The 57671-nt window shown below is 40.9% G+C and carries 50 protein-coding genes, 1 other RNA gene and 1 pseudogene (2 of these 52 cut by a window edge); 39 read left to right on the forward strand and 13 right to left on the reverse strand.

Annotated elements, in window-relative coordinates; translation table 11 throughout:
* A protein-coding gene (locus BLS59_RS01355) for a rhomboid family intramembrane serine protease (protein WP_091142996.1) crosses the window boundary here: on the reverse strand, positions 1 to 1371 show its 5' portion. Its footprint begins 108 nt before the window's first position; 1371 of the gene's 1479 nt are visible here — the first part of the coding sequence; it begins with the start codon at positions 1369 to 1371; its stop codon lies beyond the left edge, outside the window.
* Positions 1372 to 1456: 85 nt separating this feature from the next.
* Positions 1457 to 1903 carry an acyl-CoA thioesterase gene (locus tag BLS59_RS01360; protein ID WP_091142998.1) on the reverse strand — a complete coding sequence of 149 codons (447 nt, stop codon included), beginning with the start codon at positions 1901 to 1903 and terminating at the stop codon, positions 1457 to 1459.
* Between the two features lie 133 nt (positions 1904 to 2036).
* Here BLS59_RS01360 and BLS59_RS01365 point away from each other — a divergent pair, with 133 nt between their 5' ends.
* Positions 2037 to 2474, forward strand: a complete 438-nt coding sequence (locus BLS59_RS01365; RefSeq protein WP_091143001.1) for an Hsp20/alpha crystallin family protein — start codon at positions 2037 to 2039, stop codon at positions 2472 to 2474.
* Between the two features lie 100 nt (positions 2475 to 2574).
* Here the strand turns inward: BLS59_RS01365 and BLS59_RS01370 are convergent, their stop codons facing one another.
* Positions 2575 to 2988 carry an organic hydroperoxide resistance protein gene (locus BLS59_RS01370; RefSeq protein WP_091143005.1) on the reverse strand — a complete coding sequence of 138 codons (414 nt, stop codon included), beginning with the start codon at positions 2986 to 2988 and terminating at the stop codon, positions 2575 to 2577.
* Between the two features lie 147 nt (positions 2989 to 3135).
* Here BLS59_RS01370 and BLS59_RS01375 point away from each other — a divergent pair, with 147 nt between their 5' ends.
* From BLS59_RS01375 to BLS59_RS01385, 3 genes are all read left to right on the forward strand, one after another.
* The gene (locus BLS59_RS01375) at positions 3136 to 4389 is read left to right on the forward strand and encodes a putative DNA modification/repair radical SAM protein (protein ID WP_205411175.1); all 1254 of its coding nucleotides are present in this window, start codon (positions 3136 to 3138) and stop codon (positions 4387 to 4389) included.
* Positions 4390 to 4391: 2 nt separating this feature from the next.
* The gene (locus BLS59_RS01380; protein WP_091143013.1) at positions 4392 to 5150 is read left to right on the forward strand and encodes a TIGR03915 family putative DNA repair protein; all 759 of its coding nucleotides are present in this window, start codon (positions 4392 to 4394) and stop codon (positions 5148 to 5150) included.
* 653 nt (positions 5151 to 5803) lie between these two features.
* Entirely contained in the window at positions 5804 to 7147 is a 1344-nt protein-coding gene (locus tag BLS59_RS01385) for a PhoH family protein (protein WP_091143018.1), read from the forward strand.
* 107 nt (positions 7148 to 7254) lie between these two features.
* On the opposite strand, the gene BLS59_RS01390 is transcribed toward BLS59_RS01385, so the two are convergent.
* Positions 7255 to 8610 (reverse strand): GH1 family beta-glucosidase, encoded by a 1356-nt coding sequence (locus BLS59_RS01390; RefSeq protein WP_091143022.1) that lies wholly within the window; start codon positions 8608 to 8610, stop codon positions 7255 to 7257.
* A 302-nt stretch (positions 8611 to 8912) separates the two neighbouring features.
* Between BLS59_RS01390 and BLS59_RS01395 the strand changes: the two genes are divergently transcribed.
* The 13 genes and pseudogenes from BLS59_RS01395 (at position 8913) to BLS59_RS01450 (ending at position 19539) form a co-directional block, all read left to right on the forward strand.
* Entirely contained in the window at positions 8913 to 9359 is a 447-nt protein-coding gene (locus BLS59_RS01395) for a DinB family protein (RefSeq protein WP_205411159.1), read from the forward strand.
* Positions 9360 to 9412: 53 nt separating this feature from the next.
* The gene (locus BLS59_RS01400) at positions 9413 to 9832 is read left to right on the forward strand and encodes a hypothetical protein (RefSeq protein ID WP_091143031.1); all 420 of its coding nucleotides are present in this window, start codon (positions 9413 to 9415) and stop codon (positions 9830 to 9832) included.
* Complete coding sequence (locus tag BLS59_RS01405; RefSeq protein ID WP_091143033.1) at positions 9832 to 10479, forward strand: SCO family protein; 648 nt, start codon at positions 9832 to 9834, stop codon at positions 10477 to 10479. The genes BLS59_RS01400 and BLS59_RS01405 overlap by 1 nt, the downstream gene beginning before the upstream one ends.
* On the forward strand, positions 10476 to 10892 hold the full coding sequence (locus BLS59_RS01410) for a c-type cytochrome (protein ID WP_091143039.1): 417 nt from the start codon (positions 10476 to 10478) through the stop codon (positions 10890 to 10892). Before BLS59_RS01405 ends, BLS59_RS01410 begins: the two co-directional genes overlap by 4 nt.
* Before the next feature lie 150 nt (positions 10893 to 11042).
* Positions 11043 to 11431, forward strand: an RNA gene (rnpB, locus tag BLS59_RS01415) — RNase P RNA component class A.
* A gap of 193 nt (positions 11432 to 11624) precedes the next feature.
* A complete protein-coding gene (locus BLS59_RS01420; RefSeq protein ID WP_091143043.1) occupies positions 11625 to 13004 on the forward strand; it encodes a sigma-54-dependent transcriptional regulator in 1380 nt (459 codons plus the stop codon).
* A 96-nt stretch (positions 13005 to 13100) separates the two neighbouring features.
* Positions 13101 to 13562, forward strand: a complete 462-nt coding sequence (locus tag BLS59_RS01425; RefSeq protein ID WP_091143047.1) for a hypothetical protein — start codon at positions 13101 to 13103, stop codon at positions 13560 to 13562.
* 114 nt (positions 13563 to 13676) lie between these two features.
* Positions 13677 to 15329 carry a hypothetical protein gene (locus BLS59_RS01430; protein WP_143014032.1) on the forward strand — a complete coding sequence of 551 codons (1653 nt, stop codon included), beginning with the start codon at positions 13677 to 13679 and terminating at the stop codon, positions 15327 to 15329.
* Positions 15330 to 15409: 80 nt separating this feature from the next.
* Positions 15410 to 15511, forward strand: a pseudogene (locus tag BLS59_RS32650) (zinc-ribbon domain-containing protein); the annotation flags it as partial.
* A gap of 66 nt (positions 15512 to 15577) precedes the next feature.
* On the forward strand, positions 15578 to 15952 hold the full coding sequence (locus tag BLS59_RS01435; RefSeq protein WP_143014033.1) for a hypothetical protein: 375 nt from the start codon (positions 15578 to 15580) through the stop codon (positions 15950 to 15952).
* Positions 15945 to 16718 (forward strand): CPBP family intramembrane glutamic endopeptidase, encoded by a 774-nt coding sequence (locus tag BLS59_RS01440; RefSeq protein ID WP_162842540.1) that lies wholly within the window; start codon positions 15945 to 15947, stop codon positions 16716 to 16718. The genes BLS59_RS01435 and BLS59_RS01440 overlap by 8 nt, the downstream gene beginning before the upstream one ends.
* A gap of 76 nt (positions 16719 to 16794) precedes the next feature.
* Positions 16795 to 18582: a translation elongation factor 4 gene (gene lepA / locus BLS59_RS01445; protein ID WP_091143062.1), complete on the forward strand. Its 1788-nt coding sequence runs from the start codon at positions 16795 to 16797 to the stop codon at positions 18580 to 18582.
* A 75-nt stretch (positions 18583 to 18657) separates the two neighbouring features.
* On the forward strand, positions 18658 to 19539 hold the full coding sequence (locus BLS59_RS01450) for a bifunctional 5,10-methylenetetrahydrofolate dehydrogenase/5,10-methenyltetrahydrofolate cyclohydrolase (protein WP_091143064.1): 882 nt from the start codon (positions 18658 to 18660) through the stop codon (positions 19537 to 19539).
* Between the two features lie 47 nt (positions 19540 to 19586).
* On the opposite strand, the gene BLS59_RS01455 is transcribed toward BLS59_RS01450, so the two are convergent.
* Together BLS59_RS01455 and BLS59_RS01460 are read right to left on the reverse strand one after the other, a co-directional pair.
* On the reverse strand, positions 19587 to 19919 hold the full coding sequence (locus BLS59_RS01455) for a Rieske (2Fe-2S) protein (protein ID WP_091143066.1): 333 nt from the start codon (positions 19917 to 19919) through the stop codon (positions 19587 to 19589).
* A gap of 28 nt (positions 19920 to 19947) precedes the next feature.
* Positions 19948 to 20712: a hypothetical protein gene (locus BLS59_RS01460; RefSeq protein ID WP_091143068.1), complete on the reverse strand. Its 765-nt coding sequence runs from the start codon at positions 20710 to 20712 to the stop codon at positions 19948 to 19950.
* A 216-nt stretch (positions 20713 to 20928) separates the two neighbouring features.
* On the opposite strand from BLS59_RS01460, the gene BLS59_RS01465 reads away from it, so the two are divergent.
* Both BLS59_RS01465 and BLS59_RS01470 read left to right on the forward strand, forming a co-directional pair.
* Positions 20929 to 21552 (forward strand): 7-carboxy-7-deazaguanine synthase QueE, encoded by a 624-nt coding sequence (locus tag BLS59_RS01465; protein WP_091143071.1) that lies wholly within the window; start codon positions 20929 to 20931, stop codon positions 21550 to 21552.
* Positions 21553 to 21591: 39 nt separating this feature from the next.
* Positions 21592 to 23493, forward strand: coding sequence for an OmpA family protein (locus BLS59_RS01470; protein ID WP_091143074.1), 1902 nt, complete (start codon positions 21592 to 21594; stop codon positions 23491 to 23493).
* A gap of 141 nt (positions 23494 to 23634) precedes the next feature.
* Here the strand turns inward: BLS59_RS01470 and recQ are convergent, their stop codons facing one another.
* On the reverse strand, positions 23635 to 25827 hold the full coding sequence (gene recQ / locus BLS59_RS01475; protein ID WP_091144973.1) for a DNA helicase RecQ: 2193 nt from the start codon (positions 25825 to 25827) through the stop codon (positions 23635 to 23637).
* Between the two features lie 248 nt (positions 25828 to 26075).
* Between recQ and BLS59_RS01480 the strand changes: the two genes are divergently transcribed.
* Positions 26076 to 27161, forward strand: coding sequence for a mannose-1-phosphate guanylyltransferase (locus BLS59_RS01480; RefSeq protein ID WP_091143078.1), 1086 nt, complete (start codon positions 26076 to 26078; stop codon positions 27159 to 27161).
* 129 nt (positions 27162 to 27290) lie between these two features.
* Here the strand turns inward: BLS59_RS01480 and rlmB are convergent, their stop codons facing one another.
* The gene (gene rlmB / locus BLS59_RS01485) at positions 27291 to 28052 is read right to left on the reverse strand and encodes a 23S rRNA (guanosine(2251)-2'-O)-methyltransferase RlmB (protein ID WP_240315121.1); all 762 of its coding nucleotides are present in this window, start codon (positions 28050 to 28052) and stop codon (positions 27291 to 27293) included.
* A gap of 294 nt (positions 28053 to 28346) precedes the next feature.
* Here rlmB and dnaB point away from each other — a divergent pair, with 294 nt between their 5' ends.
* Positions 28347 to 29909: a replicative DNA helicase gene (gene dnaB / locus BLS59_RS01490; RefSeq protein WP_091143081.1), complete on the forward strand. Its 1563-nt coding sequence runs from the start codon at positions 28347 to 28349 to the stop codon at positions 29907 to 29909.
* A gap of 152 nt (positions 29910 to 30061) precedes the next feature.
* Here dnaB and chrA read toward each other — a convergent pair whose 3' ends face one another.
* Together chrA and BLS59_RS01500 are read right to left on the reverse strand one after the other, a co-directional pair.
* Complete coding sequence (chrA, locus tag BLS59_RS01495; RefSeq protein ID WP_091143084.1) at positions 30062 to 31270, reverse strand: chromate efflux transporter; 1209 nt, start codon at positions 31268 to 31270, stop codon at positions 30062 to 30064.
* A gap of 79 nt (positions 31271 to 31349) precedes the next feature.
* On the reverse strand, positions 31350 to 31673 hold the full coding sequence (locus tag BLS59_RS01500) for a tetratricopeptide repeat protein (RefSeq protein ID WP_317039724.1): 324 nt from the start codon (positions 31671 to 31673) through the stop codon (positions 31350 to 31352).
* Between the two features lie 140 nt (positions 31674 to 31813).
* Here BLS59_RS01500 and BLS59_RS01505 point away from each other — a divergent pair, with 140 nt between their 5' ends.
* The 5 genes from BLS59_RS01505 to BLS59_RS01525 all read left to right on the forward strand — a co-directional run bounded on the left by BLS59_RS01505 (position 31814) and on the right by BLS59_RS01525 (position 36623).
* Entirely contained in the window at positions 31814 to 32551 is a 738-nt protein-coding gene (locus BLS59_RS01505; protein WP_091143091.1) for an electron transfer flavoprotein subunit beta/FixA family protein, read from the forward strand.
* Between the two features lie 30 nt (positions 32552 to 32581).
* On the forward strand, positions 32582 to 33559 hold the full coding sequence (locus BLS59_RS01510; protein ID WP_091143094.1) for an electron transfer flavoprotein subunit alpha/FixB family protein: 978 nt from the start codon (positions 32582 to 32584) through the stop codon (positions 33557 to 33559).
* Positions 33560 to 33582: 23 nt separating this feature from the next.
* Positions 33583 to 34185 (forward strand): bifunctional nuclease family protein, encoded by a 603-nt coding sequence (locus tag BLS59_RS01515; RefSeq protein ID WP_091144979.1) that lies wholly within the window; start codon positions 33583 to 33585, stop codon positions 34183 to 34185.
* A 104-nt stretch (positions 34186 to 34289) separates the two neighbouring features.
* A complete protein-coding gene (locus BLS59_RS01520) occupies positions 34290 to 35549 on the forward strand; it encodes a nucleoside permease (protein WP_091143098.1) in 1260 nt (419 codons plus the stop codon).
* A gap of 39 nt (positions 35550 to 35588) precedes the next feature.
* Positions 35589 to 36623 (forward strand): DUF3667 domain-containing protein, encoded by a 1035-nt coding sequence (locus BLS59_RS01525; protein ID WP_091143102.1) that lies wholly within the window; start codon positions 35589 to 35591, stop codon positions 36621 to 36623.
* A 60-nt stretch (positions 36624 to 36683) separates the two neighbouring features.
* On the opposite strand, the gene BLS59_RS01530 is transcribed toward BLS59_RS01525, so the two are convergent.
* Both BLS59_RS01530 and BLS59_RS01535 read right to left on the reverse strand, forming a co-directional pair.
* Positions 36684 to 37400 carry a ThuA domain-containing protein gene (locus BLS59_RS01530; protein WP_091143106.1) on the reverse strand — a complete coding sequence of 239 codons (717 nt, stop codon included), beginning with the start codon at positions 37398 to 37400 and terminating at the stop codon, positions 36684 to 36686.
* A gap of 60 nt (positions 37401 to 37460) precedes the next feature.
* Entirely contained in the window at positions 37461 to 37670 is a 210-nt protein-coding gene (locus tag BLS59_RS01535) for a ThuA domain-containing protein (RefSeq protein ID WP_091143109.1), read from the reverse strand.
* Positions 37671 to 37861: 191 nt separating this feature from the next.
* On the opposite strand from BLS59_RS01535, the gene BLS59_RS01540 reads away from it, so the two are divergent.
* From BLS59_RS01540 to BLS59_RS01570, 7 genes are all read left to right on the forward strand, one after another.
* Positions 37862 to 38704, forward strand: a complete 843-nt coding sequence (locus tag BLS59_RS01540) for an MOSC domain-containing protein (protein ID WP_091143114.1) — start codon at positions 37862 to 37864, stop codon at positions 38702 to 38704.
* The gene (locus tag BLS59_RS01545; protein WP_091143117.1) at positions 38701 to 38976 is read left to right on the forward strand and encodes an Rdx family protein; all 276 of its coding nucleotides are present in this window, start codon (positions 38701 to 38703) and stop codon (positions 38974 to 38976) included. The genes BLS59_RS01540 and BLS59_RS01545 overlap by 4 nt, the downstream gene beginning before the upstream one ends.
* A 138-nt stretch (positions 38977 to 39114) precedes the next feature.
* Positions 39115 to 39549: an RrF2 family transcriptional regulator gene (locus BLS59_RS01550; protein ID WP_091143121.1), complete on the forward strand. Its 435-nt coding sequence runs from the start codon at positions 39115 to 39117 to the stop codon at positions 39547 to 39549.
* A gap of 230 nt (positions 39550 to 39779) precedes the next feature.
* Complete coding sequence (locus tag BLS59_RS01555; RefSeq protein ID WP_091143124.1) at positions 39780 to 41870, forward strand: HEPN domain-containing protein; 2091 nt, start codon at positions 39780 to 39782, stop codon at positions 41868 to 41870.
* The gene (gene cobA / locus BLS59_RS01560; protein WP_091143128.1) at positions 41870 to 42649 is read left to right on the forward strand and encodes a uroporphyrinogen-III C-methyltransferase; all 780 of its coding nucleotides are present in this window, start codon (positions 41870 to 41872) and stop codon (positions 42647 to 42649) included. The genes BLS59_RS01555 and cobA overlap by 1 nt, the downstream gene beginning before the upstream one ends.
* A complete protein-coding gene (locus BLS59_RS01565) occupies positions 42627 to 44135 on the forward strand; it encodes a TSUP family transporter (protein ID WP_091143129.1) in 1509 nt (502 codons plus the stop codon). Before cobA ends, BLS59_RS01565 begins: the two co-directional genes overlap by 23 nt.
* Before the next feature lie 2 nt (positions 44136 to 44137).
* The gene (locus tag BLS59_RS01570; protein ID WP_091143132.1) at positions 44138 to 44848 is read left to right on the forward strand and encodes a phosphoadenylyl-sulfate reductase; all 711 of its coding nucleotides are present in this window, start codon (positions 44138 to 44140) and stop codon (positions 44846 to 44848) included.
* 284 nt (positions 44849 to 45132) lie between these two features.
* On the opposite strand, the gene BLS59_RS01575 is transcribed toward BLS59_RS01570, so the two are convergent.
* Positions 45133 to 48069, reverse strand: a complete 2937-nt coding sequence (locus BLS59_RS01575; protein WP_091143135.1) for a TonB-dependent receptor — start codon at positions 48067 to 48069, stop codon at positions 45133 to 45135.
* Between the two features lie 340 nt (positions 48070 to 48409).
* Between BLS59_RS01575 and proB the strand changes: the two genes are divergently transcribed.
* The 6 genes from proB to BLS59_RS01605 all read left to right on the forward strand — a co-directional run.
* Complete coding sequence (gene proB, locus BLS59_RS01580; RefSeq protein WP_091143137.1) at positions 48410 to 49489, forward strand: glutamate 5-kinase; 1080 nt, start codon at positions 48410 to 48412, stop codon at positions 49487 to 49489.
* 6 nt (positions 49490 to 49495) lie between these two features.
* Positions 49496 to 50743: a glutamate-5-semialdehyde dehydrogenase gene (locus tag BLS59_RS01585; RefSeq protein ID WP_091143141.1), complete on the forward strand. Its 1248-nt coding sequence runs from the start codon at positions 49496 to 49498 to the stop codon at positions 50741 to 50743.
* An 839-nt stretch (positions 50744 to 51582) separates the two neighbouring features.
* Positions 51583 to 52671 carry a tRNA 2-thiouridine(34) synthase MnmA gene (mnmA, locus tag BLS59_RS01590; RefSeq protein ID WP_091143144.1) on the forward strand — a complete coding sequence of 363 codons (1089 nt, stop codon included), beginning with the start codon at positions 51583 to 51585 and terminating at the stop codon, positions 52669 to 52671.
* 166 nt (positions 52672 to 52837) lie between these two features.
* On the forward strand, positions 52838 to 55237 hold the full coding sequence (gene topA, locus BLS59_RS01595) for a type I DNA topoisomerase (RefSeq protein ID WP_091143148.1): 2400 nt from the start codon (positions 52838 to 52840) through the stop codon (positions 55235 to 55237).
* 121 nt (positions 55238 to 55358) lie between these two features.
* The gene (locus tag BLS59_RS01600; protein ID WP_091143151.1) at positions 55359 to 55763 is read left to right on the forward strand and encodes a hypothetical protein; all 405 of its coding nucleotides are present in this window, start codon (positions 55359 to 55361) and stop codon (positions 55761 to 55763) included.
* A 77-nt stretch (positions 55764 to 55840) separates the two neighbouring features.
* A protein-coding gene (locus tag BLS59_RS01605) for an alpha-2-macroglobulin family protein (protein ID WP_091143153.1) crosses the window boundary here: on the forward strand, positions 55841 to 57671 show its start. Its footprint extends 3767 nt past the window's final position; only the first 1831 of its 5598 coding nucleotides appear in the window; the start codon lies at positions 55841 to 55843; its stop codon lies off the right edge, out of view.

Below are 57671 nucleotides of genomic sequence, written 5' to 3' on the forward strand. Positions count from 1 at the left end.
TATCAATTGATAACATTTTAAACGCAGATTACAGTACTCCTTTAATTTGCCAGTTTGCGCTAACAACGGCTTGGGTATTTTTAACTTTTCGTCCTTTTTAACAAGTTCTAAATCTTCGTTCCAATAATAGATGCCGCGGTTTTTTATTTCGTCGAGTAATTTATCTTTTGGCGTATCCTTAGGGAGATTGTAAATTTCAAGTGCCATTGACTCTATATCACTAAACCGTTTCATATCGGCCTGGTAAATAGGTAAGTCATTTGAAATATTTTTAAAGGTCATGGCGCTGCCTATTATAGTTATTACGGTTAATGAACCAATAATGGCATAACTTAAGCCGTTATCACCTGGCTTTTTTAAACTTACTGTGAAACTATAACCAATAATAAGGCCACTTAACAGTCCGCCTATATGAGCGGCATTATCTATATTTCCCTTTACTCCGTTTATTAAATTATAGGCAACAAATATTCCTATACTTGTCAGGAACGCTCTTCTTGCAGTTTTTTCAATTAGATCTGTAGTGAGCATTGCTAAAAATACGCCATACATACCAAATATAGCGCCCGACGCGCCTGCGCTTATAGTTAAATCATGCCACCATAAACTTGTAACGCTGGCAGCTATTCCGGTGAGTAAATAAGCCGACAAAAACTTAAGCTTACCCAGGTAAGGTTCTAAAAGTAACCCTATGTAAATTAGCGCGTACATATTCAGCAACAAATGTATGATGCCGATATGTAAAAAGGTATTGGTGATAAGCCGCCACCATTGGCCATCTAAAGTTAAAGGGCGAAAATTGGCGCCCCAATTTAACAAGCTTTGGCTATCTGGTTCTATAAAACTTACCCCTTTTATAACCATCAAAATAAAGATCAGGATATTTAAGTTCACCAAAATTGGTGTAATAAAATATGTTTTTGTTGGCTTAAAAAAAGAAAAAAAGCCGGCAATCTGATCTGAAACAGTTGGTGGTGGAAGCTTCAGGATATCATCTTCATCGGGCACCAGGTTATCTTTAATTATCTGATATTTTGAAGTAAGTTCTTCGGTGCTTATGGTTGTCTTAATTTCGTCAAGTATGTCAATAAGTGCCAAAACAAGTTTTTTGTTCCGGCCCATATCAACCATTTCACTTCCTGTTGACGAACTTTTTAACGTGGCTTTTTCATTGTCAATAGTTATCCTTATTTCGGCCCCCGGACTAAATATTTGCATCGGCTTATAGGCTATTATTCCCGTTTCGCTAATGAAACTTATTTTCCAGTCAAGCCTCTTTACCGCTTCATCTGCTATTACAAGAAAGTCATCTGTTGACAAATTTATAAGCGGATATTCTTCAATATATTTAGGTATAAATCCTGCGGCCATTTAAATATGTGATAAGTAAGTGTAGGTGAAAATAATAAATAAGTGGGTAAATTATGCACAATATAATTTAATACCTAAATATTCATCAGTTTGTATTCAGTATCAACCTTGGTTCGTCAAACTCAATCATGCTATGGCGTTCTTTTTTGGGGATGGATACCGATTTGTTGGTCGCGTAATCATAGCTAATGCAGACTGTTTTACCGGTGGTTACTATCTCCTCTCCATTAGCTGTTATTTTCACCAATACGTGCATTACATCGAAGCTGCTGTTACCTATCCGAATGGTACGTACATAGCAGGCAATCTGATCATTTATGGTAATAGGTTTCAAATAGTTGATCTCAGAACGGCCCAATATAATTCCAGCATCGCTCCAATCCCACCCTATAGCGTCTTTCCAGTAGCTGGTGCGGGCAATTTCAAAGTAAGTTAAATACACAGCATTGTTCACATGCCCGAAGGAATCTATATCCGAAAAACGGATCGGAATGGTCGTTTTGTACTTGTAATCTGTAAGTTTTTCAGCCATTGATGTCAATTTGTCTGTATAAAATCTATAGTTGCGACAAATTGTCTTGCTATTTGTTGATTTTACTGGTTGGTATAACAGTTGATTAATTGATTACGAAGTTAACAAAAACAAAAACTTAACATATATCAAAATGACATTAGTAAAATTCAACAACGGATTAAAAAATAACCCAGTAGGCCCTTTCTTTAATGATGTATTCGATTCTATTTTGAACGATTCATATTTGGGCGATAAACTGATTGCCCGCGTACCTGCTGTAAATATTGCAGAAACCGAAAATGAGTTTGATGTTGCCCTTGCAGTACCAGGTTTAAAGAAAGAAGATTTCAAGATCAATCTTGATAAAAATGTATTAACTGTATCTGCCGATAAAAAGGTTGAAGCTGTGGGAGGTAAAAAATTCAGCAAACGTGAATACAGCTATAACTCATTCACCCGCTCATTTACTCTGCCAGAAAGTGCCGATCATTCAAAAATTGAAGCTGATTATACCGATGGTATATTGACTTTAATAATCGCTAAAAAAGAAGAAGCTAAATTTCAATCAAGAGAAATAGCTGTAAAATAATTAAAGACTGTTTTCATAAGTAGTTAGTTTGGTTTAAAGGCCGTCCCATTTTGGGACGGTCTTTTTTGTTAATGCTAACTGTAACCACTCTTCTAACTAACTAATCGGCAATTACCTTAACATCAATGTTGCCGCGTGTAGCTTTTGAATACGGGCAGCCTTTATGAGCCGCATCCGCCAGTTTTTGGGCAACATCCCAGTCTATACCAGGAATATGCACATGCAGCTCTGCAGATAAGGCATAGGACGATGTGCCTTCTTTGTTAAAACTGATATGCACGTCAACCGTAGCCTGCGTTACATTAACACCGTCGCGGATACCCACCGAACCAAGCGCGCCTAAAAAACAGGCACCCCAGGCCCCGGCAAATAGCAATTCGGGATTGGCATATCCATCCTCGCCGCCCATTACCTTTGGTGCTTTCAGTTCAAGATCTATTACACCATCCTCTGATTTTATGTGGCCGTCGCGGCCTCCTTTTGCTGTAACTACAGCGGTATATACTTTTTCCATGATTTTATTCTTTAAAGGCCAACCACCAATAAATGTTTATGTTTTAATAAATACTTTTTTTGACAATCACTGTTACAACTATAAGTACTAAAATAAATTTCACATTAATTAAAAATTACTAATTATATTAGTATTTTTGATTGTATGATAGCAGATAGAATTACGGAGAAGTTGAATATTTTGGCAGATGCCGCAAAGTATGATGTATCATGTGCGTCAAGCGGTAGTAAGCGTAAAAATGAAAATAAAGGCTTGGGGAATGCCAGCAACGGTATTTGTCATAGCTATACGGAAGATGGTCGCTGCGTTTCCCTGTTAAAGATCCTGCTTACCAACCATTGCATTTTTGATTGCGCTTATTGTGTATCGCGTAAAAACAACGATATAAAAAGGGCTGCATTTACCGTTCAGGAGGTGGTTGATCTTACCATTAATTTCTATCGCCGTAATTATATTGAAGGTTTATTTTTGAGCTCGGGGATTTTTAAAGATGCGGATTATACCATGGAGCGGCTTGTGCGCATTGCCAAAAAGTTACGCACCGAGCATAATTTTAACGGCTATATCCACCTCAAATCTATCCCCGGCGCAAGCGATGAGCTGATGCGTGAAGCCGGTATGTATGCCGACAGGCTTAGTGTAAACCTTGAAATGCCAACAGAAGCTGGCCTGAAACTCCTCGCTCCTGATAAAAACCGGCAGGACATGATCGACCCTATGAACTTCCTGAAAAATGAGATCATATTGCGTACCGAAGAAAAGAAACTTTTTAAGAAGGCACCCTTATTTGCCCCAGCCGGGCAAAGTACCCAGGTAATTATTGGTGCAACGCCCGAGAGTGATCAACAGGTTTTGCAATCGGCCAATTACTTTTATAAAAATTTCAATTTAAAACGGGTGTATTATTCAGGCTATGTGCCGGTACTGGCTGATAAGCGCTTACCGGCTTTAAATACAACTGTACCAATGGTGCGCGAAAACCGCCTTTACCAGGCCGATTGGCTGATGCGGTTTTATGGTTTTAATGTAAATGAAATCGTGAATAATGAGCAGCCGTTGTTAGACCTGGATATCGACCCTAAACTTAGCTGGGCTATCCGCAATATGCAAGCCTTTCCTATTGATATTAATAAGGCCGATATACAATTGATATTACGTGTACCGGGCATAGGTATGCTCTCGGCACAAAAAATTGTGAGTGCGCGGAAATTTGCCAAATTAAGCTTAGACCAGTTGAAGAAAATAGGTGTAGCGATCAATAGGGCAAGGTATTTTATTGTTTGTAAAAGCAATGAATTTGAACGCCGGGATTTAACCGGGCAAAATATTAAACAATTTATCCTGGCCGAGTCGCAGAGTAAATATATCAGGAACACCCAATCTCAACTAAGTCTGTTTTGATCATGTATACGCTTGTTTACGATGGAACGTTCGAAGGCTTACTTACGGCTGTATTTGAAATATACGAGCGTAAACTGTTCCACGTAAAATTAATTAAAGGCGAATGGAGAAGCACGGCGATGTTCGAAGAAGTAGTGCCGGTGGTAACCGACGACGAGCGCGCCAATCGTGTATTGGCTGGTCTGCGTAAAAAACTCTCGCGGGCCGGTATTCAGCGGCTGTATATCGCCCACATGGCCGAGATGGAAAATGAGGAAAATGCAATAGTCGGTTTTATAAGGTACGTATTCGACAGCGATCAAAACATAGAAGAAGATTACGGCAACAAGTATGTAATGCGCCTGTCTGAGATCATAAAAATGGTTCGGCGGGAAAAACACCGGATGGAGGCATTCGTTCGTTTCCAAAAGCTGAAGGATGAAACTTTTTATTCGGCTGTTGAACCCGATTTCAATGTACTGCCCCTGCTTATCCGGCATTTTAAGAGCCGCTATGCCGATCAGAAATGGATCATTTACGATATCAAGCGCGGTTACGGTATTTATTATGATCTGCACGACACGCAATACATTTCCCTTGATTTTACAGATGTAAAAAATGCAGGCAATGTGATAACTGCTTTTAGTGAAGACGAGGGTATTTACCAGCACTTATGGAAAAACTATTTTACCAGCGTAAACATCGTAGCCCGGAAAAATACTAAGCTTCATTTACGCCATATTCCCAAAAGGTATTGGCGTCATTTAACCGAGAAAATTTAAGGTTTGCGCAATTTTGTGCATTTTTTTCTTTCTTAAATTTCTTGATTTTGGCAGCATTTGTGAAAAACGACGATGTTGATAAAGCAAACAATAGCTTAATGATATACAGTTAACTATTTATAAATCAATAATTAATCATGCATGAATAATTAACACCCGATGTTGATAACTTGTCAATAAAAACTATTTATTTTTCTTGTCAAATCTGCTTTATGTCCCGATATTGAAATCATCAAGAACGACGTACTTTGACAGCCTTTCAGGAAAACAGAAATTGAATCGGGTGACCCTTCGGGCAAACTAAAGATCAAGGGAAGTCCCTGAGTCACATGAAAAAATGAAAATTACGAAAGTCTTTGAAAAAAAATTGTGATTAAAAAGAGGTACTGAAGGCAATGCGGGAATCTACGGAAACCCAAAACAGCAACAGTGACATCGAAGGAATCGACCGCTCGTGAGAGCAACAGATGAGATCATGTCGGTTAGGGATACACAAAACTTGGTACTACTGGGAAGCTACGGTTGAACAGTGGTTTGGAAACGGGAGTTCAAATCGAAAGAGGAGGCTCCCGTTTTCGTTTTATAAGGATTTTTTTAGCTCCCCCTTGCTATTTGGTTTTGTGCAATCCTTAAAATAGTTAATTTAGTAGGATATGAATAAGGACGGCCAGCGTAACCAGAAGAAAATATTTGTTTTAGATACCTCTGTGATCCTTTACGATCATAACGCTTTTCAAAACTTCCAGGAGCACGATGTAGCCATACCCATTCAGGTATTGGAAGAACTGGACAACAAAAAGAACGGCAACGATACGCGCAATTTCGAAGCACGCAGCTTTATCCGGCTAATGGATGATCTTTCCCGTAATAGTTTGGTGAACGAATGGATTCCGCTTAATGGTAAAAGCAAGGGCAGCTTTAAGGTGGCTATGGATATTAAAACCACCGGCACCGATGCAGAACAGGTTTTTGGTAGTGAAAAAACAGATCATCGCATATTAAACGCGGCTTTAGGCTTGCAGGAAGATAATCCTGATAAAAAGGTAGTACTGGTATCAAAAGATATTTGCCTTCGTTTGAAAGCCAAAGCTCTTAACCTGCATGCCGAAGATTATGAAACTGGCAAAATAAAAAACCTTGCTGAATTATATACCGGCAAAACCGATGTAGATAAGGTTACCGAAAAACAAATAAACCAACTTACTAAACAAGATTCATTAGCCGCCGAAGGTTTAAACGTTGAAACTTATACAAATAACCACTTCTACATTTTAAAGGGTAAAAAAAACGAAGTGCCTGGTTTTTACAATGCGCAAACGCAGCAATTGGAAAAAGTAACCGAGCAGCCGGTGTTCAATATTAACCCGCGGAATATTGAACAAGCTTTCGCAATTCACGCTTTGTTACACCCCGATATTAAACTGGTGACTATACAGGGAAATGCAGGTACGGGTAAAACCTTGCTTGCCCTTGCAAGTGCGTTGGAGCAACGTAAATATTACAGGCAGATCTTCGTAACCCGCCCCATTGTGCCATTAAGTAATAAGGATATTGGCTTTTTACCGGGCGATATAAAATCAAAGATCGACCCTTACATGGCCCCGATATGGGATAACCTGAAATTTATAAAAGATCAGTTTGCGGATGACGACAAAATGCAGGCTAAAATTGACGAATTGGTAAGTAACGATAAGATTTCCATAGCGCCATTAGCCTTTATTCGCGGACGAACTTTAAGCAAGATATTTTTTATTGTAGACGAAGCCCAAAACCTTACCCCTCATGAGGTAAAAACCATTATATCCCGTGCCGGAGAAAATAGCAAATTTGTATTTACCGGCGATATTTACCAGATAGATACCCCTTATCTGGATGCTGAAAGTAACGGCTTATCGTACCTTATTGATAAAGCCAAGGGGCATCCGCTGTACGCGCATATCACTTTACAAAAGGGAGAAAGAAGTGAGCTGGCTAATTTGGCTACGGAGTTATTGTAAAACAAAATTTGTCATGCTGAACGTAGTGAAGCATCTAATGTAAACAATACAAGTCGGCGAATAGATCCTTCGTTTCTCAGGATGACAAACATTTCTACGGCCAAATCCTACTTTAGAAACGCCGCAAACCACTTGCCTGACGTCTTAACAATACGCTGCTGGGTATTATGATCCACATAAATTAAACCGAAGCGCGGGTGATAGCCTTCGGCCCATTCAAAGTTATCGGTAAGTGTCCAAACAAAATAACCGTTTACTTTGCAGCCTTCGTTTTTGGCTTTAAGTACCTGGCCCAAATAATCTTTTAGATACTGCAAACGCTTGGTATCATTTACCTCATCGCCAGTAACTTTATCCGGAAAAGCGGCCCCGTTTTCGGTGATGATGATGCTTTTAATATTGGGATAAGCATCAAACTTTTTGATCATATTATAGATAGACGGCGGATAAACCTCCCATCGCATATCAGTAAGTTCTACATTACGTTTTTCGGCTTTTACTATCCGGGCACCAATATAGGGTGTGAAAAATGATGATTTTACAATTTCACGGGTATAATTCTGTACACCGATAAAATCAAAATCGAAACTCATATTATCTTCGTCGCCAGGCAGCATATATTTCAGCAGACCTTTCAAAGCCGGTAAATCTTTTATCGGGTAGCCCATACCCAATATCGGCTCAATAAACAAACGGTTCAGCAAGGCGTCAACCCTAACGGCTGCGGCCACATCACGCGGATGATCTGTCTGTGCTTCTACCTGCGAGCAGGAAAATGTGGTACCCAGGGTTATATTGGGTAATAACTTGCGTAATATTTTAGCCCCGGCCACAATGCTTAAAACAGCATGGTGAATGGCTGGTGTAAAATTCCGCATGCCGCTACGGCCAGGTGCATGAATACCAAAAAAGTAGCCGGCCCCCGTAAAAACCACAGGTTCGTTCATCACCATCCAGTGTTTAACACGGTCGCCAAAGCTTTGGGCGCATATTGTCACAAACTCACTAAACCAGTTTACAATATCGCGATTTGTCCACCCCCCTTTTTGTTCAAGTATATGCGGCAGATCCCAATGGTAAATAGTTATCCATGGTTCAACGCCTTGTTTAATGCAATAGTTAATAATGCGGTTATAGTAGTCTACCCCTGCCTGATTTACCTGCCCTGTACCACCGGGCAATATCCGGCTCCATGAAATAGAAAATCTGAAATTGGGGATGTTAAGTTGTTTGATAAGGTCGATATCTTCCTGGTAACGATTGTAGAAATCGCAGGCAACGCGGGCATGATGTGCGTTAAGGATCTTGCCTTTTTTTGCCGTAAAGTTATCCCATACCGATTCGCTTTTACCATCGGCATCATGAGCCCCTTCTATTTGAAAAGCGGCAGTAGAAACACCCCATTGAAAATCGGGGCCAAAAAGTTTTTTATCGAGCGAGATATCCTGATCAGTAAATTCCATTAAGCTGAGCTAAGCAAAGCCCAAAAGTGCAATAATAATTATAAAACAAAAATTTAAACACTTACTTAATGTATGAAAGACGATTTCATACTTTTCATAAACAACCATTCGCGAACGCTTTCGATAAGTCTTGAAAATACATTGATGATTTTCATAATATGCCTTTTGATTTATATAAAGATACTACCGTAGCATATCTTTATTGTAACAGTTATATTATCATATTATTAACCCCAAAACTTTGAATAAAACTAATTAAGCCGGATACTTGTTTCATGATAATGAAAACACACTTCATTAAAATGCTTAATTACGATTATTTCGCCAACAAATTATTGTTGCAGGCCATCGTTGAATCTAAAATACAGCACCGCCCTATTCAGCTAATGGCGCATTTATTAATGGCCGAACGTCGCTGGCTCGACAGGTGTAACGAAATTGAACCTTACCCAAATGATTTGTGGCCAACAGATTTTACTACCGAACGTTTAGCTCATCTGATTGAAGAATATCATGAGGAGTGGATTAACTTTGTAGACAAACTCAATGATAACGATTTTGATAAGATCATCAGCTACCAAAACTCTGCCGGCGAAAGTTACCAAACACAATTGAGTGATATAATTACACATTTAATTAATCATGGTACGCATACCCGCGCCCAGGCAGGGCAGCAATTAAAACTGGCGGGGGCACAAACTTTACCAATAACCGACTATTCGTATTATTTAAGGCAACTAAACCGTTAAAATTTAGCCGCATTATTGCCATATTTGCTAATCATTACCTATTAATTAAAGCCATGAAAAAAATTCTTTTAGCCGTTATTACCACGAGTGTTTTATTAGGCTGTAACGACGCAAAAAAGCAGCAATTACAACAGGAAAAACATCTTTTAGAGGACGTTATTGCTGTACATGATAAGGTAATGGCTAATGACGAGCATTTGATGAAAAACAAAATGGTGCTGGATAGTATGGTAAAAAATATCCCTACCCCTGCAATCAAAGATTCGGCTACGGTATATTTAAAGTTGGTTGATAGCGCAGATGACGCCATGGGCGATTGGATGCATAAGTTTGATGCCGAGAACAAGAACAAATCGCACGAGGAAATTATGAATTACCTTGGCGATCAGAAAAAGAAGATCATCGTTATCGAGGCGCAGATTGATATCGCCGTGAAAGAATCAAACAAATACCTTAGTCAATTTAAAAAGTAATGAGGAAATTACTAATAGGCGTTATTATTTTAACGCTATTTAATGCCTGTAAATCAACAAATAACGCAAAATTACCCATTTTGGGAAACGCTCACGAGGTAACCAAAATGGTAAATGGCAAAAGCGCTACTGTTACCGAAAGCGCCACCATTCCCGATTTTAAATTTGTAAACCAATACGCCGACACCATAACCCGTAAAAGCCTGGACGGTAAGATCTATGTAGCCGATTTCTTTTTCACCACCTGCCCTACAATTTGTCCGGTAATGCACCGCAATATGATAAAGGTTTATGATGAGTTTAAAGGCGATGATAACTTCAGGATCATCTCACACACTATCGACCCCAAGTACGATACCGTACCTGTGTTAAAACGTTATGCTGATAAGCTGGGAATAACCGGAAACAGCTGGTGGCTGCTTCACGGCGAAAAGGGCGATACTTATAAAATAGCAACAAGTTACCTGCAGTCTGTACAGGAAAAAAATCCTAACGGCGAATATATCCACGACGGTTATTTTATACTGGTGGATAAGCAAAAACGCATCCGTGGCACCTACATGGGTACCGACCCAAAAGAGGTTGATAAATTAATTGAGGATATAAAAACCTTAAAAGCCGATCCGGAAGAAGCAGTTGCCAAATGAAATTTAAAATAATTGGTTTTATTACATTGGTATTGATCGTTTTTGCAATATCCTGCCAAAACGATGGCCAGGTAGAATTTAACCGCTATTATTCCGGCGGTAGTCAAATCTACCAAAGCCATTGCCAAAACTGCCATGGCGCAAAAGGCGAAGGCTTACAGGCGCTCATCCCCCCGCTTACCGATTCGATCTATCTTAACAGCAATAAAACAGCATTAGCCTGTTATGTAAAAAATGGCCTCAAAGGAAAAATAACCATCCATAATAAGGTCTTCGACGAAGAAATGCCCTCCAGTGACCTATCTCCCATTGAAATAGCAAAAGTGCTTACTTATGTTACCAATTCATTCGGTAATAAGATGGGAACTATCAACTTAGAGCAAGTTACCGCTGATTTAGGAAAATGTAAATGAGGTTCTGGGGTCTGGTTTCAGAGGTGTGAAATCTGTTATCTGAGTTTTGGAAATCTAAGCGCAATTATACATTCTAAACAAACTGACGACCACCCACCTCAGTCCTCACATCCCAGAAACCAACCCTCAGAAAAATTCCCTACCTTTACGGCTGCAAAACGTTCTATCGCCGCCAACTTGTTTGGCGGAGGAAAGTCCGGGCAACACAGAGCATCCTGCTTCCTAACGGGAAGGCGCCGGCAGCCGGCGACAGCAAAGTGCCACAGAAAAGATACCGCCCCGGTTTTAATTGGGGTAAGGGTGAAAATGTGAGGTAAGAGCTCACAACATTGCCGGGCGACCGGGGATGATGGTAAACCTCAGGAGTTGAAAAACCAAATAGGTCCTGAAAGCGGAGCTGCTCGCTCCCGTGTTACGTATACGTAGCCGTTAGGATGGGTAGGTTGTTTAAACCTGTCAGCAATGGCAGGGCCAGATTAATGATAGAAACTGCCCGTTAAACGGCAGTACAGAACCCGGCTTACAGATTTGCTGCTGAAAATAGACCCTCTTTCTTTTAGGAAGAGGGTTTTTTAGTTAATAGCTAAATGATGATTAACAGCATATCAAAATCACTTACTCAATCATTCACTTAAAATTATCAAAACAACTTACAAATAAAAGTGTTTGGTTTTCTATACAAAGCTATATATTAGCAATATTAACATTACTATCTATATCTGAAAATAAAAAATGGCAAAAATTTTAATAATTGACGATGAACGGGCGATACGCAGCACTCTGCGCGAAATTCTTGAATATGAGGATTACGATGTTGAGGATGTAGATAACGGCGTTGATGGTTTACAACTTATAGAGAAAAAAGACTTCGACCTGGTACTGTGCGATATAAAAATGAACCGCATGGATGGTATGGAAGTATTAACAGAAGGACTTGCTTTAAAGCCCGATTTGCCATTTATTATGATATCGGGCCACGGTACGGTTGAAACTGCGGTAGAGGCCAGTAAAAAAGGCGCATTCGATTTTATATCAAAACCACCTGATCTTAACCGTTTGCTTATCACCGTACGCAACGCGCTTGATCGCGGAAGTTTGGTTGTTGAGGCTAAGGTATTAAAGCGTAAAGTATCAAAAGTTCGCCCAATATTAGGCGAATCGCAGGCTATACTTAAAATAAAGGAAACTATTGATCGCGTTGCCCCTACTGATGCACGTGTATTGGTAACCGGCGCCAATGGTAGTGGTAAAGAATTGGTAGCCCGCTGGCTTCATGAAAAATCAAACCGTTCAAATGCCCCTATTATTGAGGTAAACTGCGCGGCCATTCCATCAGAATTAATTGAGAGTGAGCTATTTGGTCACGAAAAAGGCTCATTTACATCGGCCATAAAACAACGTATAGGCAAATTTGAGTCGGCAAACGGTGGCACGCTTTTCCTGGATGAAATTGGCGATATGAGCCAATCGGCACAAGCTAAGGTTTTACGTGCCTTACAGGAAAACAAAATAACCCGTGTAGGTGGCGAAAAAGAAATTGAGGTTGATGTACGCGTTGTAGCGGCTACCAATAAAGATTTGCTTAAAGAAATTGAAGCAGGAAACTTCCGTATGGACCTTTACCACCGCCTGAGTGTTATCCTTATTCACGTACCACCGTTAACAGATCGTAAGGATGATATTGGTTTGCTTACGCAAAGCTTTTTAGACGAAATATGCAATGAATATGGTATGCCGGTTAAAAAGATCTCGGATGCCGCCATGGATGCCCTTAAAGCACTACCGTGGACGGGGAACATCCGCGAGCTAAGGAACATGGTAGAACGTTTGATTATTTTAAGCGACAAAACCATTACTGATAATGATGTGCGTGCATTCGCCAATCCGTCTGCCCCTGTTGTAGCTATAGAGGGCGGCAATGCAGCTCCCCAAACAGATTTTGATCAGTTTAATAATTTCCAGGAGTACAAGGATTTTGCCGAGCGCGAATACATCAAATTTAAACTGGAAAAAAATAACTGGAATGTATCAAAAACAGCAGATGATATTGATATTCAACGCAGTCACCTATACAGCAAGATAGAGAAGTTCGGCCTTAAACGGGGCGAGTAACTCATCCCAATAAAGCTATTTTCAAAAGCGGTCGGCAGTAAATGCAGGTCGCTTTCTTTGTAATAGATTGTTTATAATTGGCAAAATATTATCCCAATGAAATTATACTTTCTGGCAATTATTTGCGCTGTAGCAATAACATCATGTATCCAAAAAGAAAATAAAACGGCTCTAAAAACAACGGCTCCTTTGATAGGTACATGGCATTTGGTGTTGAGTAAAAGTATAACCAAGGGCGTTACCACAACTACCACCCCACCCGCCGATCAGGAAATGATAAAGATGTTCAATGGTACCCATTTTGCTTTTTTTACGCATGATTTGCAGCAAGGAAAAGTTGCTAATCCGGTTTATGAATCGGGTAGCGGCACGTATAAGTTATCCGGTAATGATTATACAGAACACCTTGCCTATTGCAACTATCGCGAATGGGAAAATCGTGATTTTAAATTTACCCTTGAATTTAAGGGCGATACACTGATACAAAAGGGCATTGAGAAAATAGAAAAACTTCACATCAATCGCGAAATTATAGAGGAATATGTGAAAATTCGCTAACCAATTTTAATTACTTATCTATCAAACATATATTGTAAATATTACTTTACATAAGCAGCAAGTGCTGCATGCAATTAATTAACATCCGTTTAAATGATTAAAATTGCACTGATTATGAGCGCAATCCCGAACAAAATATCTAATATGTTTTTTAATTATAAGTTTCTTATACTATTAACAGGTATCTCATTACTCTTTAATAATTGCAAAACAGAAAAGGTAAAGGTAATTGATAACAATGTGAAGGTTAACAGCGACTCTATTATGGCTGTGAGTGCTACCAAAAACACACCTTTAAAAAACATGTTTGGTATAAACGCCTACGAATGGAATTTCCTGCAGAACCCGGCGGATGTTAACCTCAAGAATACCATATATGAGGCCAATATGAATATCATCAGATCATTCAGTGCGGTAAGGCATTACATGAATTGGAATAAGCTGGAAAACTCAAAAGGCGATTATACCTATAACCCAACCAATAATGGCAGCTGGAACTATGATCTTATTTATACGAGATGTAAGCAGGATGGGATTTTAGTGCTGGCTGATTTAAAGAATTGCCCCAACTGGATGATGAGCACCTACCCTGCTAATTTGCAGGATGATGAAAACGTACCTGCGCCTTATGGTTTAAGTAAAAGCGACCCGGCAAGTTATGCCGATCAGGCACGTACTGCTTTCCAGTTTGCTGCCAGGTATGGATATAATACTTCAGTTAACCCTGCGCTGGTAAAAGTTGATACGCGCCCGCGATGGACAAATGACCCTCCTAATGAAGTGAAAATTGGTATGGGGCTGATAAAATATATAGAATGCGATAACGAGCGCGATAAGTGGTGGAAAAGTGCTGCCACACAGCAGACACCGGAAGAATACGCTGCCAACATGTCGGCATTTTATGATGGAAATAAAGGCAAGCTTGGCAATAACGCCGGTGTAAAATCTGCCGACCCCAATATGCTGGTAGTAATGGGCGGGCTGGCAACAGCCGATGTGAATTTTGTAAAGAAGATGATCGAGTGGTGTAAAGCCAATCGTGGTTATAAAGCTGATGGCAGTGTTAATTTATGTTTTGATGTAATCAATTATCATTTATACTCCAACGATGGCAACATATTAAAACATTCGCAAATATCAACAGGTGTGGCTCCGGAGCTTTCCACATCAGGAAGTATTGCCGATAGTTTTGCTGCCCTTTCATACGGCATGACCAATCAACCGGAGGTATGGGTAACCGAAACAGGTTATGATATTAACCAGGGAAGCTATCAAAAGGCAATAGCCATAGGTAATAAATCGGTACTGCTTACGCAGGCCGATTGGATAATACGTTCATCATTATTATACATAAGGCACGGCATAAAAAGACTGTTTTTTTACCAGTTATTTGATGATACGCCAAATGTTGACGTTCAATATGCAACATCTGGCCTGGCCGAAGATGCAAAACGCCGACCAGCAGCTGATTATATTTTGCAGGTAAATAAACTAATGGGCAACTATACCTATAACGGTACCATTAATACCGATCCGCTGGTTGATAAATTTGTATCGGGCAATAAAACTATGTATGCCTTAACCATACCCGATCAAAAAGGTCGTACAGGCACCTATTCGCTTAATTTAGGAACTACGAAAGCCAATATTTACACCTTAAAACCCGGTGCAGACACAGCTGTTAAAACCCAGGTTAGCACTTCAGACGGTAAATTATCTATTCCCGTGACCGAAACACCTGTATTTGTGGAGGGTGTAAAGGAATAAAAGAGCTGAAACATAAATTATTTTTTTATTTAGATTCTATAATTATATTAGTGCCATACTTATAGCCTTATCATAATATAATGGAAAATACTATTACCACTCCCGCGCAACCCACCGAATTATGTAATTATTGCAGCACCAAAATTGAAAATGACGATTCATTTTGTACAAATTGCGGCTACCCCATAAAGGGGACTGATTTTGAACAGAGATCATTTGTTGCCGCGCGTAATAACATCGATATTGACATGAATGAGTTTAATAAAACTCTCAAAAGCGCCACTATGTCTTTGTATTACCTGGCGGGAATTTTTGTTATAAGCGGCCTTATAAGTTTTTTCATGAATAAGGATAACGCTGACGTGCTGGCCATTGTGCTTCCTAATTTCATTTTAGCAATTTTATTTTTGGTTTTAGGTTCTTTTAGCCGCAAAAAAACTTTAGCATGTTTAGTATCAGGCCTTAGCCTATATATAATTGTGCAGGTATTAAATGCCATTGCCGATCCTGTAAGTATTGGCAGGGGTATAATTATGAAAATAATTATTATTGGCTATCTTATCAATGGCATTAAATCTGCAATTAATATAGAGAAAATTAAAAAGGAGAATAATATTGCCTGAGGAGCTATCAATTATAGGTGATCAGGAAATTCCTGATACAAAAAACTGTCTTTATTGTGATAAACAAATTGCCTTAAACACCAAGTTTTGTAAAAATTGTGGTGCAAGCCAGCTGCCTTATAATGCCAAACCTTTAAATAACAGCTGGCATTTGTTAAAACAAGCGGCCTTATTTTACAGTATTTATATCGTTGTATGCTGCCTTTCTTCTTTTGTTGATGCATTTAAAACTTTAGGCTGGTGTCTTATCATCGAAGTAATTATTGCAGGTACTGCGGTACTTTTCTTTACCTACAATTGGAACCACAACAAAGAGATACTCATTTGGAGTAATTTCTCACTGCTAAAGCTGGCAACTTACGGCGCAATAGCTATAATAAGCTCGTGCCTGGTGCATTATTCTGTAGATTGGTTAAATGTAACCGTCTTTTCAACTGATCAGCATTTTTATTCCATTTTTGATGGTAATAAGGCGGCACCCTATCTTATAATATTTTTCACCGCAGTAACCCCCGCAATTTTTGAAGAACTTGGTTTCAGAGGGTATTTGTTACAAATTTTACTAAAGGTGGCCGATAAAGATCAGGCTGTATATATTTCTGCGTTTTTGTTTGCAATTATCCATCTAAGTTTTCTTTCACTTTTCTGGCTTATACCATTTGCGTTGTTTATTGGTTACATGCGTGTAAGGGAAAACACCATATGGTATGGAGTATTCTTTCATTTTTTATTTAATTTAACTGCATGTCTTTTTCAACTTCTTTAAACTACGATATATAGTTTAATGCTAATTAAAAACAGCTTATCAAATTATCATCCTAAAAAGCTATTTTTGCGGTTCAATGGAGCACATTCGTAATTTTTGTATCATAGCACACATAGACCACGGCAAAAGTACACTTGCCGATAGGTTATTAGAATATACCAACACCATAACCCAACGCGAATCGCAGGCGCAATTGCTTGACGATATGGACCTGGAACGTGAACGCGGTATCACCATAAAAAGCCATGCCATACAAATGGATTATGAGCTTGACGGGCAGAAATATATCCTTAACCTGATAGATACGCCCGGCCACGTTGATTTTTCATACGAAGTTTCGCGTTCCATTGCTGCCTGCGAAGGCGCTTTGCTTATTGTTGATGCAGCGCAAGGTATACAGGCCCAAACCATATCCAACCTTTATCTGGCATTAGAAAACGACCTGGAGATCATCCCGGTACTAAATAAAATGGACCTGCCTGGCGCTATGCCCGAGGAGGTAAAAGATCAAATAGTTGAACTTATAGGCTGCAAACGTGAGGAAATATTAGCCGCATCCGGTAAAACCGGGATGGGTGTACATGATATTTTGCGCGCCATTGTTGAGCGCGTACCCGCACCTGTCGGCGATCCGGAAGCACCTTTACAGGCTTTGATCTTTGATTCGGTTTATAACTCGTTTCGTGGTATTGTTGCCTATTTTAAAGTTGTTAACGGCGAAATTCGTAAAGGCGACAGAGTTAAATTCTTCGCTACCGAAAAGCAATATATTGCAGAAGAGGTTGGCACGCTTAAATTAAAACAACTACCTAAAGATGTAATTAAAACCGGCGATGTTGGTTACATTATATCTGGTATTAAAGAATCGCGCGAGGTAAAAGTTGGTGATACTATAACCACTATTGCCAGACCTTGTGAAGGTGGTATACAGGGCTTTGAAGAGGTAAAACCAATGGTATTTGCCGGCATATACCCTGTTGATACAGACGATTTTGAAGAGTTGCGCGAATCTATGGCTAAGCTACAGCTTAACGATGCGTCGTTGGTTTTTGAGCCAGAGTCGTCTGCAGCGTTGGGCTTTGGTTTCCGTTGCGGGTTCCTGGGGATGCTGCATATGGAAATTATTCAGGAACGTTTGGAGCGTGAATTTAATATGACGGTAATTACCACCGTTCCCAACGTTTCATATCTTGCCTACTCTACAAGGGATGAAGAAATTATAGTAAACAACCCGTCAGATCTGCCCGATCCAAGTAAAATAGACCGTGTAGAAGAACCCTATATTAAAGCAACCATCATTACCAAATCTGAGTTTGTTGGCCCGGTAATGTCGCTTTGTATCCAGAAACGTGGTTTTATCAAAAATCAATCCTACCTAACGTCAGATCGTGTAGAATTAGTGTTTGAAATGCCAATGGGCGAGATCGTATTTGATTTTTACGATAAGCTAAAAACCATATCAAAAGGCTATGCGTCCTTTGATTATCATCAGATAGGTTATCGCACAAGTGATTTGGTACGTTTGGATATCAAATTAAACTCTGAGCCAGTTGATGCTTTGTCGTCGTTGATATTTAGAGGTAACTCTTACGATTTCGGTAAAAAAATATGTGAGAAACTTAAAGAGCTTTTACCACGCCAACAGTTTGAGATCATTATCCAGGCATCTATTGGTGCAAAGATCATAGCCCGCGAAACAGTGAAGGCTATGCGTAAAGATGTTACTGCGAAATGTTATGGTGGCGATATATCGCGTAAACGTAAATTGTTAGAAAAACAAAAAGCAGGTAAAAAACGCATGCGCCAGGTTGGTAACGTAGAGATACCACAATCGGCATTCATGGCGGTGTTAAAATTAGACTAAAGACTTATGGATAAAAGATAAAGGATTGAATTTTCAGTCCTTTGTCTTTTGTCGTTAATCCATACTCCTATTAATATGCAATTACTCGACGGAAAATACGTATCAGAAAAATTAAAAGGCGAAATAGCTTTATCGGCGGCTAAAATATTGGCAGATACAGGTCGTAAACCACATTTGGTTGCGGTATTGGTTGGCCATGACGGCGGCAGCGAAACCTATGTAGCCAGCAAAATCAAAAACTGCGAGGCTGTTGGTTTTAAATCAACCCTGGTGCGTTATGAAGGTGACGTTACCGAAGAAGAACTGCTAAAAAAAGTAGAAGAATTAAATGCTGATGCTGATATAGACGGCATTATTGTACAACTTCCGCTACCGAAACATATTGACCCTGAAAAAGTAACAGAACGCATAGATCACCGTAAAGATGTTGACGGCTTTCACCCCGTTAATCTTGGCCGCATGCAGCGTAACCTGCCATCTTTTATCCCGGCCACGCCTTACGGTATTACTTTAATGCTTAAAGAGTATGGTATTGAAACGGCAGGAAAACATTGCGTGGTAGTTGGTCGTAGTAATATAGTAGGTTCGCCTATGAGTATTTTAATGGCCCGTAATACTACTCCCGGTAACTGTACAGTAACAATTTGCCACAGCCGCACGCCAGATATTAAAAAATTTACCCTTGATGCTGATATCCTGATCGTAGCCATCGGTAAAAAGAATTTCATCACTGCCGATATGGTTAAAGATGGTGTAGTGGTAATAGACGTGGGTATGAACCGCGAAACCTCCACCCTAACCAAATCTGGCTTCAAACTTTACGGCGATGTTGATTTTGAAAACGTAGCCCCAAAGGCCTCATGGATAACCCCGGTACCCGGCGGTGTTGGCTTAATGACGATTATTGGTTTATTGAAAAATACATTGGCATCGGCTAATAAGGAGGTTTATTCATAGCAATACTCAAAAAGTTGTCATCCTTCGTACCTCAGGATGACAGCTTCTTACTTCCCCCTCAACCTATCCCAAAAAGAGCTTATTCCCACATAAATTTCGTCATCCTTTACTTCAACCGCGTAGATTTGTAAAAAGTCGTTCTGGCCTTCGCCGCCTTTTCCTGTTTTTAAATTGTAGGCGTAACGATGGTACGGGCAGATAATATTTCCTTTAACACACAGTCCCTCACTCAAATCGAAACCGGCGTGCGGGCAAGATAATGCTGTTGCGTATATCTCTCCATCATAGCCAACCAAACAAATATTTTTATTGCCGGCTTTTACCTTTTTTATAAATGGTTCGCCGGTGTTTCGGATCTCCGGAATCTTATACCACTTCATTTACGGGAAACTGAATTGCTGCACAAAATCAAAAATCGATCTTTAAATTCATTACCGACGGGTTTTTAATAACTTCATCCATGTTGGTAACAAGTGTAACGCTGCGCCTGTCGGCGGATAGGATTGCTTTTGAGTTATCCAATTTTTTTACCGGTTTTGCAAACTTCAGGATCACTTTGTAGGGCATATCAATCAGCATGGCTTTGGCCATCATAAATGTAGATTGTGTTTTCTTTAAAAAAGCCCTGAACTTTACTTTATCAATAATGCGGTAAAATTTATGGGGCGTGATGTTGTACGAGTAGTAATCCTGCCCGGCTACCATTTGCCGTGCATCTAAAGCCTTAGCCGCTTTATCTCCGGTGCTAAAGGCTGTTATCTGGCTGTTGAGCGCTATTTTAGATACGTTTTGAAGGTAGTACTGCAAGTCGGCTGCATTTTTTGCATTATGGTCGAGGCTTACTTTCATAATGCTTTTTTTTAGGTTCATATTTATAGTAAGCTCACTGCTTTTAGCTAGGTTGGTTTCGGCCAGATTCATTTTTCTTTGGATGCTATCAGGCATAGCACTGTAAAAATTAAGCGTAGTATCTTTTACCAAGCTAAACTGCGGGGTTTCCTTTACCGAATCAGACATGAGGTTAACCAATACCGAAACCGCCTTGCTCATATCAAAACCATAAACCACCTTACAGCTGCCATCGCTTTTAAAATCGTAATGCTCCTCAATATCTACACATGAGGAAAAACAAAACATTGCAAAAAAAATACTTAACAAGTAAAGTTTTTTCATGGTGGTAAAGGTTTTTAAAGGCAGATTAAAGTTTCATATTGTAAAGTTACGCTTTGATTGTATTACGTGTACACTTAAAATTAGTTTAAATTATAATTATTTAGGATTTAACCGAGCGCAACAATCCTGTAAAATGTCGGCCTTGTTTCATCTTTTCTCCTTATACTTTGTACACCTTCACCTTTATCCTAAAAAAGGGTAACTTTGCAAAATATTATGGCACACCAGATTCCAGACGACGGCACGCTGCTTCCCTTAATGGAAGAATTTTATACGATACAGGGCGAAGGATACAATACAGGCAAAGCAGCATATTTTATACGGCTTGGTGGTTGTGATGTAGGTTGCCATTGGTGCGATGTTAAAGAAAGCTGGGACGCAGAGCTGCACCCGCTTACTACTGCTGATAGGATTGTAGATAACGCCGCAGTGCACCCCTCAAAAGCAGTTGTGGTTACCGGTGGCGAGCCACTGATATATAACCTTGATTATTTAACCGCGCAACTGCACCAACGCGGTATAAAAACATTCATTGAAACATCCGGCGCCTATCCCCTTTCTGGTGATTGGGATTGGATTTGTTTATCGCCTAAAAAGTTCAAAGCGCCGATACCGCACGTTGCAGAAAATGCCCACGAGTTAAAGGTTATAGTTTTCAATAAATCAGATTTTGAATGGGCCGAGTACCATGCTAAAATGGTATCGCCGGATTGTAAGCTGTACCTGCAGCCCGAGTGGTCGAAATCAAAAGAAATGATCCCGCTTATTGTAGATTATGTGATGAATAATCCGCAATGGGAAATTTCGTTGCAAACACACAAATATTTGAATATCCCGTAATATTTGTAACTTACGGTAAAAATAATCGTATCAAAACAGATGAAGATTGTAATCCTCACGATTCTATCAATTTTCCTTTCTGTTACTGTATGGGCGCAGCAAAGGCAATATACTACCACAAATAAGGAGGCTATCAAGTATTTTGCCATTGCCAATGAAAAGCTCGATGATCACCTATATGATGAGGCCATTGATAACCTGCAAAAAGCAATAGGTGAAGATTCAAAATTCATTGAGGCCCATTTCCAATTAGCCGACGTTTTGCGCTCCCGTCATATTTTCAAAACAGCTATAGAACAATACCTGAAGGTGATAGAGCTCAATCCGGATTTTAACCGTTCTGTTTATCTTAAACTTGGCGAAATTGAGATAAATGATGCCAGATACACACAGGCACAGCAGCACCTCGAAAAATATTTAACGTACCCCAATCTTACTGCTCCTAACACGGTACTGGCGCAAAAATACCTTGCCGATGCCAAATTCAGCATTCAGGCTATGCAGCATCCCGTTGCATTTAAGCCGGTTAATATGGGACCCGAAATAAACACCACCAATGACGAATACCTGCCTGTAGCTACCGCCGATGAAAGTCAGCTTATTTTTACCCGTAAGATAAATAACAACGAGGATTTTTATAAAAGCATTAAAGCAAACGGTAAATGGCAAACGGCTACTTACCTCAGCGATTTCATCAATACCGAAAAATATAACGAAGGCGCTCAATCTATTTCGCAGGATGGTAAATACTTGTTTTTTACGGGCTGTAACCGCCCCGATGGTATGGGCCGATGTGATATCTACATATCGCAAAAAAAAGGCGACGACTGGAGCAAACCTATCGATTTAACAAGCCCTGTAAATACTACAGGCTGGGAGGCGCAGCCATCCATCAGCGCAGATGGGCGCACACTTTATTTTGTAAGCAATAGAAATGGCGGCTACGGCGGCTACGATATCTGGAAATCAAAACTAACAGATAAAGGTTGGGGCGAACCTGAAAATATGGGGCCCAATATCAATACGGCTTATAATGAGCAATCGCCGTTTATTCATGCCGATGATAGTACATTTTATTTCAGCTCCAGCGGCTGGCCGGGATTGGGTAATAAAGATCTTTTTGTAAGTCGTCTGGGTAAGGATGGTAAATGGCAGAAACCTGAGAACCTGGGGTATCCGATTAACACCAATGGCGACGAAAACGGCCTCACATTAACGGCTTACGGCAATTATGCTTTCTTTGCCTCGGATGCACTTAACGGATTTGGAGGCTATGATATTTATACCTTTGAACTGCCCGAAAGCGTCAGGCCGCATGTGGTTACCTATGTAAAAGGGAACGTGGCCGATGCTAAAACCAAGCAACCGCTGGAGGCCGCAGTTGAGATCATTGATCTACAAAACAACATACCCGTTTACCAGGATTATAGTGATGCTGATGAAGGGAGTTTTTTGGCTACCATTACATCAGGTAAAAATTATGGCCTCAATATTTCGAAAAGCGGCTACCTGTTTTACTCCGAAAACTTCTCGCTTGTTGGTTATAAAAATCAGAAACCATTTAATTTAACAGCGTTGTTATCGCCAATTGAAGTTGGTAATAAGGTCATACTGAAAAATATATTTTTCGATACCAATAAATACGATCTAAAGACCGAATCAAAATCGGAACTATCAAAACTGATCGAATTTTTAGGTGAAAACCCAACGGTTCGTATTGAAATATCTGGCCATACCGATAATGTGGGTGGCGAGCAAGTGAATCAAACCTTGTCAGAGAACAGGGCTAAAGCAGTTTATAAGTACCTTATAAGCAATAACGTTGCCCCTGCCCGGCTTGTATTTAAAGGCTATGGCGAAACGCAGCCAATAGCTCCAAATACTACCGACGAAGAAAAAGCAAGAAACAGGAGAACGGAGTTTATGATAATTGCGAAGTAATTTACCGTGGTGCATCCGTGAAAATCACGCTTGTCTCATTGCAAGATGCTGGACAGAAAGATAGAAGACTTACGAAGTTTTAAAAACTTCGTAAGTCTGGCCTCTATAGCTGTTATAGATGGTAAAATATTCAGAGAAAACTTAATTCCCCAATTCTGACATGAATTTGATACGCATTAACTGTACCTCTTCACGGGTGTAATCATCATTGCCTAATTCGGCAAGGGCATCATCAATAGAATCAGCTTCGGCGGTACGGAAATAGTCAAAAACTTCTTCCTGCTTGTCTTCATCAATAACCTCGTCAATATAATAGTTGAGGTTAAGTTTGGTACCCGAGTTAACTATGGTTTCAACTTCTTTCAGGATCTCTTCATAGGTAAGCCCTTTTGAGGCTGCTATATCATCAAGATTAAGGTGACGATCAATATTCTGGATAATAAAAACCTTTAACGCCGACTTATTGGCAGCACTCTTGATCACCATATCAATAGGGCGGTCGATATCATTATCGTCTACATATTTCTGGATCAGATCAGTAAACGGCTTACCAAATTTCAGCGCCTTGCCTGCTCCCACTCCTGATATTTGCTTTAGCTCATCGGTAGTTACCGGGTAGTGCGTACACATTTCCTCAAGCGATGGATCCTGGAAAATTACAAATGGCGGTAAACCCTTTTGCTTGGCCAGTTTTTTACGCAGCTCTTTAAGCATCTGTAGCAACTGGGTATCCAATGCTCCTCCGCCTTGTTTAGGGCCATCTGCGTCATCATCGTCATCAGTGCCCTCTATCACATGGTTCATTACAAAACGAATGCTGTGCGGGTTGTCTATAAAGGCATTGCCCGATTTGGTAAGCCGAAGCAAACCATATTGGTCAATATCCTTTGAAAGGTAATTATTAAGCAAAGCCTGGCGCAGCAAAGAGTTCCATAGGTTTTTACCCAGTTCCTTGCCCGATCCGTAGTAATCCAGCAGATCGTGCTCGTAATTCTTGATCTGCGCATTCTCCTCACCTATCAAAATGCTGATGATGTGGTGGTCGTCAAATTTCTCGCCGATATGCTTGATAAGGCTAAGCGCTTTATGCAGGTGTTCTTCGCCGTCAAAATGCTCTTTAGGACCGCAGCAGTTATCGCACATGTTATTACAGCCGGCTTCGTTAAAGTTCTCGCCAAAGTAATGCAGTAATTGTTTACGACGGCAAACTGAAGATTCGCAATAGTCAATAACTTCTTTTAATATCTGGGTGCCTATTTCGCGTTCAGCAACTGGCTTATCCTTCATGAATTTTTGCAGCTTGTCTATATCCTTTTCAGAATAAAAGGCAACGCAAACACCCTCACCTCCATCACGACCAGCGCGACCGGTTTCCTGGTAATACCCCTCCATGCTCTTAGGTACATCATGGTGTATCACATACCTAACATCTGGTTTGTCGATACCCATGCCAAAGGCTATGGTGGCTACAATCACGTCCACATCTTCCATCAGGAATTTATCCTGTGTATCGGCCCTCACTTTGGGGTCAAGTCCGGCATGGTATGGCAGTGCTTTTACACCGTTAAGGCTAAGCGCTTCGGCCACTTCCTCTACCTTTTTACGGCTAAGGCAATAAATAATACCTGATTTTCCCTGGTTTTGCTTTACAAATTTTACTATCTCTTTTATCACATTACGCTTTGCACGCACTTCATAAAAAAGGTTTGAACGGTTAAATGATGATTTGTAAATGGTGGCATTGTTCATTTGCAGGTTTTTCTGAATATCCTGCTGAACTTTAGGGGTAGCTGTGGCCGTTAACGCAATAATTGGAATATTATCGCCAATGTTGCTGATCACCTGGCGGATCTTACGGTATTCGGGCCTGAAATCGTGTCCCCATTCGGATATACAGTGGGCCTCGTCAACAGCCACAAATGATACCTGGTTGAGGCGTAAAAAATCGATGTTTTCCTGCTTGGTTAATGATTCGGGGGCAACGTATAATAGTTTGGTCTTTCCGGCTAAAACGTCTTCCTTAACCCGGCCTATGTCTGCTTTGGTAAGCGATGAATTTAAAAAATGGGCTATGCTGTCTGAGCCTCCAAAGGCCCTTAACTGATCTACCTGGTTTTTCATCAGGGCTATCAGCGGCGAAATTACAATTGCAGTGCCTTCGCTCATTAATGCGGGCAACTGGTAACACATTGATTTACCACCACCTGTAGGCATGATCACGAAAGTATCATTACCTGCCAGTATGTTAGTGATGATCGCTTCTTGTTCCCCCTTAAAATTGTCGAATCCGAAAAAATTCTGGAGGTTATCAAATAGCGACTTCTTAGTTTCTATCATTATTCTAACTGATCTAAAAGTGCATTTAAAAGTTTAAAGTAACAAAATTTTATGAATAAACGATGGATTTACTTTTAAATTTTATACTATTATGATTATTAATTTGAAAACAATTTATGTACTAAACCTATTTAAATTGTTATCTAATTAATAATTCAATTATTTAGTTTCATTTAATGTGTAATTAACAGATTATTGTACATTTTTGCGCTGGGTAAACAAAATTTAAATTCTACAGAAAACACATGAATAAAAATTATTATGTCATTATAATGGCAGGCGGAATCGGCAGTCGTTTTTGGCCAATAAGCCGTACATCACACCCAAAACAATTTATAGATATACTTGGCACGGGCAAAACATTAATTCAAAATACATACGAAAGATTTTTAAAAATTTGCCCAAAAGAAAACATCTACGTAGTAACTAATGAAAACTATGTTAAGCTGGTAAAAACACAATTGCCCGATATGGGCGAACAACAAATACTTACCGAGCCTGTAATGCGCAACACCGCCCCTTGTGTTGCTTACGGTTGTTTTAAAATAGAAAGTTTAAATCCCGATGCGGCTATTGTTGTGGCCCCATCAGATCAGCAAATATTGGATGAGGATGCTTTTGTAAGTGCTATTGAAAAATCATTACAAACAGCAACTTCGCACGATTGCCTGGTAACCCTGGGTATTAAACCATCAAGACCCGATACCGGCTATGGCTATATTCAGTATACCGATAATGTGATCAATAATGATTTTCATAAGGTTAAAACTTTTACCGAAAAACCAACCCTTGAAATAGCAAAAACCTTTATCCAAAGCGGCGACTTTTTATGGAACGCCGGCATTTTTGTATGGTCGGCAAAAGCTATTGTTAAGGCATTTAACCAGCACCTGCCAGAGATGCATGAAATATTTGCTGATGCCCGCCCGGAATATAATACCGATAACGAAAAATCATACATTCATAAAGCTTACCAGCAATGCATCAATATTTCAATTGATTACGGCGTAATGGAAAAGGCCGATAATGTGTATGTACTACCATCGGAATTTGGCTGGAGCGATCTGGGAACCTGGGCATCCATCTATGATCTTGCCGATAAGGATTACGTAGGCAATGCCGTTATCCCTTCTGAGAAAGTTATCATGTATGATTCATCAAACTGTATGGTAAATGTGCCAGGCGAAAAGCTGGTGATACTGCAAGGTTTGCATGATTTTATCGTTGTTGAATCAAACAATACCCTGCTTATATGCCCGCGCGACCAGGAACAGAACGTTAAACAGGTTGTTGCCGATGTGAAGAACAAGTTTGGAACGAAATATATTTAAACAGATGTGCAGATGACAGATTTCAAATGTGCAGATGATTAAAAACAACAAAGCCCGGTTTTTTTAAATCGGGCTTTGTTGTTTACATAAATTATCAATCTGAAATTTGCACATTTGAAATCTGCACATTTATTTAGATCGCTGCCTTATCGCCTCGTACAAAATAACCCCGGTTGATACCGAAACGTTTAATGATTCAATTTCGCCGAACATAGGGATTTTGGCCAAATGGTCGGATATGCGGATGATCTCGTTGCGGATGCCATCTTCTTCGGAGCCCATGATAATAGCGGTTGGTGCGGTATAATCTGGTGCGTAAATATCTTCCTTGGTTTTTTCTGTACAGGCCACCAATTGTAACCCCGATTCCTGTAAAAACTTAACGGTTTGCATGAAATTATCATGACGGCACACCGGGATCTTATACAATGCTCCGGCCGATGTTTTAATAGCATCGGGATTTATCTGGGCCGATCCTTTGGCCGGGATAATAATGGCGTGCACACCGGCACATTCTGCCGTACGGGCAATAGCGCCCATATTGCGTACATCGGTAATGGAATCTAAAACAAGTATCAGCGGCACCTCCCCTTTTTCAAATATTTCGGGAATGATGTTCTCAATTTTTTGATAAATAATTGGCGAAATAAATGCAACCGCGCCCTGGTGGTTTTTAGCTGTTAAGCGGTTTAGTTTTTCAACAGGCACTTGTTGGGCTGTAATATTATATTCTGTTAAAAGCGATTTTAACTCTTGCGACAGACCGCCACCGGCACCTCTTTGGATATATAATGCCTCTATCTCTTTTCCGGAAGTAATGGCTTCCATAATGGCCCTGATGCCAAAAACCATCTGATTGCTTTCGCGTGGAGGTCTTGAATTAAATGTCATTTGTACTATTCTAATTTTATGCAAAAGTAGCTATATTAATTGATTAAGCCCTTATTGAACCCATTGGCTTATCGGTTTAAATCATAATACCTAACAATTTCAAACTTTATCAACATAGCCTTAACCGGCTGTTTAGCAGTGGTAATAAATCAATATCCACATTTTACCAACAATGTGGTGTTAATATCGTACCTTAAAATATTCAATTGAGAATGATTGCTTTACATCGCCGATACACTATGTGGATTGAATAGTTCTCCCGGCAAAACATTTTTTGTATATTTTTGTGCCCTTATGGCTTTTGAGAACGATAACCAGTACAGTAAACCTAATACCGACCGACGCAGCAGGATTACTAACCCAACTCCATACGCTGGCTTGGGTAAACTTCCACCACAGGCAACTGACCTGGAGGAAGCTGTTTTAGGTGCGCTGATGCTGGAAAAGGATGCATTGTCATCTGTTATCGATGTTTTAAAACCAGAAGTTTTTTACCGCGACAATCACCAGAAAATATTTGCTGCGATAAAAGACCTGTTTGAGAAATCATCACCTGTAGATATCCTCACCGTTACTGCCGAATTACGTAAACAAGGTAATCTTGAAATGATTGGCGGTGCATATTATATTACCGAGCTTACCAATCGTGTAGCCTCCGCAGCCAACATTGAGTTTCACTCACGTATCATTATTCAAAAATTCATTCAGCGCGAACTGATCAGAATCTCCACAGAGGTGATCCAGAGCGCTTATGAGGATACTTCAGACGTACTTGATCTATTGGACAAGGCCGAAAAGAACTTGTTTGAGATAGCCCAGAATAACCTGCGTCGTGATGCTCGTAAAATGGACGATCTGGTACATGAGGCGCTAAAAGATATCGAAGCCCTGAAAGATAAAAAGGACGGACTAACCGGTGTAGCCTCCGGCTTTACCAACCTCGACAGGATGACCTCGGGCTGGCAAAAATCCGACCTTGTGATTATAGCTGCCCGCCCCGCGATGGGTAAAACGGCTTTCGTATTAAGCTGCGCGCGTAATGCGGCGGTTGATTTTGATAAGCCGGTTGTAGTGTTCTCGCTCGAAATGTCGTCTGTTCAGTTGGTTAACCGTTTAATATCCGGGGAAACCGAAATTGAGCAGGAAAAGATCCGTAAAGGAACTTTAGAGGAATGGGAATGGCAGCAGATCCACTCAAAAATTGGTCGTTTAGAGCAGGCAACACTTATTATTGACGATACTCCCGCACTTAATATATTTGAATTCAGGGCCAAATGCCGCCGTTTAAAATCGCAGCATGATATCCAGCTAATCATCATTGACTACTTGCAGCTGATGCACGGTAAATCATCTGATGGTAAAGGTGGTGGTAATCGCGAGCAGGAAATTGGTAGTATCTCCCGTGCTTTGAAATCTGTTGCAAAGGAATTGAATGTGCCGGTGATCGCACTGTCGCAATTGAGTCGTGCGGTAGAAACAAGGCCGGGTAACTCAAAAAGGCCAATGCTATCAGATTTACGTGAGTCGGGATCAATTGAGCAGGATGCGGATATGGTATTGTTCCTGTATCGCCCTGAATATTATGGCTTAACAGAGGACGAAGATGGTAACCCAACCCAGGGTGTTGGTGAGGTAATTATAGCCAAACACCGTAACGGCGAAACAGGTACCGTGCGATTGAAATTTGTTGGTAAATACGTAAAATTCGCCAACCTTGAAGAAGGAATGGATGGTTTCCCGCCTGCATCAAGCAGTCCGTTCACCGGCCTTGCGCCATCCCAGGATTTTGAAAAGCAAAGCAACTTTATTATTCGCCCTTCAAGGATGGATGATATTGATGATGAACCACCGTTTTAGCCCCCTGTCCCTGAAGGGAGTGTTTTTATAACTCTTTGTCATTCTGAGGTACGAAGAATCTATTAGCGACAATCAATGTCACGACTGGGGATAGATAGCGTATAATAGATTCTTCACTCCGTTCAGAATGACAAGCTTATATTTCAATCACACTACAGCACCAACCCCATCACCACTCCTATCAAAATAATAAACGGTGTTTTTATCCTGGTAAAGTGCAGCAGCAGAAATGTGCCTAACATAAGCAAATAAGCTATCCAGTTGCCGCCAAACGGCCTCACTAACAGGATAAAGGCTGTCGCCATAAAACCTACGGCTACCGCGTTAATACCGCTCAGTGAATTTTTAATACGGGTTATCTTTTTTAAATCGTCCCAAAAAGGAACGATAAATAATATAAGGATCAGCCCTGGTGTGTTTACCCCTATTACAGCCACTATGCTCCCAATGATCTGGCCGCCTATACCAAAGCCTTTATTGCCCAGGGTTATTCCTCCTAAAAAAGATGTAAATGAAAATGTGGGTCCGGGTAATGCCTGTTGCAGCGCGTATCCCGACAGGAACTCGGAATTGGAGAGGTAATGCTTTGCATCAACAAATTCGGTATACATTAACGGCACCATAACTTGCCCGCCTCCAAATATCAAAATACCATTACGATAAAAGTTCTCGAATAAGCGAATAGGTAAACTAAATGGAGATGTTTGATTGATGACAGCTCCCAGGGCAGCAAAAAATAACAGTATTCCTATAAAATAGGCCACTTTATTGGGATTTACATTGGAATATAATTTTACGCGTAACTCATTTTCCTGTTGCTGTGTTTCCATTGCCGATGAAATGATACCCCCCAATAAAATAAGCAGCGGGAATGCATAGGCATTATGCAAAATAAGCGTAGCGATCAGCGAGCCAATAGCCAACATCATGCTTACCCTTGTTTTTAAAAACTTATTGGCAAAAGTATAAGTTGCATAAGCCACAATGCCTACCGCCATGGGCTGCACATAGCTAATAATATGGTTGAATTTCACCTGCCCGGCAAACATTTTATAGCTAATGGCCGCCATGCACATAATAGCCGCCGATGGCAATATCCACACCAAAAATGTAAGTAGCGCCAATCGCAGGCCGCCTACCTTCCAGGCAATGCCAACCAATGTTTGGGTTGATGAGGGGCCGGGTAATACCTGCGATAAGGCATTCAGCTCCATCAGTTCCTCCTCGGTCACATAGCGGCGTTTCTCCACAAATTCGCGCAGCAAAACAGCTATATGCGCCTGCGGTCCGCCGAAAGCGGTGAAGGTATATATCAAAACATCACGAAGAAAAAGGAGATGCCGTTTTTTCATTTGGTTCATTAGTTCAATCGTTCATTGGTACTTTGTTTATTGTTCATTCAAATACTAATGAACCAATAAACAAGTGAACCAATGAACGTTAATAGTCGTCATCCTCCTCTATACCCATAGCCTGGCGGTAAACTGCCTGCAGTTCCGAAAAAGCGTGATTATCGCGCTTGGCCTTGGTAACCTTCATGCCGTTTTCGTAGGTATTTATGGCATCCTGTTTACGGTTAAGGGCTTCATATAATTTACCTAAGTGATAATAAGTACCAACGTAGTTGGGGTGATTATTGATCAGATCTTCATAATAGCTCAATGCCTTATCTGCCTCATTAAGACGCAGATATTCAGTGGCGAGCGCATATTTTAAAAACTCATCGTTGGGTTCATTCTTTATAAATTCCAGTAGCTTGTCCAATCTGCTCAACTCCATTTTAAACTCTATCTTTTTTAATTAAATTTGCCAAAACCTATTTATATGAAATCATCGTTGACGGCTTCAAAAATAAACATACCGTTCATGATAGCTTCATTACTGTTTAAAAACAAATAACAACTATGAAAATCCTGGTATGTGTAAGTAATGTTCCTGATACCACCACAAAAATAACCTTTACTGATAACAACACCCAATTTAATACAAATGGGGTTCAATTTATATTAAACCCTTATGATGAGATAGCCCTTTCACGGGCTATTGAGCTAACCGATGGCGGCAAGGGTACAGTAACTGTTATTAATGTTGGTGATGTAAGTACGGAGGCCACCATCCGCAAGGCTTTGGCCATTGGCGCTACCGATGCGGTGCGTATAAACGCTAAACCGCACGATGCCTGGTTTGTGGCATATCAAATTGCCCAATACGTAAAAGAGAACCCTTTCGATCTGATACTTACCGGCCGTGAATCTATTGATTACAATGGATCGAAGGTTGCCGGTATGCTGGGCGAATTGCTGGATCTACCATCTGTTTCCATCATCAAAAAACTGGATGCCGGTGATAGCGATGCTACAGTTGAACGTGAGATTGAAGGCGGCAAAGAGATCCTGACCATTCCCTACCCTTTTGTAGCCGGCACGGCTGAAGGTGTTGCAGAACCTAAGATCCCTAATATGCGTGGCATTATGTCGGCACGTACCAAGCCATTAACTGTTATTGAGCCTGTTGAAGTAAAAACATTTTCCGAGATTATCAGCTATGAAACACCTGCCCCGCGCGGTCAGGTTACCCTTGTACCTGCCGATGATACTGCTAAACTTGTGGAGCTTTTACATGCAGAAGCACGCGTAATTTAATTAACCCGATCTTTACGAAAAACATTATATATGTCAGTTTTAATATATGCGGAAAATGCCGGTGGTAAGTTCAAAAAGTCCATTTTTGAAGCTGTTTCCTATGCCCGTGCCATTGCCGATCAAAATAACACCAGCCTTACAGCAATTTCTATTGGCGATGTAAGTGCCGATGAACTTGCCGCGTTAGGTAAATACGGTGCGCAAAAAGTGTTGAATGTTTCTGGCGATAAGCTAAAGAACTTTGTTAACCAGGCCTATGCCTCTATTATTGCCGAAGCCGCTAAAAAAGAAAACGCCGATATTGTTGTATTATCCAACACCTTCAGCGGCCGTGGTTTGGCCCCCCGTTTGGGCGTTAAACTGGAAGCAGGCGTTGCCGACGGTGCAGTTGCCTTACCAGAGCAAAACGGTGGTAAGTTTACCGTAAAAAAAACAGCCTTCTCGGGTAAAGCTTTTGCGGTTGTTGAATTAACATCGGCCAATAAAGTAATTGCGCTGGTTCCAAACTCCTATAAAGTTGTGGAAACCGGTGGTGCCGCCCAGGTGGAGGATTTTGCTGCTGACACTAAAGCATCTGATTTTAAAGCCCTGATCAAAGAGATCGTACGCTCTACAGATAAAGTTTCCCTGCCCGATGCCGAGATCGTTGTTTCGGCTGGTCGTGGTCTTAAAGGGCCCGAAAATTGGGGTATGGTTGAGGAGCTTGCCCAACTGCTTGGCGCCGCTACAGCCTGTTCAAAACCGGTATCAGATGCCGGCTGGCGTCCGCATAGCGAACATGTTGGCCAAACAGGCATTGCAGTCAGTCCAAATTTGTATATTGCAATAGGAATTTCAGGGGCTATTCAGCACCTGGCAGGTATCAGTTCTTCAAAGGTTATTGTAGTGATCAACAAAGATCCCGAAGCGCCATTTTTTAAGGTGGCAGATTACGGTATTGTTGGCGATGCGTTTGAGGTTGTGCCTAAATTAATAGCGGCCGTTAAAGAATATAAAGCTTCAGCATAAATATAAGTGCGATGGGTAATAACATGAAAAAAATTAAGCTGGATATTGTAGGCTTGTCATACAGCCAAACACAATCCGGCGCTTATGCTTTGGTTTTAGGCGAGGTAAGCGGCCGCAGGAGGCTGCCTATTATTATAGGTAGTTTTGAGGCGCAGGCCATCGCTATCGAAATAGAAAAAATGACCCCAAGCCGTCCGCTTACGCATGACCTGTTTAAGAGTTTTGCGCAGGCCTATCAAATTGAGGTACAGGAGATCATTATTTATAACCTTGTTGACGGGATATTTTATTCAAAGCTGATATGCAGTGATGGTAAAAAAACTGTTGAAATTGATGCCCGGACTTCTGATGCTATTGCAGTAGCTGTTAGGTTTGATTGCCCTATTTTTACTTATGAATTTATCCTTTCTACTGCGGGTATTGTAATTGAGGGTAACGACTTTGTTTACCTCGAAAATATCAACGAAACTCAGGAAGAAAAGTCGGTAGGTTCGGCAGTTGGCGGTGGTTTTGCATCACTAAGCGTTGATGAACTAAAAACCAAACTCCAGGAGGCCCTTGCCGAAGAATCATACGAAAAAGCAGCCAAGATCCGCGACGAACTGAATAAAAGAAAAGCATCTTAAATTAGATCTGAGATGTTAGATCTGAGAATTGAGATTTGATTTAAATTTCACTATTTTCCGCTTTTAATTTAATACTGACTTTAATTATTTTAACCCGGTACCCTATGAATATTAAGTTTCGCTTAATACTGATGAATTTTATGCAGTTTTTTATCTGGGGTGCATGGCTGCTTACTATCGGGGCATATTGCTCGCAAACAAAACATTGGTCTTTCTCGCAATTTGGTGCTATCTTTTCTACTATGGGTTTTTCATCCATTATAATGCCAGCATTAACAGGTATTATATCTGATAAATTTATGAATGCAGAAAAATTATATGGCATTTTGCACATCTTAGGAGCCATTGTATTATTTTGTATACCTATGGTAACCAATCCAACTACCTTTTTTTGGATAATGCTATTAAATATGTGTTTTTATATGCCTACTTTATCATTATCAATAACGGTATCCTACTCGGCATTAAAAAGAAACGGCATTGATGTGGTAAAGGATTTCCCCCCAATACGTACATTCGGTACAATTGGTTTTATAGTGGCATTATGGGCGGTGAGTATTACCCATAATGAAACTTCAGCAAACCAATTTTACATAGCATCTGCAGTTGCGTTAATACTTGGCCTGTATTCATTTACGCTGCCAAAATGCCCGCCGCTTTTAAGCAAAACAAATAACAAAACACTTGCAAGCTCATTAGGGTTAAATGCTTTCGCACTATTTAAAACGCCAAAATTTGCTATATTTTTCACCTTTTCGATGCTTTTGGGGGCAGCCTTGCAGCTTACCAATGCTTATGGCGATACATATATACATGATTTTGGTAAAATACCAATGTATAAGGACACCCTAGCCGTAAAATTCCCAGCGATAATTATGTCGATATCGCAATTTTCTGAAACGCTGTTTATTCTTGCCATACCTTTCTTTTTACGCAAATTTGGTATTAAATATGTAATGCTGTTTAGTATGCTGGCCTGGGTTTTAAGATTCGGCTTGTTTGGTTTTGGAGATCCGGCCAATGGCCTATGGATGATAATCCTATCATGTATAGTTTACGGAATGGCTTTTGATTTTTTCAATATATCTGGTTCATTATTTATTGAAACACAAACTACACCGGAAATAAGAGGTAGCGCGCAGGGCTTATTTATGATGATGGTTAATGGCTTTGGAGCCGTATTTGGAAGTTTAGCCAGTGGTTATATAATTGATAAATTTTTCATACTGCCAAATCATAGTTACAATTGGCATGGCATCTGGCTTACTTTTGCGGCTTACGCCTTAGTTATCGCAATTATATTTCCGTTCGTGTTTAGATATAAACATAACATGGCGCTTGCACATGCCATACAAGATGCTTAAACCGGTAAAATCCTCCATTTACAAACAATTACCCCTGCAATGAAAAAACACTACCGTAAAGAAAATGACTGTTTAAATTGCGGTGCCGTATTAGAAGGTAAATATTGCCACAACTGCGGGCAGGAAAACCTGCAGATAAAGGAAAGTTTTGGTCACATGATGACCCACGCTGTAAGCGACTATTTTCACTTCGACCACCAGTTTTTTCATACCTTAAAACCGCTATTTTTTCAGCCGGGTAAGTTAACCACCGAATATATGGCCGGGCATAGGGTGCAATATCTGCACCCGGTGAAAATGTATATTTTCATCAGTCTGATATATTTTTTACTGCTGTTTAAAAATAACCAGGAGTTTGAGCGGGAAAACGGTAAACAAACCACAACAGAGCAAAACGCCGACGAACTAAAAGCCTCCTTAAAAAATGGCATAAACAATAACGCATTCTTAACTGCCGATCAAAAAAAGAAACTCACCCATAATTTAGAGCTCAAGGCAGATAGCATCAAAAAAGTAAACCTGCTTGCAGAAAAGGCTGATACCATAAAAACTTACGAGCAATATATTAAAGTACAGCAAGCCCTACCCAAAGAAAAGCAGGACAATTATATTGAACACTATTTAATGCAAAAGAAGTTCAAATTGGGTAACAACGACAAAAATTCTAACGAGTTGTTTATGGAAAGCTTTAAGCACAATGTGCCGAAAATGATGTTCTTTCTGCTGCCCCTATTTGCGCTGATCCTGAAAATAGCGTTTAGTAAAAACCGCAAGTTTTATGTAGAGTACCTGATATATTCGTTTCATCTCCATTGCTTTGTATTCCTGTTTCTCTCGTTATTGATACTGGTTAAAATGCTGATCCCCGAAAGCTGGGTCACCATTCTCAGCGTATTAAATACGGCGGCTACCGTTAGTATTACATGGTATATATACCGATCGCTGCGGGTAGTATACAATCGCAGCAGGTTGCGTACCATCAGTAAAATGATAGGTGTAGCAATCAGCTATTTTATAGTTTTTGCCATTTGCCTCGTGCTTTTAGTGGGCATTGTAGCTGCAACTGCATTATAAAACAAAAGCCGGCAATTACGCCGGCTTTGTTATTCACTATTAATTGAGGTTGATAAGGTTTCAATGTTTTTTGCCTATGGCGTATTGAATGCCGCCCAGCAAATGTTTCAGATACAATGGGTCGGCATATGATTCATCTGTATGGCCCAATTCGGTATAAAACGCCCTGCCGCCATCAAAATCATGGTACCAGCTCATGGGGTGGTTATCACCATTCTCGCCGCCTTTGTAGCTTTTTTCATCTATCTTTATCAATACGTGCAAATCATCGGCAATCCATTTATAGTTGTACCATTCGTCAAATCTTTTCCAGTCGGTTGGTAAATGTTTGGTAGCTATAAAATCTTTATCCACTACGTTCAAAACCGCTTCTTGCTGGGCGGGGTGACTTTTAAAATAGGCACCAACCAACTTACCATACCAAGGCCAATCGTACTCGGTATCGGTAGCAGCGTGTACACCAACAAAACCGCCGCCCGCCTTAATATATTGTTCAAAAGCACCCTGCTCGGTATCGTTCAACACATCGCCGGTTGTACTCAAAAATATCACAGCGGCATACTGTTTTAAATTGGCTTTGGTAAATTTCGTGGCATCGGTTGTGGTATCAACATCAAAATTATTCTCCTGCCCAAGTTTTATAATGGCAGGCACTGCAACCGCAATTGAGTTGTGGTGAAAACCGGCGGTTTTACTGAATACCAATACTTTAGCTTTACCAAAAGCCTGGGTAAATGCAAGGCCCGCAAGCAGGCAAATAATAATAGTTTTTTTCATAGTGTTATGTAAATTAGTGAACAAGGTGCAGAGCTTATAGCAATCCCCGATCTTTAGTTTTCAATTGGCTTTGGTAAATTTCGTGGCATCGGTTGTGGTATCAACATCAAAATTATTCTCCTGCCCAAGTTTTATAATGGCAGGCACTGCAACCGCAATTGAGTTGTGGTGAAAACCGGCGGTTTTACTGAATACCAATACTTTAGCCTTACCAAAAGCCTGGGTAAATGCAAGGCCCGCAAGCAGGCAAATAATAATAGTTTTTTTCATAGTGTTATGTAAATTAGTGAACAAGGTGCAGAGCTTATAGCAATCCCCGATCTTTAGTTTTCAATTGGATAAACAATAGTATCAATTAATATTTATTAAATCAACGGATAAGTATAAAAATACAATCGATTGCAAGATGAATCATGACTACTATTAACAAGCAATAGTTACGATTTTGTTATTTTTACATCATGCTGCGGATAAGCGAACTTTTCATCTACCCTATTAAATCATTGGGCGGTATTACTGTTAACAGTGCCGAAGTTACCAGCCGCGGTTTAAAATACGACCGCCGATGGATGCTGGTTGATGAGCACAACCGCTTTATTACCCAGCGCGAGCACACCCAAATGGCGCTATTAAAAGTGCTTATCGGTATCGGTGGCTTATCAGTTACCTACCCGTCAAAAGGTTCCATACTCATCCCCTATCAGTATAATTATCAGGTAAAGCATGATGTTGTAATTTGGGACGATGCCTGTACCGGCGTTTATGTGAGCAATGAAATTGACGCCTGGTTTAGCGAGGTATTAAATATAAAATGCCGGTTGGTTTACATGCCCGATGATAGCGAGCGTGAGGTTGACCAACGCTACGCTTTACCCGGAATGATCACTTCCTTTGCCGATGGCTATCCGTTTTTATTGATCGGCCAGGCATCGCTTGATGATTTAAACAGCAAACTGCATGAAGTGGTGCCTATGGACAGGTTTAGGCCAAATATTGTTTTTACCGGCGGCAATGCTTTTGAGGAAGACCAGATGAACCACCTCACCATTTCGGGGATAGATTTTTACGGTGCCAAACTTTGCGCCCGTTGTGTAATGACAACTATTGATCAGCAAACGGGCATAAAGACAAAAGAACCCTTAAAAACGCTAGCCGGTTATAGATTGAAAAGCAATAAGATCATGTTCGGTCAAAACCTTATCCATAAAGGTAGCGGCACAATTGCCATTGGCGATATGATATCCGTATTGAGCCGGCACGAAGAAGAACGATTTATAGTACAACAAAAAGCAACAAGTAAATGAAACCAACCATCACCATTGAATATTGCCCCAAATGTAACTGGATGATGCGTGCCGCCTACATGGCACAGGAACTGCTTACCACTTTTACCGATGATGTGTATGGCGTAACGCTACGCCCCAGCGAGATTAGCGGAACCTATACCATAAGTATTGATGATACTATCATATTCGACAGAAAAACCGAAGGTCGCTTCCCCGAGATAAAAGAGTTAAAACAATTGGTGCGCGACAGGGTAAATCCGGGGAAAAGTTTGGGCCATTCCGACAGGTAAATTATATCTATTGATTTTACCTAACCTACTTGTTACACCAAATCCATAGATATTATATGCCGAAGTATTGTTTAGTGGATATTTTTAGTTATCATTAACAAAAATCATTGTTTACCTTTGTGAGTTTTATTATAGAAAATGCTTTCCAAAAAAACTAAGTACGCTATAAAGGCATTGGTGATCCTGGGCAAAAACATGGATCAGCCACCAATGCAAATTTCGAAAATTGCCGAGGCTGAAAAAATCCCCAAGAAGTTCCTCGAACAAATCCTGCTCGATTTGCGCAATGCGGGCTTTCTTTACAGCAAAAAAGGCGCTGGTGGCGGCTACAGTTTAAACCGGGACCCTAAAGATATTTTTCTTGTTGCCATAATGCGCATAACAGACGGTCCTATAGCTATGGTACCCTGTGCAAGCTTAAACTTTTACCACAAATGCGATGAATGTCACCAGGAAACCACTTGCGGTATCCGTGATGTTTTTGTTGAAGTAAGGGATGCTACCGTTAAAATACTTAGCGAAACAAGCATAGCCGATATCATTGGCCGGGAACAATCACTCCTTAAGTTGTAATCTCACAAAACTGTCAAAAGCCAGTTTTTTTGAATTAAATTCTACCAGTTCCCTATACTATGTATATATTTGTAAATGGCAATCCCATATTTATATAATTCAAATTATAAAACTTGCATGTATTGCTGCTTAAACGACTGTAAGGCAAGGCTATAATATTATATATTCACCTACGCCTCTTTAGCCAAAGCCAAAGGGGCTTTTTTATAATTGATAAAACATAAAAATATATGCAAAGCTTCAGAACGGAACTGGAGAACCCGGTAGTTGAACAGGATATCATCGATCTTGAAAAAAAGATAAGGGCTTTTCGCGAAGGTAAAATACATGACGAAAAATTCAGGAGCCTGCGTTTAGCAAGAGGTATTTATGGCCAAAGGCAGCCGGGTGTACAAATGATCCGTATTAAATTACCTTTTGGTAAGGTTACTTTTAAGCAAATACTAAAAATTGCCGAAATTTCTGACGAATACGGAAGCCGTAACCTGCACTTAACCACCCGTCAGGATATCCAGATCCATTATGTAAGTCTTGAACGTACACCGGAGCTTTGGGCCAAACTGGAGCAGGATGATATTACCCTGCGCGAAGCTTGCGGTAACACTGTAAGAAACGTAACCGCCTCCCCTGCTGCCGGTATAGATCCAAAGGAACCGTTTGATGTTTCGCCGTATGCACATGCTACTTTCGAGTATTTTTTGCGTAACCCGGTTTGCCAGGAAATGGGCCGTAAGTTTAAGATCTCGTTTTCATCAAGCGATGAAGACACGGCTTTCTCTTACATTCATGACATTGGCGCCATTCCTAAAATAAACGCTAATGGCGATCGTGGTTTCAAAATTCTTTTAGGGGGCGGCCTTGGTGCCCAGCCTTTACTGGCCTTCCCCGTTGAAGAATTTTTACCTGAAGATCAGTTGATCCCTTATATAGAGGCTATTATCCGCGTGTTTGACCGTTATGGCGAACGCAGTAACCGCAATAAAGCCCGTTTAAAATACCTGATAGCAAAATTAGGATTGGATGAGGTTTTACGCTTAGCGCAGATTGAAAGAACAGCGATAAAAGTAAAATCGTACCCTATCAATCGCGATGCGGTTGCACAGCCTTCAATTCCTGAACAAACTACCTTTGCAGAAGTTAGCATAAGTAATCCGTTCCGTTACGAGCAATGGCTTGCTACCAATGTTTTTGAACAAAAGCAACAAGGTTTTTACGGCGTATACATTAAAGTACCAGTAGGCGATATATCATCAGATACAGCACGCGAACTGGTAAAAGTTTTACAGCCTTTAGTGGCCGATGAGATTCGCATTACCCAAAACCAAGGGTTACTGTTGAAATTTGTACGTAAGGAAGCATTGCCATCTTTATATGAAGGTTTGGCTAAGCTTGAACTCGCCGCGCCTGGTTTTGATAGCCTTGCAGATGTAACCACCTGCCCCGGCACCGATACCTGTAACCTGGGCATTAGCAACAGCATGACCATGGCCCGGGTGCTGGAAGATGTTATCTATAACGAATACGAAGACTTTATTTATAACCGCGAAATCAAAATCAAGATAAGCGGTTGCATGAACTCATGCGGTCAGCATGGTTTGGCACATATAGGTTTCCACGGTAGCTCGCTTAAAGCAGGTACAAAGGTATTGCCTTCTGTACAGGTAATGTTGGGCGGCGGAACAGTTGGCAACGGCGTTGGTCGTGCTGCAGAACGTGTGATCAAGGTACCGTCAAAAAGAGCTACAGATGTACTCCGCACAATACTGAATGATTACAAAGCACTATCAACTGAAGAAGAAACTTTCCATGCTTATTATGACAGACAAGGTAAGGATTACTTCTACCGCCTGTTAAAACCATTGGCAGATCTTACCACCCTTACCGATGATGAATTTGTTGACTGGGGACACCAGGAAACGTTTGTTACCGCCATTGGTGTCGGTGAATGTGCTGGTGTGATGATTGATCTGGTAGCTACGTTACTATTCGAGTCTGAAGAGAAAATGGGCTGGGCAAATAAATCATTTGAAGCGGGCGCATGGTCTGATGCTATTTATCATTCATATAGTGTACTAATAAGCTCGGCGAAAGCGCTGTTGCTTGATAAAGCCGTTAACAGCAGCACACATGCAGGCATTATCCGCGAATTTGATGCGCAGTACGTTGATAAAGGCGAATTTGATATTGAAGGCAGCTTTAATGATCTGATATTACAAATAAACCAAAATGAGCCATCAGAAGAATTTGCAACAGCTTATTTGGCCCAGGCAACAGAATTTTTAGGAAAGAGCAAAGCCAAAAGAGAGGCATTAGTATCATAATGACTAATAACAATATAAAAACTCCGCAAATTACATTGGTTGGCGCAGGTCCGGGTGATGCCGATCTGATCACTGTTAAGGCTATCAAGGCCCTAAAAACTGCCGACGTAGTTTTGTATGATGCGCTGGTGAACGAAGAGTTGCTGAATTATGCGCCGAAGGATGCCGTAAGGGTATACGTAGGTAAACGATCTGGCGATCATACGTTTTCGCAAGAAGCAGTAAATAAGCTGATGGTTGATTATGCCATCAATTACGGCCATGTGGTAAGATTAAAAGGCGGCGATCCCTTTGTGTTCGGTCGTGGGTTTGAGGAGCTGGATTTTGCAGATTCGTTCAATATCCCGGCAAGTGTAATTCCGGGTATCTCCAGTTCAATAGCTGTAGCCGAATTGCAAAATATCCCGGTAACGCATCGTGGTCTTAGTGAAAGCTTTTGGGTAGTAACCGGTACCACCGCAAATGGCAAAATATCCGCCGACCTGATCGAGGCATCGCGCAGTAAAGCAACCGTAATTGTGCTTATGGGGGTTCATAAACTTGCCGAAATAGCCGAAATATTTAAAAACGAAGGTAAGAACAACCTGCCGGTAGCGGTTATCCAAAGCGGTACAACCGTTAACGAAAAAGTTGCTGTAGGTACAGTTGATACCATTGTTGATGTTGTTAAGGAAAATAAGATCAGTTCGCCGGCTGTTATAGTTTTGGGCGAGGTTGTATCACTGCATCCTAAGTTTCAGTTAATAAAAAAGGTGTATGACATTGTTGCCCAAGGATAAGAGTTTAACCCCGGTTGAGCATGAGGATATAGGCGGCAATCAGTTGTTTCCCATATTTTTAAAGCTTAACAACCTGCATACCGTTTTGGTTGGCGGCGGCAACGTTGGCCTTGAAAAACTGACTGCTATACTAAATAATAGTAACCATGCTAAAGTAACCGTAATATCAAAGAATTTTGTGCCCGAGATACACGCACTTGCTTCAAAGCACGCCGGGCTTACCATAGTTCAGAAATCATTTACAGACGATGATCTGAACAGTGCCGAGGTTGTTATAGCGGCAACAAACGACAGCGAGCTGAATAAATATATAAGACAATCGGCGCATGATCGTAAGCTGCTCATTAACGTTGCCGATAAGCCCGAACTCTGTGATTTTTATTTGGGTTCGATAGTTAAAAAAGGCGATTTAAAACTTGCCATTTCTACCAACGGCAAATCGCCAACGGTAGCCAAACGGTTAAAAGAAGTTTTAAACGAAAGTCTGCCCGAAGAATTGGATACCACCCTGCAACAAATGAGCGAGCTAAGAAACACACTTAGTGGAGATTTTGCTGATAAGGTTAAAAGATTAAACAGCGTAACATCGGTACTTGTTGAACCTAAATCAAGGGTAAACAAAAACTTTATCTGGCTAATATGGTCAACTATTATAGTTTCTATAGCTGTTGTAGTTACCGCTTTGTACTTTAGAGAGCCCGGATTTAAGACGTTTTTAGAGGGTGTGAGCCCGCAATTCTACTACTTTTTAGGAGCCGGATTTATATTTGCCATGATAGATGGCGCCATAGGTATGTCGTATGGTGTAACATCAACTTCTTTCTCTTTATCAATGGGCATCCCTCCTGCTTCGGCAAGTATGGGTGTGCATTTGTCTGAGATACTAAGCTGTGGCATAGCTGGTTGGATGCATTACCGGATGGGTAACATTAACTGGAAATTATTTAAATTATTGGTGATACCCGGCATTATAGGTGCTGTTACCGGGGCTTATCTGTTATCCTCGTTAGAGCATTACAGCATGTACACCAAACCTGTGGTATCGTTATATACATTGATTCTCGGCTTTGTAATATTATCCAAGGCATTCAACATTAAACGTAAAAAATCGGCAGATAAAGTGAAACGCATATCCCTGCTTGGTTTAGGCGGTGGCTTTATTGACGCGGTTGGCGGTGGTGGCTGGGGCTCTATCGTATTATCAACATTAATTGCGGGCGGTCGCAGCCCTATATTTTCATTAGGTACTGTAAAACTGTCGCGATTTTTCATAGCCATGATGGGTTCAATTACCTTCATAGCCATGGTAAGCAGCGATCACTGGCAGGCCGTAGCTGGAATGATATTGGGCAGCGCATTGGCTGCGCCGATAGCGGCCCGTATCTCCAACAAAATATCAACAAAAACAATAATGGTATCCGTAGCTGTGATAGTTATATTGATCAGCATCAGATCTATTATTCTATTTGCTACCAAGATTTTATAGCCATGAGTGAAGCAGCCAAATATATAAAAGAAGTAACCGCTGGTTTAAGCCCTGTTGAGGCATTAATCCGCCTTGCCGAACTTTTCCCCGGCGAAATTGTATTTTCTACCAGCTTTGGCTGGGAAGACCAGGTGATCAGCCACATAATTTTTAGCAACAATATTCCTATTAAAGTTTTTACCCTTGAAACAGGTCGCCTTTTTCGCGAAACTTACTCAGTTTGGGCCAGTACTATGGATAGGTACAAGAAACCTATCCACGCCTATTATCCCAACAATGAATTGGTTGAGCAGATGGTTAACGCTAAAGGCCCTAACAGCTTCTACGAATCTGTAGAGAACCGTAAGGAATGCTGCGGCATCCGCAAGATAGAGCCCCTTAAACGTGCTTTAAAAGGCAATAAGCTATGGATCACCGGCATCCGTGCCGACCAATCTGTTAACCGCCATGATATGGAAGATGTGGAATGGGACGAGCAAAACCAGCTGGCCAAATTCCACCCAATTTTTAATTGGACTTTGGAGGATGTAAAGGCTTACATCAAGCAATATAACATTCCTTATAACTCATTACATGATAAGGGTTTCCCAAGCATTGGTTGCGCGCCATGTACCCGTGCCGTTGCCGAGGGCGAGGATTTCCGCGCCGGCAGGTGGTGGTGGGAAGATCAATCCAAAAAAGAATGCGGTTTGCATGAAGTGACTGCAAAATAAAAGCTTTTCAATTATGACAAAAAGCCGGCTGAAAAAATCAGTCGGCTTTTTTTGTACTCGCAACATTTACACGATTTAAGGATTGAATATGATTTAACAGGATTTTTTATTGATAGGATTGATTGGATATATATCCTCATTTAATATCCATAAACCACAATAATGATTTTATATCTTTTTAATCCTGTCAAATCATATTCAATCCTCAAAATCCTGTCAACAAAAAAGGCGAATGAGTCACCACTCATCCGCCCTAAAAAAACTAATAAAACGTATTAAAAAAACTATTTGGTCAGCAATCCTTCAAACGTAACGGCTACATAATACAAGCCTCCCAGGGTTGGGCCGCCGGCGTATTGGATGTAACGTTTGTTTAAGATATCGCTTGCACCTACTTTAAATGTAGCATAATAGGCCGGCACACGATAGGTAACCTGAGCATCAAATGTACCTACTGATGGCACTGTACCTGTTACCAATGGGCTTTCCCATAGGTATGATTGCTGCCATTTGTAAACAACGTTGAAACCTAAGTTTTGGATCACTTCGCGGTTACCGAATGATACGTTGCCAGACCATTCTGGTGTATTAAACCCGGTAACAAAAATATCTGATTTTGATTGTGCTTTTAACTTGTTAAAGCTCACGTTACCTGATACGGTGTAACGTTTGTAAAAATTATAAGTTAAACCTGCCGATGAACCGTAGTTATTATAAATGTTCTTGGCGTTGGTATAAACACGATACCTTGCCTGGCCCTGGCTCGCAGCATTTGAAGCTGTAGCGGTCGTAGGGTCGCGGTTAATATCAAGCATGGCCAGTACGGCTGCGTCTGAGCCAACTGTAGCGCCGTTTGGCACAAACACCTGCACCTGGCCTAAGAAGCCATCGTAGCGGTTGGTATAGGCATCTATATCAATAAATACCTTGTTATCGGCAACAATACCTTTGTAACCAATTTCGTATGAGGTGATTTGCTCTGGTCTTGCAGGCGGCAGATCTGCAACTTTAAGTAAGCTTTTGTTAGCTAATGCAGTGGCGTCGCTGCCACCGGCTGCATTTACAGCAGCGTTGAAAGCAACAACAGATGATTGTGTATAGCTGTTACCTAAATAACCTAAACCATCATTAATGAACGGCAAGCTTCCTACGCGTTTAACACGGCCATTATTTACGTAAGACAACGCCTCGAACAATGATGGGAAACGGTAACCGTTCTGGAAAGTGAACCTGAAGTTGTGGTTTTCGTTAATTGAATAAACCGCAGCCAAACGTGGCGTAAACTTAGGATCAAAGTAAGGGTTACGATCCCATCTTATTGAACCAAATAACTTCAATTTTTCATCGAAGAAAGTTTTGGTTACCTGTGTAAATGCACCATATTTTTTATAGATCACGTCTTTACCAAAGCTGCCATCAGCCTCCGGGGTATTCCTATCGGCAATTGGGCGGCTAAAATCAACAAAGTTATTTCCATCGGGGGTAATGCTGTATACACGTACATCGGCCCCAACCAGCACATCAACAAATTTTATTTTGCTGGTTAAATCCCACTGTGCTTCTGCATTATATAAATGGCTTTTTTGAACCAATGCGGCACCACCTGTAGCAGGGGCATTAGGGATCAGGCTCGATTTAATATCCCAGTTATTTATCCCGATGATAGTTTTTCTTAACGCATCGAAAGCAGGTGTTCCGGGTTCTACCCTTCCTTTATCTGCTGCGGCTCTTGCGGCCTGTTCTGCGGCAGCCAGGTTGGCTGATGTTAAAACACCGCCGTTATATGCTTTAAGCGCGTTTCCGTAAAGTGTTCCCCAAGCCGAGTTGCTTTTCCAATTCAGGTCAAGGTTATCGGCCAGTGGTTTTACGTTAAAAGAGTTACCGGTATTTTCGATAGACTCATAACCACGTACCAAAAATTCTTTACCTTTTAACTCAATTTTGTGGTTTTGTACGGTAGCACCTTGTAACGAGATTTTGTTACCGCGCTGAAACACACCATCCATTTTACCATAGCGGTAAGTATAAGAAAGTACAGTATTGGGTGATAACTTATAAGCTAATGTACCATCTAATTTCAAGTTACTTACTTTTGGGCTCACCAAATCAACTTCGTTATAACCGGTACGTGCAACGGTAAGGCCTGGTCTGGCAACACCGTCAACAGAGATACCTTTTACCACAACAGTATTACTACCGGCAAGGGCATCATCGCCATATTTGTTCCAACCATCATAAGCTGCATTGCTGGCGCCTGTTAATTCAGGATAAGCAGGGTTAGCTGTTTTTAAGTTAGTTGGGTTTTGATCTTTACGTGTATCCGATTGCCAGTCGGTACCGTGCAAATAGCTTCCGTTAACCTTGAAAGCAAATTTGTCATTAAAGAAGGATTTGGCGTATCTTAATGCATCTTCATGAAGTGCGCTTGCACCTAAATTGTCATTGCCTACGTGGTTTAAACCTTCGCGGTGATACAAACTTAATCCCTGGTATTTAAAAGCATCCTTGGTAAGCAAGTTCGATAAACCGTTTATGGCGTTGGTACCATACAATGCAGCAGCTGCACCTGGCGTAATTTCAATACTGGCAATATCCAACTCGGTGGGGCCAATTGCATTACCCAGCGGTACACCTAAGGTGGCCGACTGCATATCAACACCATCAACCAACTGCATAAACCTAAAGTTATTAGGGCTGTTGAAACCACGGGTATTTGGCACTTTTAAGGTGATACTGGTGGTGGTCATCTGCACGCCTTTTACATTCTCTAACGCATCGTAAAAGCTTGGGCCAGGCGATTGTTTAAGCGCGTTGATGCTTAGTTTTTCAATAGCAACCGGCGAGCGCAGGAGTTTTTCTTCCTTACGGGAAGCGGTAACTACTACCTCGTTTATCAGCAACGATTGTGATGTTAACTGGATATTTAAAGCGCTGTTGGCGTTTTTAATGTAAAACTCCTGCGGCTGAAAACCCACCGCAGTAAAAATAAGTGTGTATGGTAATTTAGCACTTGTAGTTAGCGAAAATTTACCGGTACTATCTGTAGATGTTTTGTTGGTAGTTCCTTTTATACTAACGGTTGTACCTATTAATGGCTGGCCATGTTCGTCATTAACTGTACCGCTAAGTATGTACGAGCCGTTAAGTTGGGCGTGCCCCAACGTTGGGACAAGCGCAAGAAAAAGAACAATGAGCTTTATTGATCTAATAAGATTTTTCATGAAAAGGGTTGGTCTTAAAATTTTAATGTATGTGTTGATTAATTTGCTGGTGATAGATGTAGGGTGGGTGCTATCAACAGCAACACATATGGGTAAGGTGCATTTTGAATGGGGTAATAATAAAGCTTGAGTAATATTTATACATATTCTATAGAATTAGTCGACAAAAATATAAATTAAATGATAGCTGTCAATATTTTTCTTCACTTTTTTGAATTTCAATGCGAAAAACTACCTTAATAGCTATAAAGACTATCATTTAAGTGGATTTATTTTCAAATAATGACCTGCGGTTAGGCTTCAAATTTGTAATATTGGCCCCTCAACCTCTATTATTTAAATGGCTTTTAATTACCAGCGCATCATTATAAAAATTGGCTCGAATGTTTTTACCCAGGAAAATGGCCTCCCCGATCTTAAACGGATAGCACATTTAGTAGAACAAATAGCCGCTATAAAAAAACAAGGTAAAGAAGTGATCCTGGTTTCGTCGGGCGCTGTGGCATCCGGGCGTAGTTTAATCACTATATCTGAAAAATACGATGCCATTGCGGCACGCCAACTTTTAGCATCTATTGGGCAGGTAAAACTCATTAACACCTACTCGCAGTTATTTGAGCGTTTTGATATTCTTTGTTCGCAGGTTTTAGTTACCAAGGAGGATTTCAGGGACAGGATGCATTATCTTAACATGAAAAACTGCCTCGACCTTTTGTTACAACACCAGGTTATTCCGGTAGTAAATGAAAATGATGTGGTATCCGTTACCGAGCTGATGTTTACCGATAACGATGAACTGGCCGGACTTATAGCCTCTATGCTTAATGCGCAGGCGCTTATTGTGCTTACCAATGTAGATGGTATTTACAATGGCGATCCAAAAGCGCCAGGATCGGCGGTGATTGAAGAGGTTGCCGGCTCTGTAGTTGATTTTGCGGCTTTTGTATCCTCCGGCCGCTCGCAGTTTGGCCGTGGTGGCATGATAACAAAATCTACTATGTCGCAAAAAACGGCACAACTGGGCATTGCGGTGCATATTGCCAATGGCACAAGGGATAATATACTTACTGATGTTTTGGAGAACAGGGTTATTCATACCCGTTTCATCCCCAATAAAACCGCGTCTGGCAAAAAGAAATGGATAGCTCATTCCGAAAAATCGGCCACTGGCATTGTGCAGGTTAACGACGGCGCTAAAACGGCGCTTATATCTGCCAAAGCTACCAGTCTGCTTCCTATAGGTATAGTTAAAGTAATAACCGACTTTAAAAAAGGCGATATTATTAAACTAATTGATGAACAGGACAAACTGATTGGCCTTGGTATTGCCGAATACAACGCCGATAAGGCAAGGGAACGAATTGGCCAGAAAAACCAAAAGGCATTGGTACATTATGATTATCTTTATTTACAGGGTTAACAGCATATGAAATACAATACTTATTTTGAAAACGCACTTATAGCTGGCCGCAGGCCTACCCTCGCTCCTGTCATTATAAACCAGGTTTTGTATGATGTAGCCGCAGAGGCTATTGCCCAAACCGCACATATACTTGCCGAAAACCGAAAAGATCTTGACCTGATGGATCCCGAAGACCCTAAGTATGATCGCCTGAAACTTACGGTAGCGCGCATTGAAGCCATAGCCGGGGATATTGTTAATGTTGCCAATTTGCATAGTCCTTTGGGTAAACAACTATCTGAAACCCACATGCCCAATGGGTTATCCATATCAAAAATACGGGTTCCGCTTGGTGTTGTTGGTGTAATTTACGAGGCGAGGCCCAATGTTACCTTTGATGTATTTGCCTTGTGTTTTAAAACCGGCAACGTTAGTATTTTAAAAGGCGGCAGCGATGCTGATCATTCAAACCGCGCCATTATTGCTGTAATTCATAAAGTGCTGCAAAAACATCATATTGATGTAAATGTGGCTACCCTGCTCCCGGCCGAGCGTGAGGCTACTGCAGCACTGCTAAATGCCATTGGTTATGTAGATGTGTTAATTCCGCGTGGCAGCCAGTCGCTCATAAACTTTGTGCGCGACAACAGCAAAGTGCCGGTTATAGAAACAGGTGCGGGTATTGTACACACTTATTTTGACGAAACCGGCGACCTGCAAAAAGGCACGCAGATCATAGCCAATGCCAAAACCCGCAGAGTAAGCGTTTGCAACGCGCTTGATTGTTTAATTATACATGCAAACAGGTTGAATGATCTGCCGCAACTTAGCCGTATTTTAAATGAAAAACAGGTAGAGCTATACGCAGATGAAAGGGCTTATGCTGCTTTAAAGGGTAACTATCTGGAAAATTTGCTGCACGTAGCCAGGCCAGAACATTTTGGTACCGAGTTTCTGTCGATGAAGATGGCTATTAAAACTGTGGATGATTTTGCGCAAGCTTTGGAGCATATAGCCGTTAACAGTTCAAAACACAGCGAGGCAATCATTTCCGAAGACGCTGAAAACATTGCCAGATTTTTGAATGATGTAGATGCTGCCGCTGTTTACGCGAATGTATCTACCGCCTTTACAGATGGTGCACAGTTTGGTTTAGGCGCCGAGATAGGTATCAGCACGCAAAAGCTGCATGCACGCGGCCCTATGGGGCTCGAAGAGCTCACCAGCTATAAGTGGGTAGTTAAGGGTGATGGGCAAATCAGAAATTCATAGTTTATTCTCAATAAAAGTTTATCCCACAAAAAAAGGTGCTTTTTTTAAAAGCACCTTGATTTAGGTTTTTAATTGGTGGCGTAAATTACTTTATCAAGTAGTTCGCTACGGCAACAAAGCAAATTACAAACAGGATAACTCCTTGTAATTTCTGTTCTAATGTCAGTTGGCTTATCATTTATATATCTATTAGGGTATAACAAATTTAAATTGTAATCTGAATGTTACAATAGGCCATTGAATTTTTACATTTATTTTAACAAAAAAGATACCCTGTTTTTACAATGGTCAATTGCACATTTATTCTTTAAGGAAATTGCAAAAAAAAGCACTCAAGTTTGAAATTTGTGTAGGCTTAACACCATCTGAAAAACAACAATTTCACCTCATTTAGTAAATTTTCTGCGTATTTGATATCAATTTTACAAATAAGCTATTTTTAGCTTTTAAACACAGGTTGATAAGTACATCTGAAGTAGCCTGTATCGGTACAGTCACAATTACTTGATACGGGAGAGCATTTGTTAAAAAATACCCGCATTAATAATTATTCATCTGTTAATTTTCAAACAATAACTTTAGATGTAATTAGTAAACAACTGGTTTTTAATACGGATTAACTATTGATTAAATTGGTGTTTTGCGGATTTATGATTTTCATAATAGTAAATGAACCCAAAGGCAGTGGATCAGCTAAAAAAGAATCAATAATTATTAAAACTTCCGGACTTACTGACTTTCCCGAATTTCGGACTCCTGAGCTCTTCAAATAAATCTTACCCTAACCTGACCCAAGCCTGTATCAACATAAATCACAAAAACGTATCTTTGCAGCCATTATGAGTAAGCACGGTAGGATATTAGTGGCAATGAGCGGCGGAGTTGATAGTTCTGTAGCGGCAGTTATGCTGCATGAGCAGGGCTATGAAGTTATCGGCCTTACCATGAAAACCTGGGACTATGCCTCAGCTGGTGGTAGTTCAAAAGAAACCGGCTGCTGCAGCCTGGACAGCATTAATGATGCACGTGCTCTTGCTGTTGGCTACGGCTTCCCTCATTATATATTAGATATCCGCAGCGAATTTGGCGATTTTGTGATCGATAATTTTGTTGACGAGTACCTGGCTGGTCGCACCCCTAACCCATGTGTATTATGCAATACCCATATTAAATGGGAAGCACTGCTAAAACGCGCCGATAAGCTCGATTGTGAATTTATAGCTACCGGGCACTATGCCAACATCCGTTTACAGGATAGTGGCCGCTATGTAATATCAAAGGGTAAGGATGAGAATAAGGATCAATCTTACGTATTGTGGGGGGTATCTCAAAAAAATCTTGCCCGTACAAAATTCCCATTAGGAAGTTTCTCTAAACCTGAAATAAGGCAGATGGCTCTGGATATGGGCCAGATTGAACTTGCCGGCAAAAGCGAAAGCTATGAAATTTGCTTTGTGCCCGATAACGACTACAGGTCGTTTCTAAGGCATAAAGTAGAAGATCTTGAAGAACGTGTTGCCGGTGGTAACTTCGTGCTTACAAACGGAACTGTAGTAGGTAAACACCAGGGCTATCCTTTCTATACTATAGGTCAGCGTAAAGGTTTGGGTATTGCTTTAGGCCACCCTATGTTTGTAACCAGCATAGATCCGCAAACCAATACCGTTGTTTTGGGCACCGCCGATGAACTGGAACGCAAACAAGCCTGGGTTAAAAACCTTAACCTGGTTAAATACGAAAGCATCACCGAGCCTTTAGAGGCCATTACCAAGATCCGTTATAAGGATGCGGGTACCCAAAGCACCATTTTACAAATGGGCGAACACATGAAAGTTGATTTTCATCACAATGTTTCGGGTATCGCACCTGGTCAGTCTGCCGTTTTTTATGAGGGCAACGATTTACTTGGCGGTGGTTTTTTAATGTAGAACTTTATTGATTAAGTGTAATCAAGTGAATGGTTTTTATGCCGCTCGCCTTGTCTGTTATTGCCCGGCAATTGCAACTTATTTAATACAATGAACTTAATAAACCCATCAACTTATTACTCAATTCAACATTTTTATGTTTTATTTGCAAAAAATAACTGCTTAAATGGCCAAAAATTTACTGATTGTTGAGTCACCGGCGAAAGCCAAAACCATTGAAGGGTATCTTGGTAAAGATTTCGTTGTGAAATCGAGCTATGGCCATATCCGCGATTTGGTAAAGTCTGAAGATGCGATTGACTTAGCTAATAACTTTGCTCAAAAATATGAAGTACCAGCTGATAAAAAGCAGGTAGTAAGTGAGTTAAAGAAATTAGCGAAAGAAGCCGAGATGGTTTGGCTGGCATCGGATGAGGACCGCGAGGGTGAGGCCATTTCCTGGCATTTATTTGAAACATTAGGTTTAAAGGATAGCACTACCAAGCGTATTGTTTTCCATGAGATAACCAAGCCGGCCATTTTACGCGCCATTGATACACCGCGTAAAATTGATTACAACCTGGTTAATGCACAGCAAGCACGCCGTGTATTGGATAGATTGGTGGGTTTTGAGCTCTCCCCTGTTTTATGGAAAAAGGTTAAACCTTCATTATCTGCCGGTCGTGTGCAATCAGTAGCAGTAAGACTTATTGTTGACCGCGAGCGTGAGGTAAATAAATTTACAGCAGAGGCTGCTTTTAAAATAGTAGCCATATTTGGCAAAGGCAAAGATGCTTTTAAAGCAGAATTAGCCGAGCGTTTCAGCAAGCAGGAAGATGCCGAAAAGTTTTTACAGGATTGTATCGGTGCCGATTTTGATATCAGATCATTAGAAACCAAACCGGCAAAACGTTCCCCGGCTGCACCATTCACTACCTCAACACTGCAACAAGAGGCCAGCAGAAAGTTAGGCTATTCAGTCGCACGCACTATGCAGGTGGCACAAAGGCTTTATGAATCTGGGTATATCACTTATATGCGTACCGACTCGGTTAACTTATCTGAAACCGCTTTAGATGCTGCACAAAAAGAGATCGTATCGGCCTATGGCGAAAAATATCACCAGTTAAGAAAATATAAAACCAAAAACGCGAGTGCGCAAGAGGCTCACGAAGCAATAAGGCCAACCTATTTTAATAACCACAGTATAGACGGCGAATCTAACGAGAAACGCTTATATGAGCTGATCTGGAAACGCGCCATTGCCTCACAAATGAGTGAAGCACTGTTTGAAAAAACCGTTGCAAAAATCAGTATATCAACCCGTAAGGAAGATTTAACTGCCAATGGTGAGGTAATGAAATTTGATGGTTTCCTGAAAGTTTACCTGGAATCGCAGGATGAAGATGAGGAAACCCAACAAGACGGTGAAAACGCCATGTTACCTCCTTTAACCAGGGGACAGCGTTTAGCCTTGCAAGAAATGTCGGCAACGGAACGTTACTCCCGTCCGCCTGCACGTTACACCGAAGCAAGCCTTGTTAAAAAGCTGGAAGAGCTGGGCATCGGTCGTCCATCTACCTACGCCCCTACTATCTCAACCATACAAAACCGCGGTTATGTAGTTAAGGAGGAACGTGATGGTAAACAACGCAACTTTAGGGTAATGACCTTAAAAGGCGATCAAATTGTTAAAGAACAAAAAACAGAAAATACCGGTGCTGAAAGAGGTAAATTATTTCCTACAGATATTGGCGCCGTAGTTAATGATTTCCTGGTACAGCACTTTACAGATATTGTCGATTTTCATTTCACCGCCACCGTTGAAAAACAGTTTGATGAAATAGCGCAGGGCTTGAAGGACTGGACAAAAATGCTCCATGACTTTTATAACCCTTTCCATAAAGAGGTACAAAATACCATTGAAACCGCAGATAAGGCAACCGGCGAGCGTGAATTAGGCGTTCACCCCGAAAGCGGAAAGAAGATATCGGTGCGGATTGGTCGTTATGGCCCATTTGTACAGGTTGGCGAAAGCGCATCTGACGAGAATGAGGAAAAACCGCTGTACGCCAGCCTAAGAACCGGTCAAAGCATTGAAACCATTAGTTTGGATGAAGCTCTTGAGCTTTTCAAATTACCAAAAGTTGTTGGCGAATATGAAGGTAAGATAATGAAGGTGGCAATCGGTCGTTTTGGCCCTTACATTAGCCATAACAGCGCCTTCGTATCGTTACCAAAAGAAATTGACCCGCTGGATGTTACCGTGGAACAGGCGATTGAGCTGATTGAAGCCAAACGTAAAAAGGATGCCGAGAAACTGATCAAAGCATTTGACGAGGATCCGGATGTAAAAGTACTTAACGGCCGTTGGGGCGCTTATATTGAATTTGGCAAACTGAACGTTAAAATACCTAAGGACAAAGATCCTTTGACACTTACCTACGAAGAATGCAAGGCCTTAGCCGATGCAATGCCAAAGGATGCCAAAAAAGGGCGCTTCGGTAAAGCTAAAACTGTAGCTGCCGCGAAACCGGCCGCTAAGAAAGCACCTGCAAAGAAAAAAGCCCCTGCTAAGAAAAAATAGTTATGGTAATTAGTGAATAGTTGATTAAGTGAGTGGTTAAGTAGAATAGTTTATACAAAAACTACTCACCTAATCAACCACTCTCTTAATCAACCAATCAACCCCTCACTAAATAAATAAAATGATAAAAGACCTGCCCGATAATACCGTACATGATATAGCCATTGCCGTTGCGCTTGAAAGTGAAAGCGTTGAAAGCAAGATCTGGTATGTATACCTTATCAATCTTAAAAACGAGCCTATTGAAAATGTAATGATCACTTCAAAAGGTTATGGCGAAAAAGATGGCGAGCAGGTAAAAACGTCAACCTTAAGGCATATGTTCCCGGCGGTTGACGGCAAAGCTTTTAAACTTATTGAGCCCATTGATGAGCAAACCTTTGGACTTAATAACGAGTATTGGCTCAGTTATTATATCGGTACAAATATCTTCGACAAAAAATTCATATTCCTGCCTGAGAGTATCGTGGAGATGAATTTCATCAAACTTCCGGTGTTAAATAAGCCCGGCGTTATGATATCTTAATTCAAATAAATATATTTTTCAATTAATTATTTGTTAGTATAATTTTTATACATTCATGAAATAAATAAACCTATTTCATGGAAAACGGATATAGTAAATTCCGCAAGCGTAAAAGCTTAATTACGATTGGTTCTGCCCTCGCCGTAATTTTAGTTATCGTTTATCTGATAGCCAATGGCCACAAAAAAGAGGCCGTTGACCCCGCTTTCAGTAAATACATTGAATCATACACAACCGGGGTAATTTCCAAAGAAAGCCCTATTCGTATCCGCCTCGCAAGCACGGTGCAGGTTACCCATCAGCAAAACGAACAAGTTAGTGCGGATCTGTTTGATTTCTCGCCGTCAATAAAAGGTAAAGCTTATTGGACAGATACCCGCACCATCGAATTCAGGCCCAATAGTAAACTGGAACCCGAGAAAAATTACAATGTAAAGTTTAACCTCGGCAAGCTTATAGATGTACCATCCAACTTTAACCAATTCAAATTCAGCTTCCAGGTAGTTAAGCCCGATTTTAATGTAACGTTTACCGGACTGCAAACCGCTACCAGTACCTCCATTGATGAAATGAAGCTGGATGGTTGTGTGCAAACCGCCGATTCGGAAGATCCAGCTTTAATTGAAAAACTAATTGCTGTAAATTATATTTCACCTGTTAAGGTAAGCTGGGAGCATAATAACACCACAAAAACTCACCATTTTACGGTTAAAGGCTTAAAGCGACAAACTGGCGCGGTTGCCCCGGTTACCATTAACTGGGATGGCAGCAGTCTTAAGGTTGATAAAAAAGGAAGCCAGAGTTTTGATATACCTGCCATAGGTGATTTCCGGGTGCTGGATGTACGCGCGGTACAAAGCAATGATCAGTATGTGCTGGTTCAGTTCTCTGATAACATAATGGTTGGTCAGGAACTTAACGGCCTTATCGGTATCAATAACGTGTCTGATGCAGCCTATACCATTGACGGAAGCACCGTTAAAGTTTATGCCCCCGAGCGACTGCAAGGCAATTATAGCATATATGTAAATGAAGGTGTCGAAAACATCTCGCATAAAAAGATCACTAAAACATATACCGCCAATGTTTTCTTTGAAAACAGGCTGCCAAATGTCACTATCCCCGGCAAGGGCGTGATCCTGCCAGATTCGGGCAAGCTAATGATGCCTTTTGAAGCGGTGAACCTTAGCGCCGTTGATGTAAGCATCATAAAGATCTACGAAAGTAATGTACCGCAATATTTCCAGAACAATGGTTTTGATGGCGGACAGGAGTTGCGGCAGGTTGGTAAACCCATTGTGCAAAAAACCATAAGACTTGATGCCGACAAAGGTTTAAACCTGAGCAAAAAGAACCGCTTCGTGCTTGATCTTGACCAGATGATCCGTACCGAACCGGGAGCTATTTATAGGGTGGTCATCGGTTTCAGGCAGGAATATTCGCTTTATAACTGCAGCGTTGGCGGTTCGGGAAAAAAGGCTGGCGATGATGAGGATGTATACAATAACGAAGAATACAGCAATAACAGCGGCAAAGTAAGTGACGAGGATGATGATTTTTGGTCGCGCTATGATAATTACTATCCTGATGGCTACAGTTGGCAGGACAGGGACAATGCCTGTACCCCGTCCTATTTCACCAAACAACGCTGGGCTACACGAAATATCATTGCCTCAAACATCGGTCTGATAACCAAACGCGGCAACAACAACAGTATGATGATTGCTGTTACCGATATTTTAAGCGCCAAACCAATGAGTGGTGTAGATCTGGAATTGCTGGATTATCAAAAACAGGTAATTTACAAAACCACCTCAGGCTCAAACGGAATAGTAAGTTTTGATCTTAAACGCAAGCCTTACCTGCTGGTAGCAAAAAAAGGAAGTCAGCGTGGTTATTTAAAACTGG

Source organism: Mucilaginibacter pineti (genome assembly GCF_900101875.1).
In the GTDB taxonomy this organism is placed as follows: domain Bacteria; phylum Bacteroidota; class Bacteroidia; order Sphingobacteriales; family Sphingobacteriaceae; genus Mucilaginibacter; species Mucilaginibacter pineti.

Excerpts from the sequence above, each read along its gene's own strand:
- BLS59_RS01515 (WP_091144979.1), top strand. The coding sequence starts at position 33,583 with ATGAAAAAAATTAAGCTGGATATTGTAGGCTTGTCATACAGCCAAACA.
- BLS59_RS01380 (WP_091143013.1), top strand. The coding sequence starts at position 4,392 with ATGTATACGCTTGTTTACGATGGAACGTTCGAAGGCTTACTTACGGCT.
- BLS59_RS01520 (WP_091143098.1), top strand. The coding sequence starts at position 34,290 with ATGAATATTAAGTTTCGCTTAATACTGATGAATTTTATGCAGTTTTTT.
- BLS59_RS01570 (WP_091143132.1), top strand. The coding sequence starts at position 44,138 with ATGAGTGAAGCAGCCAAATATATAAAAGAAGTAACCGCTGGTTTAAGC.
- BLS59_RS01425 (WP_091143047.1), top strand. The coding sequence starts at position 13,101 with ATGAAATTATACTTTCTGGCAATTATTTGCGCTGTAGCAATAACATCA.
- BLS59_RS01390 (WP_091143022.1), bottom strand. The coding sequence starts at position 8,610 with ATGGAATTTACTGATCAGGATATCTCGCTCGATAAAAAACTTTTTGGC.
- BLS59_RS01540 (WP_091143114.1), top strand. The coding sequence starts at position 37,862 with ATGCTGCGGATAAGCGAACTTTTCATCTACCCTATTAAATCATTGGGC.
- BLS59_RS01480 (WP_091143078.1), top strand. The coding sequence starts at position 26,076 with ATGAATAAAAATTATTATGTCATTATAATGGCAGGCGGAATCGGCAGT.
- BLS59_RS01420 (WP_091143043.1), top strand. The coding sequence starts at position 11,625 with ATGGCAAAAATTTTAATAATTGACGATGAACGGGCGATACGCAGCACT.
- BLS59_RS01450 (WP_091143064.1), top strand. The coding sequence starts at position 18,658 with ATGCAATTACTCGACGGAAAATACGTATCAGAAAAATTAAAAGGCGAA.
- BLS59_RS01385 (WP_091143018.1), top strand. The coding sequence starts at position 5,804 with ATGAATAAGGACGGCCAGCGTAACCAGAAGAAAATATTTGTTTTAGAT.
- BLS59_RS01535 (WP_091143109.1), bottom strand. The coding sequence starts at position 37,670 with ATGAAAAAAACTATTATTATTTGCCTGCTTGCGGGCCTTGCATTTACC.
- BLS59_RS01555 (WP_091143124.1), top strand. The coding sequence starts at position 39,780 with ATGCAAAGCTTCAGAACGGAACTGGAGAACCCGGTAGTTGAACAGGAT.
- BLS59_RS01510 (WP_091143094.1), top strand. The coding sequence starts at position 32,582 with ATGTCAGTTTTAATATATGCGGAAAATGCCGGTGGTAAGTTCAAAAAG.
- rlmB (WP_240315121.1), bottom strand. The coding sequence starts at position 28,052 with ATGACATTTAATTCAAGACCTCCACGCGAAAGCAATCAGATGGTTTTT.
- proB (WP_091143137.1), top strand. The coding sequence starts at position 48,410 with ATGGCTTTTAATTACCAGCGCATCATTATAAAAATTGGCTCGAATGTT.
- BLS59_RS01525 (WP_091143102.1), top strand. The coding sequence starts at position 35,589 with ATGAAAAAACACTACCGTAAAGAAAATGACTGTTTAAATTGCGGTGCC.
- BLS59_RS01400 (WP_091143031.1), top strand. The coding sequence starts at position 9,413 with ATGAAAAAAATTCTTTTAGCCGTTATTACCACGAGTGTTTTATTAGGC.
- BLS59_RS01565 (WP_091143129.1), top strand. The coding sequence starts at position 42,627 with ATGACATTGTTGCCCAAGGATAAGAGTTTAACCCCGGTTGAGCATGAG.
- topA (WP_091143148.1), top strand. The coding sequence starts at position 52,838 with ATGGCCAAAAATTTACTGATTGTTGAGTCACCGGCGAAAGCCAAAACC.
- BLS59_RS01455 (WP_091143066.1), bottom strand. The coding sequence starts at position 19,919 with ATGAAGTGGTATAAGATTCCGGAGATCCGAAACACCGGCGAACCATTT.
- BLS59_RS01430 (WP_143014032.1), top strand. The coding sequence starts at position 13,677 with ATGAGCGCAATCCCGAACAAAATATCTAATATGTTTTTTAATTATAAG.
- BLS59_RS01460 (WP_091143068.1), bottom strand. The coding sequence starts at position 20,712 with ATGAAAAAACTTTACTTGTTAAGTATTTTTTTTGCAATGTTTTGTTTT.
- BLS59_RS01545 (WP_091143117.1), top strand. The coding sequence starts at position 38,701 with ATGAAACCAACCATCACCATTGAATATTGCCCCAAATGTAACTGGATG.
- BLS59_RS01410 (WP_091143039.1), top strand. The coding sequence starts at position 10,476 with ATGAAATTTAAAATAATTGGTTTTATTACATTGGTATTGATCGTTTTT.
- lepA (WP_091143062.1), top strand. The coding sequence starts at position 16,795 with ATGGAGCACATTCGTAATTTTTGTATCATAGCACACATAGACCACGGC.
- BLS59_RS01575 (WP_091143135.1), bottom strand. The coding sequence starts at position 48,069 with ATGAAAAATCTTATTAGATCAATAAAGCTCATTGTTCTTTTTCTTGCG.
- mnmA (WP_091143144.1), top strand. The coding sequence starts at position 51,583 with ATGAGTAAGCACGGTAGGATATTAGTGGCAATGAGCGGCGGAGTTGAT.
- BLS59_RS01395 (WP_205411159.1), top strand. The coding sequence starts at position 8,913 with ATGCTTAATTACGATTATTTCGCCAACAAATTATTGTTGCAGGCCATC.
- BLS59_RS01405 (WP_091143033.1), top strand. The coding sequence starts at position 9,832 with ATGAGGAAATTACTAATAGGCGTTATTATTTTAACGCTATTTAATGCC.
- BLS59_RS01470 (WP_091143074.1), top strand. The coding sequence starts at position 21,592 with ATGAAGATTGTAATCCTCACGATTCTATCAATTTTCCTTTCTGTTACT.
- chrA (WP_091143084.1), bottom strand. The coding sequence starts at position 31,270 with ATGAACCAAATGAAAAAACGGCATCTCCTTTTTCTTCGTGATGTTTTG.
- BLS59_RS01435 (WP_143014033.1), top strand. The coding sequence starts at position 15,578 with ATGAATGAGTTTAATAAAACTCTCAAAAGCGCCACTATGTCTTTGTAT.
- dnaB (WP_091143081.1), top strand. The coding sequence starts at position 28,347 with ATGGCTTTTGAGAACGATAACCAGTACAGTAAACCTAATACCGACCGA.
- BLS59_RS01530 (WP_091143106.1), bottom strand. The coding sequence starts at position 37,400 with ATGAAAAAAACTATTATTATTTGCCTGCTTGCGGGCCTTGCATTTACC.
- BLS59_RS01550 (WP_091143121.1), top strand. The coding sequence starts at position 39,115 with ATGCTTTCCAAAAAAACTAAGTACGCTATAAAGGCATTGGTGATCCTG.
- BLS59_RS01505 (WP_091143091.1), top strand. The coding sequence starts at position 31,814 with ATGAAAATCCTGGTATGTGTAAGTAATGTTCCTGATACCACCACAAAA.
- BLS59_RS01370 (WP_091143005.1), bottom strand. The coding sequence starts at position 2,988 with ATGGAAAAAGTATATACCGCTGTAGTTACAGCAAAAGGAGGCCGCGAC.
- BLS59_RS01360 (WP_091142998.1), bottom strand. The coding sequence starts at position 1,903 with ATGGCTGAAAAACTTACAGATTACAAGTACAAAACGACCATTCCGATC.
- BLS59_RS01585 (WP_091143141.1), top strand. The coding sequence starts at position 49,496 with ATGAAATACAATACTTATTTTGAAAACGCACTTATAGCTGGCCGCAGG.
- BLS59_RS01465 (WP_091143071.1), top strand. The coding sequence starts at position 20,929 with ATGGCACACCAGATTCCAGACGACGGCACGCTGCTTCCCTTAATGGAA.
- BLS59_RS01600 (WP_091143151.1), top strand. The coding sequence starts at position 55,359 with ATGATAAAAGACCTGCCCGATAATACCGTACATGATATAGCCATTGCC.
- BLS59_RS01365 (WP_091143001.1), top strand. The coding sequence starts at position 2,037 with ATGACATTAGTAAAATTCAACAACGGATTAAAAAATAACCCAGTAGGC.
- cobA (WP_091143128.1), top strand. The coding sequence starts at position 41,870 with ATGACTAATAACAATATAAAAACTCCGCAAATTACATTGGTTGGCGCA.